Below are 57,671 nucleotides of genomic sequence, written 5' to 3'. Positions count from 1 at the left end.
ATATGGAAGTTTTCATCTACCTTCTTGCATTCGTATGGAATCCGGTAAAGATCCGCCCATACTTTGTAGAAGGAATATGTAATATCCGGAAAGAAAACCGGTTTTTCCGAGTTAAAGAAGGTAAGAAAACACATAGAGAGAACATCGTCAGATCCCACTCCCACAAAAACCTGATCTTTTCCAACATGATAAAAATCCGCCAGTGCACTGACCAGTGCATCAGATGTCGGATCCGGATACAGCCTTAAACTGTCCACATGACCCTCCAGCTTTTTCATTGCCGCAAGGACTCCCGGTGCAGGTGGGTACGGATTCTCATTGGTATTCAGTTTGATCACTTTTTTCTGTGGCTGTTCACCCGGAACATAAGGTTCTACTTTTCGGATATTTTTCTCAAATTCTCTCATCTTGCTTTCTCACCTTTCTGTCACATCTTTTGCTTTTGTCTTATCCTAGCTGATATTCTTTTGCAAGCTCTTTGAATTTCGGCAGTGCATTTACGATTGTCTCATAAGCTACACAATATGCAATTCTGACATATCCTGCACATCCAAAAGAACTTCCCGGTACCAGAAGCAGATTATATTTTTTTGCTTCCTGGCAAAATGTCTTTTCATCCTTGATCGGAGTCTTCATGAACAGGTAAAATGCACCCTGCGGTTTAACACATTCAAATCCACATTCTATGAGTCCCTGGTAAAGAGTCTCCCTGTTTCTGTTATAGTATGAAATATCGGTTTTCTCATGCAGACATCTTGCAACTACCTTCTGCTGCAGGGTTGGCGCATTGACAAATCCAAGAATACGGTTTGCAACATTTGCTGCTGCAATGAGTGTCTCTGAATCTTTTACATCATCCGGAATCACCAGATATCCGATTCGCTCTCCTGGCAGGGAAAGAGATTTACTATAAGAATATCCTACGATCGTATTGGCATAATACCTGGTCAGATACGGTACATCCACACCATCATAAGCAAGCTCACGGTATGGCTCATCAGAGATAAGATAAATCTCTGTTCCGTATTCGTTCTGCTTCTTCTCCATGATCTCTGCCATCTTCCTGATCGTCTCTTCGGAATAGACAACACCGGTCGGATTATTCGGTGTATTAACGATCACTGCTTTTGTCTTCGGTGTGATCTTTGCCTCAAATTCATCCAGCTTCGGCTGAAAATCTACGGTATTCGGTGAGATTTCAACCAGAACACCGTCAAAATTATTGACATAACTTCTGTACTCTCCAAAGTACGGTGCAAATGTGATCACTTCATCTCCCGGATTTAACAGTGCTTTTAAAATAACATTCAGTCCGCCTGCTGCGCCAACTGTCATCGTAATATTTTTTGCTGCAAATGCAGTACCAAACCGCTCATTCAGAGATTCAGCTACAGCCTGGCGAACATCTTCATATCCCGCATTGCTGTTAGTATATCCATGAAGCACCAATTCATCTTCTTCATCCAAAATATCAAGAATCGCCTGCTTTACGGCTTTCGGTGCCGGTACATTTGGATTACCGAGACTGAAATCAAATACATTTTCCGGTCCGTAAATTTTTGCAAGACGATTCCCCTCTTCAAACATGGCGCGGATTGCCGAGCTGTTTGCCACCATATTTTCCATCTTCTTAGATATCATCTTTTGCACACTCCTTTTCGCTGTCTTCTTTTAATGTCACAACACCTTTTTCTACCATAAATGCCGGTTTGTAGGAAAGCTTGGCCTTTCTTAATCCTTCTTCTCCAACATCATCTTCCCGGTTGGTATATTTGTATTTTCCGGCAATTTCATGCTCTACGAACTGCTGGTTGATCATGGTATACGCACCTTCAATATCCGCATAAGCTTTTTCGATATGAACCACAAAGGTATCGTCATTTACCGCTTCTCCAATCGTAAATGCAACAATCTCATCACCAACTCTGAGCAGACCTCCGATCAGGTTCAGTTCTTTGTAAAGGCGCAGTGAATTGAGTGTTACACACATCTCGGAATTCTTCTCTTCATCATCTTCACAGCCATTCAGATTCCGCCATTTCAGTGCCATCTGAAAACACTCTTCCAGATTATCCTCTGTAATCGTTTCGTAACTCCAGTTATCTCCGTGAAGTGCTTTAAATTTATTGACGTGATTCCGCTTGCCGTGCAGCTTTTTGCCGGAAAGTGTTGCAAGTTTCTCACTTTCATAGACATAATCCGCCTCATCTCTGTGATAGGTGATGTCGAATTTGCCTGGAAACCATGTTTCAAGCTTGGCGAAATTCTCTTTTGTCACCCCATACAGACAGAATGGAACGCCTTTTTCTTTCTCCCACTTCATGATATCTTCAATCGCTGCTTTTACATCTTCATCTTCACCTGCCGGAAATGCATAGCCGTAACCTGCACTGTTGTCCCGGAACAGGAGAACGTTGTTATATTGTGCAAATTCTACTTCGTAAAACCTTGCCCACAGATATACATTTGCAAAAGTACGGTCGCAGCTTCTGCTTGGGTACTTTTTGAAATAAAAATCAATAAGATCCCGGTCTGTCAGTTCTGGTCTTTTAAATTTTGCTTCTGCCATAAAAAATCCTTCCATATTCCGCTTTTTTGCGGTACTGTCTGTTAGTATACCACATTTTGAGTGGATTTTTGCGGTTTTCTTGTATTTTTTTGTGTTACTTGTAAAGTTAGTGGGCCAGGTACCCAAATAAAATATGCCAGATTCCACTCGGCATACTATTCCGATGAACCTCTGAAAGCGGCAATTATGTCAGCAATGGCTTCCATAATTGCCTGAGTTTCATCTCCATTGCCTCGGATGGAATCTGGCATGTTCTATTTGGGTACCTGGCAGATCTACTTTACTGGTTGTGACTGTTGCTCCAGTACGAAGTTTTTTGCCAAACATAAGAACCGTAAAAACGCAAAACGGCTTTGTTGATCCAGTTGCTCCACTACTGTTTTCTGAAATAAAAACTATTTCAGTCTATAGATAAATACAGGAAGTGGAGGATCATTTTTACGGTTAAAATAGGAATTTACGATTACGAGCCATTTTTTGGAGTCTATTGTTTTGAGATAATTCAAAATGGCTTCTTTTTCTTCGTAGCCGGTGTCGCCGCCGCTGTAGATGCAGAGGTTTATGATGCCGCCTTTTTTGAGCAGGTTAAGGGCTGACTCGATGGCGGTGAGGCTGGTGGCTGCGCGGGTTGCGATTTTGTGGTCACCGCCGGGGAGGTAGCCGAAATTAAAGATGATGACCTTGGCTTCTTCTTTTACATAGATCTGCATTTTTTCATGACCGTCCTGGATCAGCTTGGCTCTTGTCGACAGGTTCGCTTTTTCGAGGCGTTCTCTGGTGTGAGCAATCGCCATCTCTTGCACATCAAAAGCATAGACATTTCCGGTCTCTCCGACTTTCTGGCACAAAAACTCCGTGTCACCGCCGTTTCCGGCAGTGGCATCAATGCAGATATCCCCTTCTTCTATATACTCTTCTAAAATGTGATGGCAATATTCTGTGATCTGAAAATTCATGTCCTAAACCTCCTGCTTATGTTCGGAAAGTGCGCATTGCCTCGATGATCTGTGCAATCAGAGCTTCCTTCTTTTGTTATCATTTTCTGTCACTTATCTGTCTTTTATTTACCGGGCAATCCATTTGGAATTTTCTGGCGAATAAAAATTAAGCATTTCCCGTACTTCTTTTTCGTTATCGAATGGGTTCCTGATAATCTTATACTCTTTACCTTCCCATGGGATGGTGATCTTACCATTTTTTACCGTCATCTGCTCGATGGCTGTCCGTGGCAGCTGTACGAGTTCATTTCCATCCTTGTCATAGAATGCCATACCATTGTCCCAGTAAATGATCACACGCATCATTTTCATTCCATAGCTGCGCGTAACCAGGCACACCACTGCGATCACAAGGAACCAGATACTGTAGGTCAGCCCGCCGGCAATCCCGCTTCCTATTGCGCACAGAATGCAGAAAACTGCAAATGGAAGCATCAGATATTTAACGGTCATGCCGCTGTAATACCCGGATACCAGACAATGAAAACTGCCCTTCCATTCATTTCCAAATTTCGCAGCTTCCTGCTGTGTCTTCTTCTGGATCACCTGATTCACCGCCTGCATGATGGCATTCCGAACCAGACGCTGTACAATATGTCCCATCTTTTGTACCTCCTCATGTTCTCTCATTTATGTCAATTTTAGCATATCCTGTTACTTTTTCAACCACGCAGCGTTATATGTGATATAAGTTTTTCTTATATCACTATTCATAGAATGTATTTCCCATTTTCTCCCATTTCTCCTAAATTAGAAGTATCGACTTATGGAGGTACTGACCAATGAAACTTACTACAAAAAGAAAAGAACAGATTTCTTCTGTTCTCATCATCTGCCTGGGAAATATACTCAACGCTTTTTCAGCCAGAGTCTTTCTTCTTCCGGCTGACCTTGTTGCCGGTGGCACGACCGGAATCGGGCTGATCCTGCAGCGCATAACCGGGATTCCTCTTTCCTCTCTGGTGCTCGCTTTCAACATTATCATGCTGGTGCTTGCCTATATTTTCCTCGGGAAAAAATATACATTATCTGCAATTTTAAGCTCTTTTATGTATCCGATCGCACTGGAATTCTTCAATCAGATCCTTGGAGATTATGTTCTGACAGACAATCTGATCCTATGCACACTCTTTGCTGGCATCGGAATCGGAATCTCCCTTGGAATGATCATCCGTACCGGTGCTTCTACCGGTGGCGTAGACGTTCCGCCACTGATCTTAAATAAATATTTCCGTTTTCCTGTTTCAGCCGGATTGTACATCATTGACTTCTTTGTCATCCTGGGGCAGGCACTTTATCAGCCAGTTGACAAGGTACTATATGCGATTTTGTATGTGATCATTTACACCCTTGTCATGAACAAGCTGATCGTCAGCGGAACTTCAAGGATTGCTGTTCAGATCATCAGCAAACATTCAGATGAAATCCGTAATTTTGTACTTACCCAGATTGACCGCGGTACAACCATCATTCCAGTTCAGGGTGGCTATCTGAACCAGCAGCTGAATATGGTACTCACCGTCATCTCCAACCGTGAACTCGTCCAACTTGAAAAAAATGTTCATCAGATCGATCCGGAAAGCTTTATCATCGTTTCCCAGGTACAGGAAGTTCAGGGACGCGGATTTAATCTGGATAAACACTGGAAACCAGAGTAGTCAGATACCGCTGAAATTCCCGGATTTCCGGCTCTTTTTTCTTTGATTTCAGGCAGGCAAAATAAAGACTGTCCTGCCTGGCTGGAACCAGCGGCACCGCCGTAACCCCATAGTATTCTGCAAAGGACTTTGGTCCGATCGCGATTCCGCTTCCGCTTTTCACCATCTTCATCACCGTATCGATGCTGTCTGAGCGGATGACTCTCTTCCATGTGATATTCTGTTCACCATATGTCTTTCTGAGGAGACGATCTTCCACCGAATGCTCCAGTCCTGTGAGCATAGTATATTCCCTGCAATCCATGATTGAAGCATTTTTCTTCTGCGTGAGCGGATGATCCGGTGCCATCAGTATACACTGCTTCTCACGGATCAGTTCTTTTGCAAAACAGACACATTTCTCCATGCCGATTTCATTTTCCGGCATCCGGTCCAGTGCCATATCAAGGGAACCGTCCTTGATCGCCGCATATGCATCCAGCCCAGCCTCCGTATAAAATGTCACCTCGAGCTCCGGATGCCTTTCAAAATATCTGGCAATCTTCGGAAACAGTCTGTTGGAATAGACTCTGGCACCAAGTCCGATTTTTAATTTTTTATGTTCTGTTCCCGAAATCACTTCTTCTTTAAAACGATTCCAGTCTTTTAGCATTTCTTGCGCTTTTTGGTAAAAAATATTCCCTTTTTCGGTAAGTTCCAGTCCTTTGCTTGTCCTGTGAAATACGCGGTATCCCAGTTCCTTTTCCAGATTCCGGATCTGCTGGGACAGAGCGGGCTGCGAGACGAAAAGGTACTCTGCTGCGCGGGAAATGCTTTTGCAATTTGCGATTTCTACAATGTAAGTTAATTGTTGTATGTTCATTCAACGCCTCTGTTTTGTTTTTCAGTATATAAAAATCCCCCATACGGGACATTTCTGTTTTCTTGACCTGTATGAGGGTATCCTATTACTATTTTTTAGCAGGAGTGCGTCCTGCAAGCCATCCTCTGACGGTTTCAATATTTGCTTTTATTGTCCGATCAATATGGGCGATCGGGCATGTTCTTGAAATCCATCTGCACTTCGTTGTCAATAACTGTGAGTTCTTCATCATCCATAATAATTCGAAGAACATACTCACAGGCTTTCCTGTCTTTATACACTTTTGCCTGCTTCTATTATACTGCCTCATTCATCGATGCCAGCTTTGCTGCCTGGTCTGCTGCGATCAGGCTGTCAATGATTTCATCCAGATCTCCGTTCATAATGCTGTCCAGCTTATGAAGCGTAAGCTTGATTCTGTGATCGGTCACACGTCCCTGTGGGAAGTTGTAAGTACGGATCTTCTCAGAACGGTCTCCGGTACCGATCTGGCTTCTTCTTGCCTCAGCCTCTGCAGACTGCTTCTTCTCCAGTTCCAGTTCATATAACTTGGAACGCAGAAGACGGAATGCCTTTTCCTTGTTCTGCAGCTGTGATTTTTCAGTCTGGCTGTAGATCACGATTCCTGTCGGATAATGAGTCAGTCGTACAGCAGAGTCTGTGGTATTGACACACTGACCACCGTTACCAGATGCACGCATAACATCGATACGAATATCTTTTTCATCGATCACAACGTCAACTTCTTCTGCTTCCGGCATCACTGCTACGGTAATGGTTGAAGTATGGATACGTCCGCCGCTTTCTGTCTCCGGCACACGCTGTACACGATGTACACCACTTTCATACTTCATACGGGAATATGCTCCCTGTCCTGTGATCATAAATACAACTTCCTTGAATCCGCCGATTCCGTTTTCATTGAGGGAGATCATCTCTGTCTTCCAGCGTCTGCTGTCTGCATAATGTACATACATACGGTAGATCTCAGCCGCAAAAAGGGCAGCTTCATCTCCACCTGCACCTGCACGGATCTCCACGATAACGTTCTTGTCATCGTTCGGGTCTTTTGGAAGAAGAAGGATCTTGAGCTCCTGTTCCAGCTCTTCGACTCTCTTCTTAGACTCACTGAGTTCTTCTTTTGCCAGCTCTTTCATCTCTTCATCGGATTCTTCCTCCAGAAGAGAAAGACTGTCTTCAATGTTCTGTTTACAATTTTTATATTCTTTATATGCCTCAACAATCGGGGTCAGATCATTCTGTTCTTTCATCAGCTTGCGGAAACGTGACTGGTCATTCACCACGTCCGGTTCCTGAAGCTCACCCATAATCTCCTCATAACGAATGAGCAGATCTTCTAATTTATCAAACATTTCTTTTCCTCCTGTTATTTGCTACGCCTATTGTACACGCCACATACCACACGGTCAAGACCTGCCAGATCCTTTTGCGTTGAAACCTGTTCAAATCCAGTCTCTTTCAGCAATTTTTCCACATCTGTACTCTGGTCATATCCAATCTCCATCACAAGCCAGCCGCCGTCTGTCAGATATTCCGGAACCTTTTCTGCCAGGATCCGGTAAAAATAAAGACCGTCCTCTTTTCCGTCCAATGCCTCATACGGGTCATGAAGACGTACCTCTGCTTCCAGCTCTTCGATCACTTTTGTCGGGATATAAGGTGGATTCGATGTGATCATGTCAAATGTTCCTGTAATATTTTCAAACATATCAGTCTGGATCCACTTACCGCTCACTCCCAGCTTTTTGGCATTTTTTTCAGCCACTTTCAGAGCTTCTTCTGAAATATCTGCACCTTCTATGACAATCTGCGGATTTCTCAGTTTCAGGCTGATTGGGATACAGCCTGAACCAGTACACATATCCAGCACTTTTACCGGATTTTCCTTTTTCATAAGAAGCAGTCTTTTTTCTGCTTCCTCTACAAGAATCTCAGTATCCTGTCTTGGCACAAGTACATGTTCATTGACTGCAAATTCATATCCCATAAATTCCTGAACCCCGGTCAGATGCTGCACCGGAATCCGGGTTTTTCTGCAGCTTACCAGCTCAAAGAACCGGTCTTCTTCATTTTTCGGCATTCTTTCAAAACCATCCACATAATATCTGGTCCTTGTCATGCCGGTCACATGCTCCAGCAGGATCCAGGCATCACTTTCCGGCTCCGGAATCCCCGCCGCTTTCAATTCACCTGTAGCTTTCTGATATGCTTCCTGATAGGTCACAGCTTTTACTCCTCTTCCTTATATCCGAAATTCTCTCTCAAATACGCTTTCCAGTCAAACACCGCTTCTACAGACGCAATCCCGACCTCGATCATCTCATCGTCCGGTTCCTTTGTCGTAAGCCCCTGCAGCCAAAGTCCCGGCTTACTTAAGATACACACGATCGGATTCTCACTGCTTCCTGCCCATTTGATCAACTCATAAGAAATACCAGCAATCACCGGAAGAAGTGCAATTCTCACAATCACTCTCATCAGCGGAGATTCTACCCTTACAAAAAATAAGAGAACGATTCCCACGATCATGACAAACAGCATGAAGCTGGTTCCGCATCTTTTGTGTTCTTTAGAGCTCTTTCTAACATTTTCAACAGTCAGTGGAAGTCCATGTTCAATACAGTTGATACACTTATGCTCCGCGCCATGATAGCGATACAGACGCTTAATATCGTTCATTACCGAAATCCCGCCCACATAGGCAACAAAAATCGCAATGCGGATGATTCCCTCAATGATAATCCGAACTGTATAGGAAGAAATCCATTTCTTCAGCAGATCTGACAAAAAATACGGAAGTACCATAAAAATACCGATCGCAAGTGTAAAAGATACAACCATCGTCAGCGTCATCAAAAGCTTTTCCATACGCTCCTGCTTCTTTTCTTCGGCTTCGGTCATCTCTTTTTCTTCCTCTTCCTCATAGAAGCTTGCTGACCAGGTCAAAGTCTTCATCCCCAGCACCAGAGAATCAACAAAATTAAAGATTCCTCTGACAAAAGGGAGCTTCGTAAGTGCCGTATATTTTCCAACTACACTTTTATATGTATCTGTTGTAACTTCTATCTCTCCGTCAGGCTTTCTCACCGCAACCGCATAACGGTCTTTATTCTTCATCATCACGCCTTCGATGACAGCCTGACCACCAATATTCGAAGATTTCATATTCTGTTATGTCCTTTTTAATTCATCGTATACACAAAATAGGCTGAGATTTCACAATCCCAGCCTGTTGAATTCTCTTATTACTGAATTCCGTATTTCTTGTTAAACTTGTCAACACGACCTCTGGCCTGAGTTGCTTTCTGCTGTCCTGTGTAGAACGGATGACATTTAGAGCAGATTTCTACGTGGATTTCTTTGCTTGTAGAACCTGTTACGAATGTATTCCCACAGTTGCAAGTTACAGTTGCCTGATAGTAATCTGGATGGATTCCTTCTTTCATGATTTTCACCTCTTCTTGTTTTATTCGTTTTACGCGCTTTCACGCGGCTAATATCTTTAAACAGCTATGTTAGCATAACATAGTTTTTTTCTAAATGCAAGTAATTTTCTAAATAAACTTTGTTTTTTTGACCATTTGGACAAATTCTACGTTATTTTTCGTGCGGTCAAACATATTCAGAATGCTGTCTACCGCTTCATCTGACTTCATTCCGTTTAATGCACGGCGCATAATATCCACTGCTTCCTGCTCCTCTTTCGTAAGAAGCAGATCCTCTCTTCTTGTTCCGGATTTCGGGATATCGATTGCAGGAAAGATTCTCTTTTCAGAAAGCTTCCGGTCAAGCACCAGTTCCATATTACCGGTTCCCTTAAATTCTTCGTAGATGACATCATCCATCTTACTTCCGGTATCTACAAGTGCGGTTGCGAGGATAGTAAGGCTTCCGCCCTCACGCATATTTCTCGCTGCGCCAAAGAAACGTTTCGGCATATGAAGTGCTGCCGGATCAAGACCACCGGACAGGGTTCGTCCGCTCGGTGGAACAACCAGGTTGTATGCTCTTGCCAGACGGGTAATGCTGTCCAAAAGGATCACAACGTCCTTTTTGTGCTCAACCAGACGTTTTGCACGCTCGATCACCATCTCTGACACACGTTTATGATGCTCCGGAAGCTCATCAAAGGTCGAATAAATAACTTCCACATTATCCCCTTCAATGGCTTCTTTGATGTCGGTTACTTCTTCCGGACGTTCATCGATCAGAAGGATCAGAAGATGGATCTCCGGATTATTCTTCCTCATAGAAAGCGCCACCTGCTTCAACAGGGTTGTCTTACCTGCTTTCGGCGGTGATACGATCATGCCTCGCTGTCCCTTACCAATTGGAGAGATCAGATCCATAACACGCATTGCAGTGCTGCTCTTTCCCGCTTCCAGTCTGAGACGTTCATTTGGGAAAATCGGTGTCATATTTTCAAAGTTCATTCTGCGTCCTGCTTCTGCCGGAGACATTCCATTGATCTTGGTCAGATACAGAAGCGCACTGAATTTTTCAGACTGTGTCTTTACTCTTGTATTTCCTGTCAGGATATCCCCTGTCTTCAGGCTGAATCTGCGGATCTGCGATGGTGATACATATACATCTTCCTCGCCCGGCAGATAGTTCTGGGAACGGATAAATCCGTATCCATCCATGACTTCCAGAATTCCATTCACCGTACGTCCACTGTCGAGCTGTTCAATATCTGCGGTTCCGGCTTTTTCGGATTTTACTTCCTCCTTCGCCTCTTTTATTGAAACTTTGTCATCTTCTTCCAGCATAAGATCGATCAGATCTGCTTTTTTCATCGTTGAAATTCCGCGAAGTCCGCGCGTTTTTGCCACCTCTTTTAATGTAGAAAGAGGCAGGGACTCATATTTTTCTCTCGTCATATGTTCTATATTCCTCCTTTATTCCAATTACTTTTCTTATCCAAAAAAATATTAAACTTTTAACATTGGGAAATCTTGTCTGAACTGACTAATCTGCTTTTGATAAACCCAAGTATACAACATTTTGCACAAAATGGAAAGAAGTTTTTTGATTTGCTTTCATATCAGAAGAATGTTATCATAAAAGAGCAGCAAAACTGTAATCAAAGGAGGACGTATGAAAATGTCAGCAATTGAGCAAGCACTTGAAATGCATGAAAAATGGAATGGAAAAATTGAAACTACTGCAAAGTCACACGTAAACTCTCGTGAAGACCTCGCAATCGCATATACACCAGGCGTTGCCGAGCCATGCAAGGTCATTGCAAAGGACCCGGATGCAGCCTACAAATACACGATGAAAGCCAACACAATCGCTGTAGTATCCGACGGTAGTGCCGTTCTCGGACTTGGTAACATCGGAGCCAAAGCCGCCATGCCTGTTATGGAAGGAAAAGCAGTTCTTTTCAAAGAATTCGGCGGAGTCAACGCAGTTCCGATCTGCCTGGACACTCAGGATACAGAAGAGATTATTAAGACAGTTGTCAATATTGCACCTGCTTTTGGCGGAATCAACCTGGAAGATATCTCTGCCCCACGCTGTTTTGAGATTGAGAGCCGTTTAAAAGAACTTCTTGATATCCCTGTATTCCACGATGACCAGCACGGAACCGCCATCGTCGTTCTGGCAGGCATCATCAACGCCCTGAAAGTAACCGGCAAGAAAAAAGAAGACTGTAAAATTGTTGTAAATGGTGCCGGAAGTGCCGGAGTTGCAATCACAAAGCTTCTTCTCACCTACGGTTTCCCGAAGATCACCATGTGTGATATCAATGGAATCATCTCAGCTGATTCACCGAATCTGAACTGGATGCAGAAAGAGATGACCAAAGTGACCAATCTCGACCATGAGACCGGTACACTTGCTGATGCACTCAAGGGTGCTGATATTTTCGTCGGTGTATCTGCCCCGAACATTGTTTCCCAGGAAATGGTTGCTTCTATGAATAAGGATGCGATCCTTTTCGCAATGGCAAACCCGGTACCGGAGATCATGCCGGATCTTGCAAAAGCTGCAGGCGCAAAAGTTGTCGGAACCGGACGTTCTGACTTCCCAAACCAGGTCAACAACGTTGTCGCTTTCCCTGGTATCTTTAAAGGTGCATTAGAGGGACGTGCACCACAGATCACCGAAGAGATGAAGCTTGCCACAGCAAAAGCAATCGCTGGACTTGTTCCGGATGAAGAGCTGAACGAGGACAATATTCTTCCGGAAGCTTTTGACCCTCGCGTATCACAGGTCGTAAGCGAAGCTGTCAAAGCTCTGATTTAATCTTATGAATACAAGGACTCATGATATCAATCGCCCGCAGGAAATATCCTGCGGGCTTACTTGCAAAAAAGAAAATCCCCTGCGCTGGGGAGAACGGCGCTACTATGCACTGGACTACTATCTGAAACAGAATTTCGGTGAAAAACTGTACAAGATTTCTTTAAACGGAGGCTGTTCCTGTCCGAACCGGGACGGAACCTGCGGCACACGCGGTTGTATCTTCTGTAGCGAAGGCGGATCCGGCGATTTTGCCGCTTCTTCTTCTCTTTCTGTTGCCGATCAGCTTGCCTATGGAAAAGGCCTTGTCCGCCCCAAATACAACGGACACAGCTATATCGCCTATTTTCAGGCATATACCAATACCTATGCACCAGCCTGCCATCTGCGCCGGATCTTTACCGAAGCGATTTCTGATCCAGAAGTACGCATTTTATCTATCGCAACGCGTCCGGATTGCCTTTCACCTGAAATCCTTACACTGCTTGCCGAACTAAATGCCATTAAACCGGTCTGGGTAGAGCTTGGACTTCAGACGATCCACGAACGCACTGCCAACTGGATGCGCCGTGGTTATCCACTTTCCGTCTTTGAGCAGGCGGTCCATTCCCTTCACGCGATTGGGGTACAGATCATCACCCACGTAATTTTATTTCTTCCGGGAGAATCTGAAGCAGATATGCTCGCAACCATCCATTATCTGAACGCTCTTCCGATTGACGGAATCAAGCTGCAGCTTCTCCACGTTCTGAAGCATACCGATCTGGCAGATTTTTACAGGCAGGAACCTTTTTATATTCCAGATATGAACTCTTATTTTCATCTGCTCGGAAAATGTATCGCTTCGCTCCGTCCGGATATTGTCATTCACCGTCTGACCGGTGACGGACCAAAATCTCTTCTTATCGCACCGCTCTGGACCGGCAATAAACGGTTAGTACTCAATCAGATGCAGCGCTATTTAAAAGAGCAGAATCTCTGGCAGGGAAAAGAATATACTACATTTTAAGGAGGCAGCCCTATGGCAGAAGCATTTACACTTTATAAACTCATCATTCTATACATGCTGGACAAAGTTGATTTTCCTCTGACCAACTCCCAGATTTCTGAATTTGTCCTGGACAAAGGATATACCGATTATTTCAAACTCCAGCAGGCTCTTTCTGAACTTGCGGACGGTGGTCTCATCCTGAAAGAATCCACTCACAACCGCACTCTTTTCCATCTGACGGAAGATGGGAAAGGGACGGTTCATCTTTTCCGGGATAAAATCTCAAAGCCAATCCAGGACGATATTGACCACTTTTTACAGACAAAACAGTATGATCTGAAAAATGAAGTTTCCGTAAAAGCGGATTATATGAAAAATGCAGGAGAGGAATATTCCGTGCGCTGTCAGGTCTTTGAAAATCACGAACCCCTGATCGATCTGACCCTTTCTGTACCGACTGAAAAAGAAGCGGCGGCAATCGCACTCAACTGGCAGAAAAAAAATCAAGTCGTCTATGCGTGGCTGATGTCTCAGTTATTGTAATGGATGTGAATGATACGGTTCGCAAATTAAGGCTGTGATTGGGCAATGATACACTTGAATCTCACGACATGAAAACTCTACGTTGTTCTTTGGGCAGATCTCAGCTACGTTCTTGAAAGCTTGCAAGCCTCATGCCTGCTCCAAAAGAGCTGAATCCCGGGCACGGACAGAAAACAAATGGATAAGGATTCCATGTTTGTGCTATGGAGATGAGACACAAAAATTGTGGAAGCCCTTGCTGACACAATTTTCGCCTTAAGTAGCTCATCGGAATGGTCAGCACAAAGGAATCTGCTCTATTTGTTTTCTGTCCACGTCCGACCACAACCTACAAAAAAAGCAGACCGTCCCATATTCCGATCTGCCTAAATAACCACCACAAAACTGATGTATTTCCTTTCTTCTATTTCCACCGTAATTTCTCCGTGGTAACGATTCACAAGCATCTTTGCATTATAAAGTCCCAGTCCATGCTTTTTTCCATCTTCTTTCGTAGAAAATCCTTTTTCAAAGAAATGACTGATCTCGCCAAGTCCTATATTTTCAACCTGATTCTTTATCGTGAAGATAAGCTTATCATTCTGGGAATCAATTTCGATCAGTACCTGATTTTTTTCTTCGGTACAGGCTTCGTATGCATTGTCGATCAGGGTTCCAACAATCTCGATCAGATGGTGTTCGGAAATGCCGGAAACGATTTCTTTGTTCCACACGCGGATATCGGTCCGGACATATTCCGGCGCACGGACAATTTTACTGTAGATAAATCCTGCCAGGATTTTATCGCTGATCTTCAGAAGGGGGAGATACTTCCTGCTGTCATCTTCTCTGGCAATTTCCGTAATATATTCAGACTGCTTTGCTACCAGTTCTTCATAATTGTCGATGGTCAGATGCATATTCAGGATTGCATTCAGATGATTGTCAAATTCATGCTGTTTGGCACGGATTTCTTTGACCAGTTCTTCCAGCGGAATCAGATAGTTCTGATAAAGCCGCAGTTCATTTTCCTTCTGGCGTATCAGTACATAATTACTTCTCCAGTCCACAATTCCCCAGATCACAACGATCACCATCAGAACAAACATGATAAACACCCTGTAATCAAAGGTACCGCTGATCAGGAAATCCACGATCAGATAGACTGATACCATAAGTGCCATTACGCAGAAAATACGATATAGAAATTTGCGTACCCAATCAGCCATTTAACAGTCCTCCGATCACCGATTTGTAAGTCACACCGATTTCTACCGTATCCGGACAATTTTTGATCCGGATGATCCGGTTGACGGTATCGTAATATTCAACTTCATTCTTATTGACCGCATACATCCGATGGCACTGCGCAAACATCCCTTTTGGCATCTTAAGCAGCATCTGTCTGAGAGTCACATAAGGGACATCCCAGTTCTCCGTCACAAGATGCAGTCTTGTTCCTCTCGGTATCGCTTCCAGATAACGGATATCCTCGCATTTCAGCTGATAATTGATCCCGTCTTTTTTCACAACGATCACCGGTGGTTTCTCCCTGCTCTCTTTTTCCAGCACCTTCTGAACAACCTCTTCCACCTGCTCCCTGTGAAATGGCTTCATAATGTACTGGTAACAGTGCAGCTCCCGGTAAGCCTGCATTTCCATATTGCCAATGGCAGTCACCATCACGATCGGGGTAAAAATATATTCAAACCTCTCCCGTATCTCTCTTGCGAACAAAATCCCACCGATATCCTCTCGGTCCTCGCCGCTTAGATTTACATCCAAAAGGAAAAGACCATACCGGATTTCCTGATCCAGCAGGTCTTTTGCTTCTTTCAGGGAAGATGCCTTGTGGACACGGATATCATCTGAATATGTGGTAAGAATCTCTGACAATGCCTGCAGCGAAGTCAGTTCATCTTCCAGGATCAATACATCCGTCATCTATTTGTCACCTTTCCTCTCTCTTTTTTTAATCTAATCTTCCTTGATCACTTCTTTAGCGCTCTTTACAAGCCCCGCAAGTGACTGCAGTTCTGACGGAATGATGATTTTCGTTGCCTTGCCGTCTGCAGCCTTTTCAAATGCCTCCAGACTCTTGATCGTAAGCACTGCCTGGTCTGCACCCGCTTCACGGATGAAACGGATACCGTCTGCATTTGCCTGCTGTACTTTAAGGATGGCTTCCGCTTCACCTTCAGCCTCTTTGATCCTCTTTTCTTTTTCTGCTTCTGCCTGGAGGATCGCTGCCTGTTTTTCAGCTTCCGCTTTCAGGATCACAGATTCTTTTTCACCTTCTGCAACAAGGACAGTAGATTTCTTTTCACCTTCTGCACGGAGAATAGCTTCACGTCTTTCACGTTCTGCTTTCATCTGTTTCTCCATTGCATCCTGGATTGCTGCCGGTGGAATGATATTTTTCAGTTCCACACGATTGACTTTGATTCCCCATGGATCCGTTGCCACATCAAGAGATGCTCGCATCTTCGTATTGATCGTCTCTCTTGATGTCAGTGTCTGGTCAAGTTCCAGATCACCAATGATGTTACGAAGGGTGGTCGCCGTCAGATTCTCGATTGCCATGATCGGGTTCGCTACTCCGTAGCAGAACATCTTCGGATCTGTAATCTGGTAGAATACAACGGTATCGATCCGCATGGTTACATTATCCTTTGTGATAACCGGCTGCGGTGCAAAATCAACTACCTGCTCTTTTAAATCTACTCTTCTTGCCACACGTTCAATGATCGGCAGTTTAAAATGAAGTCCTACACTCCATGTTGCCTGATATGCACCAAGACGTTCGATAACCAGTGCCTTTGCCTGTGGCACGATTTTAATGCAGGAAGTCAGAAACAGTAATGCGATCACAATAATAATTACTAAAATAATAAGTCCCGTCATCTTTTAGTCCTCCTCATATTTTTTTACAATTAATTTTACTCCGGATATATTAACCACCTTCGCCAGTGTTCCGGGTTCCAGGATCACGTTATCCTGTTCGGATCTTACCGTCCACTCTGTACCATTTACCACCGCCATACCAGTCTGCCCTATGTTATCTACTTTCTGGCTGATCCGGATCGTCTTTCCGATGATTCCTTCATAGTTCGTCTTCAGACGGCGGGTGTTAATAAAACGCATTGCAAATGGTCTGGTAAATACAAGCAGTAAAATTGTCACAATAAAAAATGCAACCACCTGTCCGGCAAACGGTACATCCAGAATATTCAGGATCAGTGCCGCCAGCGCACCTCCTGCTCCCCAGATCGTTGTAAGTCCCACCGTTATGATCTCGATCACCAGAAGTACTACCAGAAGAACCAGCCATGCAACAGTTATATAGCTGTCCTGAACTGCTCCCATATTCTTCACTCCTTTCTGCTTACAGATATGGTAGCAGAGTGTCTGTGTCAAATCAATCCCTTCTGCGTGAATGCAGTGATTTCCTGTGCGAATAGGTTACGCTTCATCCTTAATCCGCTTCATATGCGCTTTGATCGTTTGTTCGTAGCCGTTATCGCTCGCTTCATAGAATACGGCATCTTTGATCTCATCCGGCAGATACTGCTGTTTTACATAATGATTCGGATAATCATGCGCGTATTTGTAACCAATTCCATGCCCCAGCTTTGCAGAACCTTTATAATGTGCATCCTGCAAATGCACCGGAACAGTCGTTTTATATTTTTTCACATTGTCCATCGCAGCAAAGACAGCATTACATGCTGAATTACTCTTCGGCGCTGTTGCCACATAAAGAACTGCCTGTGATAAAATGATCTGTGCCTCCGGCATTCCGATTCGCTCCACTGCCTGTGCTGCACTGACTGCAACATTCAGTGCCATCGGATCCGCATTTCCCACATCTTCCGATGCACAGATCATAATCCTGCGGGCAATAAACTTAATGTCTTCTCCGGCATACAGCATCTTTGCCAGATAATATACGGCTGCATCCGGATCAGAACCGCGCATACTTTTAATAAATGCGGATATGGTATCATAATGATTATCTCCTGTCTTATCATATCGCACAACCCGCTTCTGTATACATTCGGATGCAACCTCCAGCGTGATATGGATCATTCCATCCTCACTTCTTGGTGTGGTGAGGATACCCAGTTCCACCGCATTAAGCGCAGATCTGGCATCTCCACCGGCAAGGTCTGCCAGGAAATGCAGGGCATCCTCCTCGATCACCGCATGATAGCTTCCCATTCCTTTTTTTTCATCCTGCACCGCTCTCAGAATCAGGGTCTCTACTTCTTCCTGTGAAAGCGGACGGAGTTCAAATACACTGGATCTGGAAAGAAGCGCACCGTTCACCTCAAAGTAAGGATTTTCTGTCGTCGCACCGATCAGAATGATCGTGCCGTCCTCCACAAACGGGAGCAGATAATCCTGCTGTCCTTTATTAAACCGGTGAATCTCATCGATGAAAAGGATTGTCCTTTTCTGGTACATCCCTTTCAGTTCTTTCGCCTTATTCACCACTTCTTCCATATCCTTCTTCCCGGCAACCGTAGCATTGATCTGGGTAAATTCTGCACTTGTAGTATTGGCGATCACCTTTGCAAGCGTAGTCTTTCCGGTTCCCGGAGGTCCGTAAAAAATAACAGAACTCAGTTTATCCGCCTTGATCGCACGGTATAAAAGCTTGTCCTTTCCGATAATGTGCTGCTGTCCAACCACTTCATCCAGAGTCGTCGGACGCAGTCTGGAGGCAAGGGGCGATTCTTTCTCCTTTGTCGTCTCCCGCATATAATCAAATAAATCCATCAAAACCTCTCCTTTAATCCAGCAGCAATTCATCGACTGTCACAAATTCATATCCCTTCGCCTGCATGATATCGATAATGCGAAGTGCCGCCTTTACTGAAGACAGATAACAGTCATGTAATAAAATAATATCATTTTCCTCCGTTTCCGTCACTACTTTATTGACAATTTCTGTCTCATTATCCGTATTCCAGTCAAGCGGATCCACATTCCATAGCACCGCAATCATGCCGGTATTCTCTTCCATCTCCTTCTTCCAGGCTCCATAGGGCGGTCGCATATATTCCGTCTTTTTTCCGGTAATTTCTTCAATCGCGGTATTGGTCTTTCCGAGTTCGCACTCTGTCATTTCCTGAGACATTTTTGTGAGATCTACATGACTGTAAGTATGATTTCCAATAATATGCCCTTCTTCAGCCTCTCTGCTCACAACTTTCGGATATTTTACTACATTTTCCCCGATCACAAAAAAAGTAACCTTCACATTCCGCCCGGCAAGCCCGTCAAGGAGCACTGGCGTACTGGAAGGATGTGGGCCATCATCAAATGTGAGGGCGATCTTGGGCTTTTCCTGATACTGCTCGTTTGTTCCACCTGCCTCATAGGATGCTTCTACCGTTTCATCATTCATTCTTATCAGTTTGATCTTTCCGTTATCGATCACTCCCCAGGTAAACAGAAGCCATGTAAAGCATAAAAAACTGATTGTTCCATAAAGCAGTCGGTACCACATACGGATATCCCTCTTTTCCCATTCTCTTTTTACTATATGCGGGAGATTCTTTACCTATGTACTCACATTTATGCTTTCTTGCCTCCGGTACTCTTGCATTAAAAAAAATATACAGAACACCAATCTCTTCCTGTTTTCTATACTCAGATCAAAAAAGGGGATATCAACCAGCTTCTGCTGACTCATATCCCCTGAATGATCTACATTGCTTTTTTATAAAGTTCAATGATATCCCTGATCGTAGACTGTCTCGGATTTGCCATGATATTTCCGCTCTTCATGGCATCGGCAGCCATCAGTTCAATCTTATCTTCCGTTACACCAACATCGGCAAGATGCTGCGGAATACCAAGATCACGAAGCAGATCTCTCGCTTCATCTACCAGCATTTCCGGAACAAAATCGATCACCGGGTCTTTTTCTTTGCTGATATAATTGTAGATCTTCTCATAACGTCCATGATCTGCAAGTGCATTATATTCCACAATCGTTGGAAGAAGAATCGCATTTGCCACACCGTGTGCCACATGGAAATAGGCGCTTACCGGATGGCTCATAGCATGGATATTTCCAAGTCTTGCCCATGCAAATGCGATACCTGCGAACATGCTTCCGGAGAGCATGGCTGCCGCCGCCTCTTCGTCCTGACGGTTTGCTACGAATCTGCGCAGATTTGCACCGATCAGTTCCATTGCCTTTTCTGCCATTGCATCAGAAAATGGAGATGCATCTCTTGAAGTGTAAGCCTCCCATGCATGGATCAGTGCATCTACGCCACATGCTGCGGCTACCGATGCCGGAGAAGTCATAACAAGCTCCGGATCCAGAAGTGCATAGCTTGGGATCAGCTCATAGCTGAACACAGTCAGCTTATAATTTCTTGCTTCATCGGTAATAACAGAAAATGCCGTCACTTCACTTCCTGTACCTGCTGTTGTCGGGATCGCAATGATCGGAACGATCGGTCCCGGTACCTTGTGTGCACCTTCATAATCTCCGATCTCTCCGCCGTATTTTGCAAGAACACCAACTGCCTTTGCCACATCCATTGGACTTCCGCCACCGAAAGCTACAATACTGGTTGCTCCTGCTTTTTTGTATGCTTCTGTTGCTTTATCTACCGTTGCAACAGATGGATTTGCTTCTACATCAGTAAATACTTCCACTTCGATACCGGAAGCCTTCACGATCTCTTCGACTTTCTCGACCATTCCGATCTTCTTCAAAACCGGTCCGGAAATCAGAAGCATCTTCTTGGAACCACTTTTCTCAAGAAGCTCCGGAAGTCTCTTTAAACTGCCTTTTCCAAAAATAATATCCTGTGGTACATTGAATGTAAAATCTTTCATCATCTACTACTCCTTTTAAATAAGAATGTGCCTCGGCACATTCTCGCGCCGAGCGCGTTGCTGAGCGCCAGTGGCGCTCGTTAAGCAACGACCGAAGCAGAGCGTAGACCGCTTGCGACATTCTTCATCTTCGTGCGAGTGCGCATCTCCGGCACGCAGTGCCTTTTGTTTCATAGGAAGTTCCTTCGGAATTTCCTATGAAAAAAGACGAGACCGCACCTTAGCAGTCTCGCCCTTGAGTTTCTACTTACACAGCATATACCCTCTGTCATTTTTTTGTCAAGAGGATTTTCTGTTTTTATTTCTTCTTTTTCTTTCCATTCTTCTTTGTCGGCTTTTTCACGCTATAGCCAAATGTTCCGAGCAACTTACCCAGACTATAATACTGTCCGTGCACATATACGATCGGATCGGTCTTTTCCAATGCAAATCGCCCTTTCTGATCCATATAGGCATCATCTACATGAACCGCTTTTACCTCGGCAAGGAAAATATGATGCGATCCCGGTGTTTCTTTTTTGACCACCTTACACTCGATGTTGACCGGACTCTCCGCAATCAGTGGCGCACTCACATATTCTGCCTTTTCCGGTGTCAGATGCAGCTCTTTGAATTTGTCCACATCTTTTCCCGAACGCACACCGCAATAATCCGTTGCATACGCAAGTTTTTCCGTCGTCAGATTGATTACAAATTCTCCGGTCTCATCGATCATGTGATAAGAATACCGCTCTGGTCTCACGGAAATCGAAACCATCGGCGGGTTTGTGCAGACCGTTCCCGCCCACGCCACGGTAATGATATTCGGATTGCCTTCTTTATCTGCCACACTGACCATAACTGCAGGCAGTGGATACAGCATATTTCCCGGCTTCCAGATCTGTTTTGCCATAAGCCATCTCTCCTATAAAGTTATCTGTTTTTATTTTTGCTGCAGGTAAGTTACCAGAACAGGGATCATCTGTTTCTTTCTTGATACTACACCTTTCAGGAGAATTTTTTCCGTATCTCCCGGCAGTTCAAACGCTTCAAGAACCTGTTCCTTTGCATTTTCACCACAGCAAAGGAGTTCTGTAGACTCTTCCAGAATATTAGTCATCATCAAATACAACATATGCAGTCCCTGGGTCTTTCTCGCCTCTTCCAGATATGGGATCAGACGTCCTTTCACCTCATCCAGTTCATCCTGATTCATGGATGTGATCTGTCCGACTCCAAACATGATATCTTTTACATTGAACACCTTAAAGTCCTGGAAACAGATCTCTTCTACGGATTTGCCACGCAGATTGCTTCCCGCATTGAACATCTCTTTTGCATGTTCTTCCATATCAATCCCGGCTATCCGCGCCAGTGCCTCTGCTGCCGCCTGATCAACCATCGTACAGGTTGGTGAACGGAACAGTAACGTATCCGAAATAATTGCAGAGCACAGAAGTCCCGCCATCTGTGGCTCTACCTCTACACCGCTTTCCTGATACATCTGGTAAATGATCGTAGCGGTACATCCAACCGGCTGATTCCGGAAATATACCGGTCCGATTGTCTCCAGACCGCCCAGTCTGTGATGATCAATGATCTCCTGCACCTCTGCCTCTTCAATTCCATTCACAGCCTGTGATTTTTCATTATGATCCACAAGAATCACCTGTTTTTTACGGGATGTCATAAGTCTTCGTCTGGAGAGGAAACCACAGAACTTTCCTTTATTATCCAGAATTGGGAAATCTCTGTACTTCGTCTTTGACATAACTTCTTTCACATGTTCCACATAATCATTCAAATGAAAAATCTCCAGATTATCACGGCTCATAAAATACTTGACCGGAATACTCTGGTTAATCAGCCTTGCAGCAGTAAAGGTATCATGTGGTGTCTGAATAATCACGATATCTCTCTCCTCTGCCATCTTCTTGATCGTCTTGGAAATATTGGCTCCCTGGCAGATGACCAGACAGCTTGCATCCATCTCGATCGCGCACAGCTGTGACTCATAACGGTTTCCAAGAATGACAAGATCATCCTTCTCAATAAAATTCTCCATCAGATCCGGACTGGATGCGGCAATGACAACTTTTCCATTCAGGAAATAGCCATGCTCATTCCCGGAGATCAGTGTTCCGTCCAGTGTTTTGACGATATTGCGGTACTGGGTTCTCGCTGTTGCAAGGATATTATTATCGTACACTTCCATATATGACGTAGCAATATCTCCGATAGTGATCAGCCCTTCCAGCTTCTCACCTCTTGTTACCGGCAGTGTCTTAATATTCTCATCTTTCATTCTTGCCCATGCGTCTTTAATGGACATGTGACCAGATACACCCTCAATATGACGGATATCCATATCTTTTACCTGAAGGTGTACATTGTCCAGAAGAGACGGCACACTTACCTGGAATTTATCCAGAACATATGCTGTCTCACCATTTACCTCGCCCGCTCTTTTCGCTATGTATTTTTCTCCTGTGATTTTATTTTTCAGATTTGCATATGCAATTGCCGAACAGATAGAATCTGTATCTGGATTTTTATGTCCGATCACATATACTTTCTTTGGTTTTTTCTGATCCATTTTATATTACTCCATTACTCCATTACTATCTCTTGTTCCTTTATTTTTCAGAATGCCATTTTTTTTACTGTTCGTCAACCCTTGTTCGGATAAAAGACCACTTACACTAAATTTTAAACAATATCTCTACCAGTGCCTTCGGTCTGCCACCCGCTGCCGCTGTCTTCTTTGCATACACTTTTCCATAACCGGCTTCCATGATCTTATTCATGATCCGGCGCGCACTTCTGACCGTAATTCCCAGACACTCCGCCAACTGATGTGCATCGAAAATATAACTTTTTCTTACATCTGCAATGGCAATGATCTTCAGAATTGACGTTGTGCTGAGCCCGGTTTTTTCTGAAATTTTCCGTAGCTTCGGATCGGAAGAAATGAGCTGATATTCCAGCTGGATCTCCTTTCCAAGCGGTCCGTGCTGTGTCTGACCGGCATCAATCCAGAAAATCTCCTGCTTTGCATTTTTCAGGGAAAAATCCAGTGCACGTCTTGCGTTCATTTCCGCGTCATTCATCGTGCCTCCGGTTCCGATCCCTACATTCAGGCTGATTTTCTTCTCCTCCTGCACTTTTTTTTGCAGATTCAGAAGCTTCCGCTGGTTAAATTCTTCTTGTACAGCCCCGGAATTGGAAAATACAATATATTCTCTTCTTCCTGATGCAAAAATTGCACCTTGAATCCCTTCTGTATATTTGATGATTTCTTTTTCAATATCTGCTTTTGCAAGCATACTTGAATAATAATTCTCTTCTCTGCTCTTATAATCCGTCAGCTGAAAAATCTCAACTGCTGCCTGCGCATATTCTGCTTCCTGAAGCGCACATTCATTTTTTAATTTTTCCAGTGCCACTCTCACTTTTGCCCTGGTCGGAGGCAGATAAATTGCATGGTATCCCTTTTCCTGCAGTGTCTTATACACCCACCGAAGAGAAGTCAGTGCCACATTGATCTTTCCTTCATCCAGAAGCTTCATGTGCCACTCCACATACTGTTCTTCTTCCACTCCTGCCTGAAACGGACAGGAATAAATGTTTCTTGCCAGGATGTCAAATGCATCCAGCAAATCCTCAATGACCTGTTTTTCTACAATATCAATACTAAATGCATCCAGTTCAATATTACTTTTCTGCATCTGCAGAAATGCTCCCGCAATGCTGATTACCGATTTTTCCACCGACACATGCGGCCTGGTGAAATGATAGTTTCTCCCCACAAAACTTTCGATCGCACAGCCCGTAAACAGTACCGCATCACACTCCTGTTCACATTCCTCAATCAGCCGGTCACTTCGGTTAACCTGTTCCTCTTCATAAGAAGCTACTTCTACTGAACTGTCGATTTCTTTTATACTCTTCTTAACAACCTCACAAGATGATTTTGATCCGATAACTCCAACTTTCACAAATTTGTCCCCCGTATTGCGATCTTCTATCCAGAGAACCTGCCGTTGGCAGCTTCTCTCTATATATCTGAATAATTGCTTTAAAAAAGGAACCCCTCAAACGGGATTCCTTTTTATTATAACTCAGAGCCATCAAAAACCACAAGCTTAGAATGCTCTTTTTTTAATTCCAGATAACTTTCTTTTGTCAGCGTCGGTTTGAAATTGTCAAGAATCTGTTTTGCCTTTTTTGCGTTATCATAAAGAAGATCAATGATCGTAAGCGCCATCATCTTTGCCGGAACGATATAAGCAAGTTCCGGGTCCGCAAGACGGTAATCCTTGGAGTGAAGTCCTCCGGTTATTCCCTCTGTCCAGATGTGCATACACGGCATGAACTGAGAAAGATCCCCCAGATCTGTAGAACCTGCTGTCTCATAAAGCTCTACAAATGAATCTTTTTCCGCCCCTGTATATTCGATCATATTTTCTTTATATAATGCTGAAAGCTCACGGTTGGTATTCATCGGAAGATATCCGATCTTATCGTCAATCTCGACTTTTCCTCCGATTGCAAGTGCTCCGGCTTTTAACGCACGGTTCACTTTTTTACTGGCATCCAGCATTCCATCAATTGTGAAAGCACGTACCATGATCTGCATCTTCACAACAGCAGGAACTACATTTACCAGATCTCCGCCTTCTGTAATGATTGCACTTACACGAACCTTTTCTTTCTCCTGAAAAGTCTCACGGAGTGCATGAATGTTGTTCAGTGCCAACTCTGCCATATTTAACGCATTGATTCCTTCATGTGGTGCGAAACCTGCATGCGCAGCTTCTCCGATAAATGTTACCGTCTTTGTCACAAATCCGTTGCAGTCGGTATCAATCACGCAATGCCTGCCATTTCCAATTTCCATCATGTGACACTGCAATGCCATATCCACATCATCAAAGCCACCACGTTTTAAATATTCCTGCTTGCCGCCGTAAAAACTGATCTTATTTTCACGGATCAGACTGTCGCGATAATCATAATCTACGCATTCTTCCGCAGGGATCGCAATAAAATCAACCGCTCCACCCAGTTCCTTCATCACTCCGGATCTTAAAAGACCAATCGCACATCCATACAGATCTGCAAGCTGTGCATGATGACCGCAGGCATGAACATTTCCTTCTGGCGTACTGTCCGGATGTTCTTTGCACTGGATACAGTCCAGCTCTCCGATCACAGCAATTCTTGTATTCCCTTTTTTCGGAGTTGAAACCTTACAGCCAGTATATGCAATTTCCGTCTCCGGCTCTTCTCCAATCTCCTGAAATGCCTTTATCATTCTTTCTGTAGTCTTAAATTCTTTGTAGCCAAGTTCAGGCGTTTTATATACATCATCACCAAGCTGAATGATCAAATCTCTGTTCGCGTCAATCGCGTCCAGACATCTCTGCTTCAGTTCTTCTTTTTCCATCTATGTCGTCCTCCTATTCTGCACCCATCAGTCTTCTCAGTACTTTTGTCACTTTCCAGGTCTCATCTGTATCAAGCGCTTCTTCTACTGTGTGTACATTGATCATTCCACATCCCAAAATGACGCTCTTATATCCGTGTCCCGCAAGCACATTTGCATCACTTCCGCCACCGATGATCATTTTATTTGCTGTAATTCTTTCTTCTGCCATTGCATTTACAGTATCCTGGATCAATTCACAATCTTCTTCCAGCGACAGGACCGGGTAAGCCATCTCATGCTTCATCTCATAACAGGCTCCCATTTCCTCTACAGCTTCCTTGCAGCACTGTTCCATATGTGTAACCTCTGCAGCCAGCTTTTCCATACTGTGTGAACGGATCTCTGCGGTAAATGTAACCTCATCTGTTACGATGTTGGTTGCAGATCCACCTTCAATATGTCCGATATTAGAGGTTGTCTCATAATCAATACGTCCGATGTGCATCTTACTGATTGCCTTTGATGCCACAACAATTGCATTGATTCCTTTTTCCGGTTCAATTCCGGCATGCGCTTTCTTTCCTTTGAAAGTAATCTCAATCGCTTCCATTGCCGGTGCTTTGTATGCGAGAGTCTCTGCTCCACCGGTTGCATCTACAACAACCAATTCCTTGCATGGCAGCATAGACATATCCATGTGCTTTGTTCCCATCATACTGATCTCTTCGGAGCAGGTAAATACAAGATAAATATCTCTGTGCGGTACACCGCTTTCAATGATATCTTCTACCGCTTCCATGATTGCTGAAATTCCAGCTTTGTCATCTCCGCCAAGTGTTGTTGTCTTGTCGGTACTGATGATGTTTCCATTGATCACCGGATTTACATTTCTGCAAGGCTCAATCTGATCCATATGTGCTGCAAATCCAAGTGGACGTTCCTTCGTATTTCCTTTTACAAATGCAACGATATTTCTGCCGTTTCCACCATAAGCTTCCCCGGCATGATCTGACTGGAACGGAATGTTCCGCTCTCTCAGCCAGTTTTCTATCCAGTCCGCCATCTCTTTTTCCCCTTTTGACGGGCTGTAGATCTTGATCATCTCAATAAATCTTTCCTGTAATCTTTCTCTCGATAACATCTTTTTCCTTTCCGGACTTAGTCCTCAAGCTCTTTCTTGTAGATAATCTTTCCTGCGAAAATAGATCCAAATACGGCTACCAGGATAACAACGTATGACGGTGTTCCAGGGAAGAAGGATAAGAATCCGTTTTTCATCAGCCAGTTCATTGCAAATGCGATAACAACCGCTACAGCACCAAGCTTCGGTCTTGTGATTGCGAACTGTCCGAATACAGCTCCGTAAAGTGCCGGAAGAAGGAAGTTGAGGGCCTGCTTGAATCCTTCTGGCATCATACCAATAATTGCGTTTCCTGCAATTGCTCCGATTGTCAGAATCACAATATTTACAATGATCGATACAGCAATACCGATGGTTGATACAACAGAACCTTTGTCACTCCCCATTTCAACGCCTGCTGCTTCCTGTGCAACAGAAGAACACGGAACACGCATGTTGGATGTATTTCCTGAAAGGAATGTCAGATAAGTTCCCGGGATTCCAAGAATCGGGAAATAGGAAATCGGTTCTACAATATAAAATGCTCCACTTACACTGATCTGTGCGATTGTACCTGCAATGATTGCGGATACCGGTGGCATATATCCGTATACAACTGAGATAACAAGTGCCGGTCCAAAACATGTAATGATACCTAATAACATGGTGATTTTTCCCCATTTAACAATATCAGGTATATAGACTTTGTTGTAGTATTCTTTATTCATATCTTTATCCTCTCATTCCTATTAAAATACAGTGTTCCAGATGTAACCAATGAGCATGCCTGAGAACATGGAAATTGCAAAGGCCCATTCTCTGAGCCATCCAATATTCTTTTCTTTCGCTAACTTTGTCAGGGTCATCATAAGAATGCATCCTACGATTGTTGCGATTGCCGGTGCTCCGCCAAATGCAAACTGATTCTTTTCGTTGAAGAAGTTTCCTGATGCAAGGTTTGCAAATGCACCAAGCATCGCTCCTGCTGAAATGATCGGAACCATTTTGGAATTTCCTTTTGACATCAGATGATTTACTTTATCCATCTTATCTGTGAAAAGGAGTGTGAAGATCAGCCATCCAAGTGAACCACAGATCATGGTCCATACACCACAGGCGAATGCAACCGGTGTCAGGTTCTCCAGTGTAGCGCCCATTGCCTGTGCGCCAAATCCGGCTGCCATTGCTTCATAGTTAACGGATCCGATGAAAGAAAGTCTCATCCATGAAACAGGTGCTCCCATTGATACGATCAGGGAGATCATTGTTACCAGGATTACAATAGATGGTCCAATTGAGGAAATGGCACTACTCTTAATTGCCATATTGATCTTTTCCTGTTCAATTCCAATCTCTTTTGCTGCTTTGAGTGACTTCCTGAAAAACAGTACGGACTGAAAAACTACGATTCCTACTGCTATTGCGGCACCCACCCACATCAGAGGGCTGTTTGCCAGTTCCAGATAATTCACGTTTCCCTTCATTTTAAATTCTCCTTTGCCTTTTAGTTTAGGACACTGCCCTTAACATGTCCTTATGTTGATAATATACAATTTATTTTTTCTTTTGTCAATTTTTTTCACAAATTTTACTATTCAAAATATACACAAATTTTTACCACAATTTTCGTACATAATAACGATTTTTTCTCATTAAGCACAATTTAACCGTCTAACCATCTGGAATCCATACTTTTTATCTATACAAAAATGTGTTATACTAATAAACATATTGAGCATACGTTCAGAAAAATAAACTAACAGAGGTGTTAAGATGGAAAACGAAAAATTACAGGAACAGACAGAAAGCATGGCAGACTACGAAGCACATTTCGATGATGCCAATCCATGGAATGTGGTCGCACGTTATCAGGAAGAAGGAACCAATCTTCACGTAAAAGTAGAAGGAATCGTAAATGGTGGTGTCATCGCCATGGTCGAAGGACTTCGAGGATTCATCCCGGCATCCCGCCTTTCTCTTTCTTATATCGAAGATCTGGAGACTTATCTTCTAAAAGAAATTGATGTCCGCGTGATCGAAGCAAACCAGGCAGAAGGACGTCTGATCTTATCTGCACGTGAGATTTTAAGAGAACAGAAAAAAGCAGAAGATGCAAAAAAACTTGCATCTGTACAGGTTGGAAGTGTTGTAAAAGGTACCGTTGAATCGCTTCAGTCCTACGGTGCTTTTGTACGTCTCGAGAACGGTCTTTCCGGTCTGGTTCACATTTCCCAGATCAGTACTCAGAGAATCAAATCAGCAGACCAGGTACTTCACGTTGGGGACGAAGTAGATGTCAAAGTCATCGGTATCAAAGACGGTAAGATCAGCCTCAGTATCAAGGCTCTTGCCGAAGATGCTGAAAAAGAACAGGAGGAAGAGCTGGAACACGTAGAAATTCCGAAAGTAGAAGCAATCGGAACCAGCCTTGGGGATCTGTTTAAAAATATCAAGCTTTAAAAATTATAATTTAAAAAAGGGAAGCCTGCACTTTCGCAGACTTCCCTTTATCATTGCCTGATAAGTATCACTGACACTTTATGCGAGAATGTACCCCCTGTACATTCTTTTCTATTTCTTCAGTGCTTCCAGATCCTGCATCCAGACTGCCGCACACGCATCGCTCGGCATTCTCCAGTCTCCTCTCGGAGAAAGTGCCACCGTACCGATCTTCGGTCCGTCCGGCAGGCAGGAGCGCTTAAACTGCTGTGCAAAAAATCTTCGGTAAAAGGTCTTCAGCCATTTCATGATCGTCTCACTGTCATAAGTTCCTTCAAATGCAAGCTTTGCGAGCCGATAGATCTTTGACGGTTCAAAACCAAATCTCAGAACATAATACAGATAAAAATCATGCAGTTCATACGGACCTACAAGGTCTTCTGTCTTCTGGGCGATCTCGCCATCCTTCGGTGGAAGAAGCTCCGGACTTACCGGTGTGTCAAGAACATCCAGAAGTACCTCTTTCAGCTCCTGATCCTCACAGGTATCCGCATAATACTGAACCAGATGGCGTACCAGTGTCTTCGGAACAGATGCATTGACTCCGTACATAGACATATGATCTCCATTATAAGTCGCCCACCCAAGAGCCAGCTCCGACATATCTCCGGTTCCGATGACCATGCCCCATTCCTGGTTAGCAATATCCATCAGCACCTGGGTACGCTCTCTTGCCTGTGAATTCTCATAGGTCACATCATGTACCTCTTCATCATGTCCGATATCACGGAAATGCACATGGACCGCATCCGCGATCGGCACCTCTTTCAAAGTGGCTCCCAGCTTCTTCGACATCAGGCAGGCATTCTGATAGGTTCTGTCTGTCGTACCAAAGCAAGGCATCGTCACTGCAATGATATCCTTGCGGTCTTTTCCTGCCATGTCAAACGCTTTTGCCGTCACAAGCAGTGCCAGCGTTGAATCCAAACCGCCGGAAATTCCAACGACTGCTGTTCTCGAGTGAGTATGCACCAGACGCTTCTTCAGTCCCATTGCCTGGATCATCAGAATCTCCTCACAGCGCTTTTCCCTCTCTGCCATATTCTGTGGAACAAAAGGGGTCTGTGCAAAGCTTCTGGTAAGTGCTGTCTCTTCCACACTTATGTGGAACAGTACTTTTGGAAGATGACGTTCTTCCGTTGTCTGGAAAGTTGTATTTTTTCTCCGTTCACTTAAAAGACGGAAAATGTCAATCTCACTGACGATCATCTCGTTGGCAAACCGCTTTGCTTCTTTCAGAATCGTCCCATTCTCTGCGATAATATTGTGTCCACCAAATACCACATCCGTTGTAGACTCTCCGTCCCCGGCATTTGCATAGACATAACCTGCAATCAGTCTTGCAGACTGTCCCTTGATCAGTTCCTCCCGGTAACTATCCTTTCCGATCGTCTCATCACTTGCTGAACAGTTGACCAGGATGATCGCGCCTTCTCTTGCCGCCTCAATACTCGGCGGGATTGGTGACCAGACATCCTCACAGATCTCTGCCGATACGACCAGATCATCCATCTCTGCCGCCTGATACAGGATCTGCGGCCCAAACAGGATTTCTTCCCCTTCATAAGAAATCACTCTTGCTTTTTTCGGTCCTTGACGGAATTGACGCATCTCATAAAATTCCCCATAATTCGGAAGAAATGTCTTGGTTGTAAAGCCAAGGATCTTTCCGTCATTTAATGCGGCCGCAACATTATAAAGCTCTCCATCAATTGCAAGTGGAAGCCCAACAAATACAAGTGCTTCTGTATGCCTGGTCTCTTCTGCAACTTTTGCAAGTGCTCTGCGCACCTCTTTTAACAGTATATCCTGTGTAAAAAGATCGCTGCAAGTATACCCGGTCAGGCAAAGCTCCGGAAAAACAATGATCTTTGCGCCAGCCTTCTCAGCTTCTTTCATACGTTTGCAGATTTCCTTACAGTTGTGCCAGACATCCGCCACACGAATATCAACTGTGACCGCTGCAACTTTGATAAATCCCTGTTTCATGCGTTTACCTCTTTATCTTTTTGCCTGTTTTAAAATCTGTTTCAGTTCTTCTACACTAAATGTATACGCCATATTGCAGAAATGGCATTTTACTTCTACTTCTTTTCCGTCATCGATCATTTCCTGGATATCTTTCTTTCCGATGCTGATGATGGCTTTCTCGATTCTCTCATGCGAACAATTACATTTAAACTGTGTATCCATTGTATCTGTAAATTCCACATTCAGGCCATCCAGTACCTGCTCCAGCATCTGCTCCGGTGTATGTCCGTTATCCAGCATACTGGTAACAGAAGAGATCTTCTTGATATTCTCTTCCAGTTTATCCAGCACCTCATCCGATATAAACGGCATTACCTGCACAATAAATCCACCTGCACAGTGTACAGTGTTGTCCTTGTTCATCAATACTCCAAGGCCCACAGAAGACGGAACCTGTTCGCTGGTTGCAAAATAATACGTCAGATCTTCTGCGATCTCACTTGTCTGCAGAATAGTCTGTCCAACATATGGTTCTTTCAGTCCCATATCTTTAATAACATTTAAAAGACCGATTCCAACAGCTCCTCCAACATCCAGCTTGCCATTCTTAGGCGGCATCATTGCTTCCGGATGATCGACGTATCCTTTCACGTCACCTTTTGCATCTGCAGTCACCGTAATTCCGCCAAGTGGTCCATCACCTTTGATCTGAAGCGTCAGCACATCTGTCTCGTTCTTCATCATGCCTCCCATCATTGCTCCTGCCGTCAGAAGTCTTCCAAGTGCCGCTGTTGCTACCGGACTTGTGTCATGTCTCTTTCTTGCCTCTTCCACCAGATTTCCGGTTGTTGCGGCAAATGCACGGATCTGTCCGTCTCCCGCAGTTGCTCTTACAATATAATCTTTCATATAACAATTCTCTCCTGTTCTATTTTCCCTGTTCTCTTGCGATCACATAAATGCGCTCGCTTGTGTCCATCGGCGCATTCTTTGAAAATGCATCGTATGCTGTCACAAATTCCAGCCCCGACTTCCGGATCAGTTTCTTCATCTCCTCCAGCGTATACGCTCTCTGATAATGCGTCTCCTCATATTTGCGATAAAGCCCACTGTCCTTATCTGTCTCAATAAAAAGACTCAGATCATATTCATTGATCTTCTCATCTTCGTAATAATAGTTGTCCCAGATAAAACTGCATTCCTCCCGGTTCTCCGCAATTGTGCGATCCCCAAGAATCTCTTCATACTTGTAACGTGTATTAAAATCAAAAATAAAAACACCTTTCGGATCCAGATAATTGTTGACCAGGCGGAATACTTCCTGAAGTTCTTCCGGCTCTGTAATATAATTGACCGAATCGCAGACACTGATGACAGCTCTTACCGTACCATACAGTTCGAACTCTCTCATATCCTGCAGAAGATACAGAATATCATGACCGGATTTGTCTCGTTTCTCCATTGCGATCTCCAGCATCTCTTCCGCATTGTCCGCACCAATCATATCATATCCTGCCTTTGCAAGCAATTCTGTCATGTTCCCGGTACCGCACCCCAGATCCAGTACCAGTCCATCCCTGACACCATATTCTCTCATAAGACCGGTGAGATATTCACACCATTCTTCGTAGGGAATATTATCCATGAAGGTATCATATACACGTGCAAAGCTTGTATACGCTTCCATACTCTGTTGTTCCTCTCTTTCGATTCGCCATCAATGCCCATAAGCAGCACTGACCGATGTCCACGGACCACTCCGCTGCGCATCCTGACATCCAGATTATTTTATAGTATAACACAGGATTTTCCTCTAGGAAAGTCATATTCTAATGAGAACTTTTCCCTTTTGGAATTTTCTTTACTGTTCACAGTACCTGTGACCAGTAACGCATTTTCTTTTTCAGACACAAAAAGAACCAGGGGAAATTCCCTGATTCTCTTCGTATTTTTTAGAATCCCAGTTCTTCATTCACCAAAATCACTTTTATTCTGTTTGGAACATGGCTGAATCTTGTAATCAGTGTCTGACAGCAGATACTTTTCGGAGATTTACAGTTGGAACAGACACCTGTCTTCGCACACGGAAGCCCTTCAAAACGCTGTCCGTTAATCGGAGCTGCCACATACTTTGCACGGGCATATGCATCCTCTGCACTTCTTACAATTTTGTTCATGCCAACGATCATCAGAACATTTTCCGGTCCGTAAGAAATAGCTGCCACACGGTTTGCATTTCCATCTATATTAACCAGTATCCCATCTTCCGAGATTGCATTACAGCTTGCCAGAAAATAATCGCAGTTAAGTGCCTGATGCATCATCTCTGCTTTTTCCTCCGGTGTCGCACACAGATCTCTGTCCAGCACTTTATAATTTCCTTTATGAAGTGCTTCAGGAAGACCAATTGCCTTAATGCTCATAGACCCTCCCCAACTGATGCTGCTTCCTTCCGGAATCAGCTCCAGTGCAAGGGCAAGTGCCTCTTCTTTGGTCTGTACATAATGTCCCTCCATCTGACGGGACTTCAAATTCTTTATCACCTGCTCAGCGAGCAGATCATTTCGCTTTGTAACGAATTTATCCATTATTCAACCACCTGGATCCATCCTTCCGGTGCTTCGATGTGTCCCATCTGAATTCCGGTAAGTGTTTCATATAATTTCTTGATAACAGGTCCCATCTCATCCATTCCGCTTGGGAAGCAGATTTCTTTACCATGATCTACAATCTTTCCAACCGGTGAAATAACTGCTGCTGTTCCGCAAAGTCCGCATTCTGCAAAGTCTTTTACTTCATCAAGATATACTTCTCTTTCTTCTGTCTCAAGTCCAAGATAATGTTCTGCCACATAAAGAATAGAACGTCTTGTAATAGATGGAAGGATACTGTTTGATTTCGGAGTAACTACTTTACCATCTTTTGTGACGAAGATGAAGTTTGCTCCACCTGTCTCTTCTACTTTTGTTCTTGTTGCTGCATCCAGATACATATTCTCTGCATAGCCTTCTTCATGTGCTGTTACAATTGCATGTAAGCTCATTGCATAGTTAAGACCAGCTTTGATATGTCCTGTTCCATGCGGTGCTGCACGGTCAAAGTCTGAGACTTTAATTGTGATCGGCTTTGCGCCGCCCTTGAAATATGGTCCTACTGGTGTTACAAATGCACGGAACTGATATTCGTCAGCAGGTTTAACTCCGATAACCGGATTGCTTCCGAACATATATGGACGGATATAAAGGGACGCTCCTGATCCATAAGGTGGTACATAAGCCGCATTGGCTTTTACTACCTGTACGATCGCATCTACAAAACGGTCTTCCGGAAATACCGGCATCTCAAGTCTTCTTGCGGAATCAGCAAATCTCTTTGCGTTCATATCCGGGCGGAATACAACGATGCGTCCGTCTTCTGTTGTGTATGCCTTCATACCTTCAAATACTGACTGGGAATACTGCAGAACACCTGCACACTCATTCAATACAATGTTGGCATCTTCTGTCAGGCATCCATCATCCCACTTTCCATCTTTGTAATTTGAAACATATCTCTTTTCGGTCGGGATATAACCAAATCCTATGCTTGACCAGTCAATCTGTTTCTTTTCCATTGTAATTCCTCCATTCCCTTGTTGCTTCTTACAGTAACATATATCTAAATTATAATTTTTGCTTCCCGTATTTTAAATCCTACGGATTACATATCGCTATTATATTACTTCTGTTTTTCAAATTCAAGAGTGCGCTCTGTTTTTTTTGATTTTTTTATCTTTTTGGCATTGTGATCGCTTCAATCCCCACACTTCCGCCTCTTACAACTTCAATTGAATTGAATTCAGAACGTAGAAACTGGATGATCGCTGTATTTTTATGTGCCGTGTGTACAAATTCAAGAAGTACACTGTCTTTTCCATAATCACGTACCTTTGCCTGATAGGTCTGCGCAATCTGGAAAAGCTCTGTCTTATCTTCCGGTGTACAGTTTTTTACCTTGATAAACATCAGCTCCTGCATAACAACAGATACTTCTGTAAAATCAATGACTCTGATGACTTCAACCATACGGTTCAGCTGTTTTTTGATCTGCTCATAAGTCTCTTCATCACTGTTCGTCTCAATCGTCATTCTGGAGATAGTCGGATCTTCTGTTCTACCTACCGTCAGACTCTCCAGATTATAGGATTTACCGGAAAAGAGTCCGGAAATCTTTGAAAGTACACCAACCTGATTTTCCACATATAAGGAAATCCATCTTTTTTTCATTGTATTATCCATCTTCACCTCTCCTCTCCATTAATCCATCAAAAGATCTTCCAGGGTTCCGCCCGGACGTACCATCGGATAAACCTGCACTTCCGGATCCAGCATGAATTCGATCAGAGTCGGCACCTTCAGTGCACGGTTTGCTTTTGCCTGTTCAAATGCTGCTTTCATCTCGGATTTTTCGGTTACACGGATTCCCTTTGCCCCATAGCTTTCTGCAAGTTTTACAAAGTCCGGCGTATATTTCGGTGGATGCTCTTCTCCACGTCTTGTCGCTGCGCCTGCACGAAGATCCGTCATAGAATAGCGTTTTCCATAGAAAAGTTTCTGCCACTGGCGAACCATTCCAAGATAGGTATTGTTAAATACACAGAGGATCAAAGGAAGTTCTTCCAGCACTGCTGTTGCAAATTCCTGAATATTCATCTGCATACCGCCATCACCGGAAATTGCAATCACCGTACTGTCCGGATTGCCAATCTGCGCTCCGACTGCTCCCGGGAATCCATATCCCATGGTTCCAAGTCCGCCGGACATATAAAGTCTGGTCTTTTCATTCACTTCCAGATACTGGGATGTGAACATCTGATGCTGTCCTACATCTGTCACAACAATCTTGTCATCCTCTTTAAACACTTCATTGATCGTCTCCAGAATATCCTGAGCCTGCATCTGGTCTCCCTTTGGTTTCATCCTAAGCGGATGCTCCTCTTTCCAGCCTTCGATCTGTTCCATCCAGCTTTCTTTTTTCTCCATTGGTTCTACATATTCCAATAATTTTTCAATTGCTTCTTTTGCATCCGCAACGATCGGAATATCTACCTGAATGTTACGTGAGATGGAGGAAGTATCAATGTCGATATGTACGATCGTAGCCTTCGGTGCAAATGCATGCAGTTTTCCGGTGATACGATCGTTAAATCTGGTCCCTATCGAGAACAGCAGATCGCATTCTTCCACTGCCATATTGGATGCATATGCACCGTGCATCCCCAGATTACCGATAAAAAGCGGATGCGTTGTCGGAATCGCACCACGTCCCATGATCGTTGTCACAACCGGGATCTGGGTACGTTCTACAAGTTCGGTAAACGCCTTATTCGCTCCTGCAATATTTACCCCACCACCGGCAAGGAACAACGGTTTCTTTGCTTTTCCAAGCATCTTGACTGCTCTCTTAAGCTGTCCGATGTGAACACCGGTACTCGGCTTATATCCGCGGATATTGACTGTCTCCGGATAATTCGGGCTTCCAAGCTCTGCCATTACATCTTTCGGGAGATCCACAAGAACCGGACCCGGACGTCCGCTGCGCGCAATATAGAATGCCTCTTTGATGATTTTTCCCAGATCTTCTCTCTTTCTTACTGTCACACCGTATTTTGTGATACTTCTTGTAATACCTACGATATCAACTTCCTGGAATGCATCATTTCCGATCAGATGTCTCGCAACCTGTCCGGTAAAACATACCAGCGGTACACTGTCATAATTTGCCGTTGCAATTCCTGTCACCAGATTGGTTGCACCCGGTCCGCTTGTTACCAGACATACCCCGACTTTTCCTGTTGATCTGGCGTAAGCATCTGCAGCATGGACAAGTGCCTGTTCATGACGCGGAAGTACAACTTTTGTGTAATCCTGTTTGTAAATTTCATCACTGATATCAATTGTACAGGCTCCCGGATATCCAAAAAGGATATCTACCCCTTCCTCTTTTAATGCTTTTACAAGTAATTTGTTCCCTGATATTTTTTTCATAAATCTACCTCCATGAATTTTCTATACAGATGATCGCCAAATTTTTATCATAGTCATATAGAATAACAAACGCCCTAAACGGCTGACCGTTCAGGGCGAATATAAAATCCGTGTTACCACCTGTCTTCAGAGAAGCTGCTTCTCTGCTCTCACGCAAGTACAGAACCATAGAAATGTTCGATACTATTCCCCTGTAACGTAGGGTCTACGTCGAAGTCTACTTGAGAAATTCCCGTTCAGTCCGCTGCTCAAAGGCTACTTCTACAATCCCTTCATGAAGGCTTACACCATCCGCCTTCTCTCTTTGCTTCCGAAGATTATATACTCCTCCTTGTCATAGCATTTCTTCTATTGTCTCATCGATTACATTTATTATAATGAGTGGTCTATTGATTTGTCAATGATACATTTCGCAAATTTTATTGATCTATTTTATTCTTTCATATTTTGCAAATACATACTCAAGATCGAAATATGTCTGTTCATCCGTCTCAGCTGTTTTTTGCCAATCCGGATCCTTATCCAGATCCGGGAACCAGGTATCTGCCTCATATACATGATCTGTCCGCGTAACATACGCTATATTACAATACGGAAGCATTGCACGGTAAATACTTTCTCCGCCGATCACAAAGACTTCTCCTTTGTGCTTTTTACATTCCTGCATTGCCTCTTCCACACTGTGTACCACGATCGCATCCTTCACCTGATAATCCGGATTGTGGGAAATCACGATATTAACCCGGTTGGCAAGCGGACGCCCCTGCGGAAAGCTTTCCAGTGTCTTTCTTCCCATCACGACAATATTGCCTTCTGTCATCTGACGGAAGTATTTCATATCTGCCGGGATTCGTACAAGCAGACTGTTATTCTTTCCTATTGCCCAGTTTTTATCTGCATTTACAATAATGTTCATCGTATCTGTCTCCTTTTCTAAACCGCGATCGGAATATTTTTGATCTGCGGTCCTGTCACATAATCGTCTAATCTTACGTCATCCGGTGTAAACTGATAGAAATCTTTCACTTCCGGATTCAGCCAGAATTTCGGTGCCGGGTGCGTCTCTCTTGAAATCAGTTCCTCGATCAGCGAAATATGCCTGTCGTAAATATGTGCATCTGCGATCACATGTACAAATTCGCCCACCTGCATATCGCATACCTGCGCGAGCATATGAAGCAGCACAGCATACTGGCATACATTCCAGTTATTTGCCGCCAACACATCCTGGGAACGCTGGTTCAGGATTCCGTTCAATGTCAGCTTGTCGCTGCCCTTTTCTTTTGTCACATTGAACGTCATGCTGTATGCACACGGATAAAGATTCATCTCATGAAGATCTTGATGTACATAAATATTCGTCATGATCCGGCGGCTGTAAGGATTATTCTTCAGATCATAGAGTACACGGTCTACCTGATCCATCATTCCTTCTTTGTAGACATGCTTTACGCCCATCTGATAGCCGTATGCCTTCCCGATCGATCCATCTTCATCTGCCCAGCTGTCCCAGATGTGACTGTTCAGATCGTGGATATTATTGGATTTTTTCTGCCAAATCCACAAAAGCTCATCCGTACAGCTTTTGATCCCGGTTCTTCTGAGTGTCAGTGCCGGGAATTCTTTTCGCAGATCATACCGGTTCACCACACCAAATTTTTTTACTGTATACGCCGGAGTCCCGTCTTCCCATCTCGGACGTACCTTTTCTCCTTCTGTGCTGGTTCCATTATCAATGATGTCCCTGCACATCTCTATAAAAACTTTGTCTGCATAACTCATGCCTGATTACTCCTTTTTCCAATGCTGTGCCTTTTAATATTCTCTGATAATGCTGCTGATCTCACTTACGATCGGCATTTCTTTTAATTCCTCCAGTGCATCCTGAAGATGGTATTCCTTGACTGCGGATGTCCCGATGACAAGTTCTGCCTTTGCCGCTTTTGCCTGTTCCTGGATCACACGTTCGATACTTACCTTATGATCTCCGAATACTTTCGCGATTGCTGCCAGTACTCCCGGTTCATTACTCACCTGCATACGGATAAAGAAACGATTCTTGACGTCCGCAAATTCCTTGATCGGAAGCTCTTTGTATGCGCTCCATCCGATTCTTCCGGTACAGTTCCATACAATATTTCTTGTAACATCCATCACATCTCCGACAACTGCACTTGCGGTCGGCAGTTCTCCTGCTCCTCTTCCATAGAACATGATATCCCCAACTGCATCTCCGTGTACAAAAACAGCATTAAAGGAATCTCTTACGGTAGCGAGCGGATGTTTCTTATCGATCATCATCGGATAAACACCTGCTTCAATTCCATTAGATGTATTTCTCGCAATACCGATCAGTTTGATCACATTTCCCATCTCTTTTGCGTAATTTACATCTGCTGCTGTGATCTTTGTGATTCCCTCCGTATAGACATCCGAAAATTTCACCTGTGAATGGAATGCTGACGTAGCCATGATTGCCACCTTACGTCCTGCGTCCAGGCCTTCCACATCCGCCGTCGGATCCGCTTCTGCATAGCCAAGCTCTGTCGCCTTTGCGAGTGCTTCTGTGAAATCCATTCCATCTTCAAACATCTTTGTCAGGATATAGTTAGTCGTACCGTTGACAATTCCCATGATCTCATCGATCTGGTTGCCTTCCAGACACTGCTTAAGCGGACGGATGATCGGAATCCCTCCTGCTACCGCTGCTTCAAACAGGAAATCAGCGCTACCTTCTTTCGCAGCGTCATAGAGTTCCTTTCCATATTCTGCGATCAGATCCTTATTTGCACTTACTACATTTTTCCCTGCTTTCAGTGCTTCTGTGATCATCGTTTTCGCTGGCTCAATTCCGCCCATCACCTCGATCACGATTTGGATTTCATCATCTTCTATAATCTCTTTCCACTGATCTGTCAGCAGATTCTGATCTACACCCTGTCTTACTTTTTTCATGTTGTGTACCAGGATTTTCTTTATTTCAAGAGCGGCGCCGGTCTTCTGCTGCATCTCTTCACTGCGGCGTCCAATCAATTTATAAACACCTGTTCCGACTGTTCCAAGTCCAAGTAATCCTACTTTGATCGTCTTTGTATCTGTCATATCTTCGCGTCCTCCTAATCTATAGTAAATCCATTTTATTCTAGCACTTTTTTGTAAATATTCAAAGAACTTTCTTGACATCTTTTGGGGACGTGATAACATTATAAATGTATGATTCTATGTATTTAAGGATGTAAATGTTAAACATAATTTTTAACATTTACATCATTTAATAAGGGAGTAGATACATATTAAAAAACCAAGGAGGAGAGATAAATCATGCAGTGCCCGATTTGTAAAAAGGATCTTGAGATCAAGAACAAAAAAATAGGCGAAAATGAAGCCGGTGAAGCAATCTACAATGAATTCGCAATCTGCCGCGACTGTAAAAAGCAGTGGAATTTAGATAAACAGCGTGAAAAGAAAAAAAAGCTTGCAAAAGAAGCATTGGTTGAAAAAACAGTTGAAGCCGGTAAGGCTGCAGAAAAGCCACACAAAAAGCGCCCGGCTGCCGAAGGAGAAAAAGCTTCTGCCGAACGTCCTGCCCAGCCAAAGAAAAAGAAAAAACGTCCGGTATCTCCGGAAAACGCCGAAAAGCGGACCGCTTCTTCTGCTAATCCAGAAGTACCGGCTCATCCGAAGAAAAAACATCCGAACCCGGCTGCCGAAGGCGAAAGACCGGTAAGAAAACCTCGTCCGAAGACAGAAGGTTCTTCCGAAGAACAGCCATCCAGACCGCATCCAAAGAAACGCCCTGCTACTTCAGACCGTCCACTTCTCAAATATGCAGAAGGTCAGGAAGAAAGCCGGGAAAAAGTTCGTCCACGTCCGAAAAAGAAACGTCCGGAAGAAGCCAAACCGGTACATGCAATTGACAATTCCAGCACACGTATCATTTCTGATGAAGAGGATGAACTTAAAATTACTGCACCTGATCTTTCCACTCCAGAGGGAGAAAAAGAACAGACCTATTCTAATATCCCACCAAAGCATGTCCGTGAAAAACGTGAACAGGAGATGCGTGAGAACTATCAGAATATGTTAGACGAAGAAGATGACGATGATGAGAGACATTTTCCTGTTGTGCTTGTTGTAATCCTTATCTTCCTGATCATCGCAGCTGCTGCATTTGCAGGATACTGGTTCTTCCTGAAATAAAAAAAAGAATAGTTATGATGAAAGACTGGCTCGATGCCAGTCTTTTTTACGTTAGTAATGAGCCAGGGTTTCGTGTGAACACGAACCCCCGGCGAACGTACACCACCTCGCTTAGCAGCTCGATGATGTACATTCGCCAAATACAGATTTTTACACCCATGCAGATCCTTGTGCAAGCACAAATCTGCATGGGTACCAGGGGATATTTATAGTTAGTAATGAGCCAGGGTTTCGTGTGAACACGAACCCCCGGCGAACGTACACCATCTCGCTTAGCAGCTCGATGATGTACATTCGCCAAATACAGATTTTCACACCTATGCAGATCCTTGTGCAAGCACAAATCAGCATAGGTGTGAAAATCTGTATTTGGCTCATTGTATGCACAAAAAAAGAACCACACGCAACATGTAGTTCTTAATTCAAGAGCGACAGACGGGACTCGAACCCGCGACCTCCACCTTGGCAAGGTGGCGTACTACCAACTGTACTACTATCGCATTCATTATTTGTTGTTCATCAGAACAATAAATACTATACAATATATCTATCAATTGGTCAAGTATATTTTCAATTTTATATGTCGGACTTTTCTACTTGTCTTCGCCTATTATTCTGTTAAAATCATTTTTTGTCTGATTAACAGAAAACTTATTGAATCTCCGCAAAAAGTAGAACAGAATTTCTTCATTTTTTCGTTGACAATTCCTTCTTTGTACTGTATAGTAGATATTGTTCTGATGAACACAATTTAATAGATGCGATAGTAGTACAGTTGGTAGTACGCCACCTTGCCAAGGTGGAGGTCGCGGGTTCGAGTCCCGTCTGTCGCTCTTGGTGAGACTTATGATTTTCATAAGTCTCTTTTTTCATTCATGTAAATTTCTGATTAAACTTTTAATTAAATCAAAAGACCCCATTTGTCAGAGTTGTGCCAGATACACAAAAAGGGATCCGCTTTCACTTTTTTGTAAAAGCCTGATCCCTTCTTTTTATTTATTCTAACCTTATAGATCTACTCTTCTATTTTGCCAGCCAGTCCATTGCAATCTTCGCATACATGGCTGCGCCAAGCGGTAATGCTTTTTCATTAAACAGAATCTTTGGATTATGCTGTCCTTTCCATTTACTCTGATCTTCCACTCCGGCTCCGACTACAAAATAACTTGCCGGTATTTTTGCCGAAATCACGGCAAAGTCTTCGGATCCCATGACATGAAATCCACCGTTAATCGTTGTTCCCGGATTCTCAAGAGACTCAACACTTTTAATATACTCTGCATTCAGTTCTTCATTGCAAGTTACACTCGGAACATTGCTGAGTTCTTCGATTTCACATGTAGTACGATAAGCTGCTGCAACAGCCGGAACAATTTCATTGATCCTCCGGATCAGCATCGTCCTTACTTCTTCATTAAATGTCCTTAGTGTTCCCTGAAGCACGCAGCGCTCCGGAATTACATTTGCTGCATTACCAGCTGTAAACTGTCCAATCGTAAGTGCTGCCTCTGCTGATGGTGGACATTCCCTGGCGATCAGTGCCTGAAGAGCATGATAAACTTCTACACCAGCGTTGATCGGGTCAATACAGCCCTCCGGTGCAGAACCGTGTCCGCCACGTCCTGTAAGGGTGATTTTAAAGCCATATACAGACGCCATGGCTTCCACACCATATCCGATCGTTCCATATGGAATTGCCGCAAATACATGCGCTGCAAAGGCAGCATCTACATGCGGATTCTCCAGGACTCCTGCTTCCACTGCTGCTTTCGCTCCGCGGAAGGTCTCCTCACCTGGCTGGAACAATAATTTGACCACGCCCGGCAGTTCTTCTTCATGCGCCTTTAAAATTTTTGCCGCTCCAAGAAGGATCGTAGCGTGCAGATCATGTCCGCATCCATGCATACAGCCATTCTTTGATGCAAATTCAAGTCCCGTTTCCTCTTCTACCGGAAGCGCATCCATATCACTTCTCAGAAGAAAACATTTATCCCCTTTTCCAATCTGAGCGATAATCACTGAAACCTCAGGAAATACCTTGTATTCTACATTCATCTCATCCAGACGTTTACTGATATATTCCACCGTCTTTGGAAGTTCCAGATCCGTCTCAGGAATTTGATGAAGATCTCTTCTCCATTTAATAAGTAGATCATTCATTTCCTGCGCTTCTTCTAAAATTTTATGTGCCATATATCCCATCCTCCTTTTATTTCAACTACCATTATTATAGAATTTCGCTACAAAAAAAGAAATGAACATTTCTTCACTTTGACAGGCATTCCTGCTCTCTGTGAAAAAATGTTCATTTTCCATTTTTCTTTAATAAAATATTTTCACTTACTTTTGCTTACACATATGGTCTTGCCGCTCCAATCACCGTTCCACGACTTGACACTGGATGAATACCTACTCCCTGATTCGGCCATGAATCAATCATCATTCCATTTCCGAGATAAATTGCCACATGTCCATTGTAATAAATCAGATCGCCTCTCTGCATATTTGATGTACTTACCGGCTTAAAGGTATTATTTCTGTACCAATTCATAGAATTATAGGTTTGCCATGCCTGCCATCTGTGATTATAAGGATTGTAAATTCCTAAATCCATGCCAGTTGCATATAAACACTGTAATACAAATCCCGAACAATCCACTGCATCTCCCGGCCAGCTTGACCAAGGTTCTATATATCTTGTTCCAATATACTCATATGCACGTTTGATAAATGCATTAATACAATCTTCACGAGTTGCATCATATGCAATCGTTGAAGGCGATACATAAGTAAAATAACCTGTACAATAGCTTGGAAGTACAACTGTTTTCGAACTCACCTGTGGATATCCTGACGGATTCTGCCATCCAATCTTATTCGGTCTTGCTGCTGTATATATCCTCCACTGCTGTGCATCTGAAGAATTTTTGCTCCATACCTGAACATTTGCACCTGATTTTCCAGATGCATTTTTGACATCCACTACATTTCCAAGTGCAGATACAATCTGAATTCCTTTCTCTCCCATAACAAATTTCCATTTTTGGGCATTACTTCCGTTATTCTGATACTGCTGTACATTTGCACCGGCTGCTGTAGATGCATTTTGTACATCCAGCAGTTTTGCTGAACAGCAGGATGTAATCGTATACCATCCATTTCCCGCACTTCTTACCCACCAACGCTGCGCATAACTTCCATTTGAAGAATACACCTGAACGTTTGCACCATTATTTGAAGAACCTCCTGCTACATCCATCCTGAGTCCTGTATTTGTGAGTGGTGCAAATTCGTAAAATCCGGTTTCAATTATACTTGCACTGTTAAATTTCCATGCCTGTGCTTTTGTTCCATTCACTATATAGGTTCCGATATTGGTTCCATTCGCAGTATTTCCACCTGATACATCCATCGCTTTTCCAGATGCCTTATTGATAAGGATATATCCACCTCCCATCTGCACTTCTAAACTCCATTGTGCAGCTTCTGTATCTCCTGAATTATTTGCCTGACATACATTATTTCCTGATTCTGTCAGATAAAGACCTGATCCTACATTCTGTAATGTAATATATCCATCTTCTGTTGTGCGAACCTGCCACTTCTGTGCCATCGTCTTATTATAAGAATATAACTGCGCATTCGCATTTACTGCAGTACTTCCATTTGTGATATCAATCACTTTCTGTGAAGCAAGTGCAGACTCAACAATATAACAGCCTTCACTTACAGATGCTTTAAATGGAACAAACTGCCATTTCTGGTTTGTACTTTCTGTTGTTTCCTGTGTTGTAACTGTTTCACCGGAAACAGCTTTGCCCGCATCCATAGCAAGACCATTCGCTGCTGAAATCAAAGTATAGGAACCATCCTCATTTTTCCGGATAACCCATCTCTGATTTTTGGTATTATCATCGTTTTGCCATTCCTGAACAATCGTTCCCGGAATCAGTCCCCCGCTTTTTAAATCCACCGTTTTCGCAGTTGCAACAATTCGCAGTCTGTAATAACCATCTTTACAATACTTTACTTCAAAGCATTGAGCCAGTGTTCCATTAGACTGATACATCTGCATTTTTGTGCCATTTGCAGAATTTGCGCCACTCAGATCCAAAACCATCTTATTATTCGCAAGGGAAGTCAGTGCATAGTAACCATCTTCGAGCACTTTCCCTTCCGATGCTACGACCACTTTTGTATTATAGACTTTAAACATCTGTGCTGGTGTTTCATTAGAATCATAGATCTGAATCTGCGTTCCATTTGCACTTCCCGCCCCTGACACATCTAATACCAGATTCCGTCCCAAAGCTGAATAAAATGTATAGGTTCCATTTTCATTTTTTACAGGAATCCATTTCTGCGCCCTGGAATTGTTACTTTGAAATTGCTGTACAGCTGTTCCACTTTTAGCTGTACCATTGCTCACATCCAAAACTTTTCCGGATCCAATATTCACAATTCTTACATATCCGTCTCCTGTAGCTTCGACTTTCCATCTCTGCGCATTCGTATTGTTTGACTCATATAACTGAATTTTAGCCCGATCATTCTTTGATCCGTTCAACACATCCAGGGTCATTTCTGTCTTTATTGACGTTGTAATCTGATAGATCCCATTTGTCAGATCCGAATTTTCTGCTTTTGTTGCCGCAAAAGTATCAATCTCTTTTTCGCTCCAATAAAAATCAGATTGTTCAAACGTCCATCTTACTACTCTCTCATCATCTGCCGGAACTGTAATCAGTTCTCCGTCTGCTGCACTTCCTAACATTTGATTGTTTGCCGCATTTCGGATATACATCTGACCATTTTCGTCCTTCTCAATCTTCCAGAATCTCTGTAATGCTTTTCCGGCTTCTGTTCCAGATGCTGAAACTACAGCTCCCGGAACAACATCTCCTAAATTTGCATCCAGAAATCTGCCTGAATATACTGAACAAATCGTATACGCTGCTTTTTTTTCATTGTATGCTATGTAAAAAGCCTTTTTCGCGGACTTTCCATCTTTGGAAACTTTCCGGACCCCGCTTCCATCAGAACCACTGTTTATAGCAAGTGTCTGATCTCCATTTGTAATCAGATAGGTTCCATCTTCTATCGTGCGTTCACTTTTCACCGTCTCTGTTTGCGTACTGTAAAAAGCAAAATCCGTTCCACTTGTATCTGTCTTTTCACAAATTTCCACATTGTTACTGTCTGTCACGTTGAGAACCAGTTTCTTACCAAGTGCTGAATAAAGAATAATTGTTCCCTCTTCATTTGGTACAGCTACCCACTTCTGTGCTGCTGTCATATTCTTCGTATATTGCTGTACATTCTGACCATTCGCGGCAATGCCACCATTTACGTCCAGTGCTTTTTCTGAACCAGTGTTCGATAAAATAAGATAACCCTTTGAATCATGTACCACTTTCCATCTCTGTGCAGCCGTCATATTTGATTGATATGCTTGTACATTTGCACTGTCGGCTTTTGATCCATTTTTAACATCCAGCACCTGACGGCTTCCCTTTTCCCCGATCACATATTCACCATCTGGAATCACATCTCTGTATACACCAGCCAGCTCATCCATATTCTCTGTTTCAGTCTGCGTCTTCACTTTCTCGGATTTATCCTGTTGCACTGCATCTGTATCCTCTGAATCATCTTCTGATGCATTTAAATCTGGTCCCCTGACTTCTGGTTCTCTGACTTCTTCTGCTTCCTCAGTCTGATTATTCCCATCCGATATCTGATCATCTGCATCTTCATTTTCGAAATCCTGCACTGGCTCTTCGTCCACGCCCTCTGTCTGCTGCGCAGGTTCTTCCGCTGCTGCATAAGATACTGGTGCAATCCCTGCTGTCAATGTAATCATAAGCATTACCGGAAGCAGCTTTCTAATCACATTACTCTTCATCTTCCATCCTTCCCCCTTTTACCTTATAACTACTGCCTGCATACCTCGTGCTGTATAAAGCATACTGATCCAATTTGCATCTTCTGTCAGATAACCGGAAATGGAATCTGACAGATAAACTACATTCTTGTTTCTATCATATCCTTTTAAAACCACCGTATGCGAATTCGTATAAGTTCTGTATTCTTTTCCATTATACCATTGTGAAGCATAACATGCACCTAAAAACTGCTGATAAATTGTAGTCCATATAATAACAGGATTTCCTTCATCCAGATAATCATACAACTTCTGCCAGGAACTGCCTGACACATCATACGCCCGTTTATTACTTCCGTGACTCTTCAGAAAACCGTTGGCTGCATTGGTAAGACCTGGTGCAGAAGTACAATTACCGTTAGAACTATGTGGATTTCCCCAAAAACAGGTTACAAAATTCCAACTACTGCGTGGAAGATAAGAATCTGCTATTGTCGACTTTCCAATATTATATCCATAATATTTCAGCACATTCGTAAGTGCAACCGATTCACAGCCCGTTGGAAGTTCTGGATACTGTTGCACACATGGAACTCCCAGGTTAACGGGCTCCGGTGTATAACTTGTAGATACAAAGGAAAATCGTTGTCCTCTACCTGCATTATCTGTGTAAACCTGAACATTTGCCCCATTATAGCTATTTTCCCCCGAAACATCCAGCACTAACGCATCGCCGAGTACTGAACTGATTCTAAATCCACCTTTCCCAGTATACGTAATCTTCCATTTCTGTGCATTTGAACCGTTGCCATCCCATTGCTGAACATTTGCCCCGGCTGTTCCCGATCCATTAAGTACATCCAGATATTTCTTACTTTTTGCATTAACGATGCTGTATGTACCATCTGAATTCCGGGTAATATTCCACTTCTGCGCACCGGTATTATTCGACTCCCATGTCTGAATATTCGCTCCTGATTTTCTGGATCCTGAACTTACATCAATTACCTGCTTCCGGTTACTGCTAATCTGTATAAGATAAATTCCATTAGCAATCACCGATGTCCCATCTATACGAAAACGCTGCGCATTTGTGGAATTCGCAGCATATGTCTGTACTTTTGTTCCATTTTTATTTGTACCACCTGCAACGTCAAGAACTTTTCCGTTTCCTACATTTTTCAGAATAAGATATCCCTTTGAAATTGTAGGCATCCACTGTTGATCTTCCTCCCCGCTTTCCTTCATCTGTACAACATTTCCATTTACGTCTGCAGTCAGCATCAATCCCGATACCAGAGATTCAAATGAGTATGTATTTTCTCTCCCTTCTACTGCCATAATCTTCCACTTTTGCGCAAGACTTCCATTTCCCTGCCAGATTTGGATTCCTGCGCCATCTGACATTGATCCATTTTTCACATCAAGCCATTTTCCTGCATCCAGACATGTACTGATTGAATAAATGCCTTCCTGCATCAGATTTGTCCGTCTCACCAGATAAAACCTCTGTTCATCTCCCTCACTGCTTTCTTCCCCCTGCAAATTGGTTCCTGAACTTCCTGCTTTATTCGCGAGACTTACAGTAAGTCCGCTTGCCACATTTTTAAATGTATAAGTTCCGTCTTCATTGACGCAGACTGAAAACAACTGATCTTTTTTATCTTTCACAGAACTCCACTGCCTGATATTTGTTCCCGGGACAACATCCCCTCCTGCAACTTCCAATACCTTATCTGTCTGTGCGCACAGGATACGATAATATCCCTCTTCATAAACAAACTTAAAAAGTTGGGCATAGGTCTGATTTCTGCTGTAAATCTGTGCATTTGCTCCATTATTTGAAGACGCACCTGATATATCTACTGCTGACTTTTCGTTACTTTTAGGTACAATTTCATACCAGTTTTCACTGATTCCAAAATCTTCACATGTTCCAATTTCAGCAGTTGTATTTGTAAATAAAAACTGCTGGGCAGTTGTTTCGTTCTTGCGATAAACCTGCACATTACTTCCATTTTTTATGTTTGCTCCTGTCACATCAATCACAAGATTTTCTGTCAGAGCTGAATATAACAGATATTTTCCATTTTCTAACCTTACAGCAATCCATTTCTGCGCACGTGTTCCATTGCTCGTATACTGCGCTACATTATTTCCAGAATTCCCCAGCCCATTCACAACATCTAATGCTTTTCCTGAACCCATATTGATGAACGTAAGATAACCTTTTTCATCATGTGTCACTTTCCACTTTTGCGCAGCAGTCGTATTGGATTCGTAAATCTGGATATTTGCGCTGTTATCTTTTGACCCCCCAGATACATCTAGCACCTGCCTTCTGCTCAGTCCACTGCGAATCACATAAATTCCATCCGCTAAAGCATCTATGCTTTCTGCTGCTTTCTGATCCATCTCTGTATATATATCTTCTACGGTTCGAATCTTCCATCTCTGAGCCGGTGTACCATTGTCTGACCATATCTGGAGTCTCGTTCCCTGCGCACTTTTTCCATTTACTACATCCAACACAAGATTCTCATCCAACGCTGATACCAGACGAATTCCAGCCTCTTCTTCTATCGCAATCCATTTTTGCGCATAAGTTCCATTAGCATCATAAAGCTGTACCGCTGTACCGCTTTTGGCATTTCCGCCCGATACGTCCAGTACTTTCCCTGATTTTTTATTCAGAAATGTCAAATATCCTGTTTCATCACAAATCACTTCCCATTGCTGGGTACTCGCAAGGTTTTCATTCCACAGACAGATTGCTGTACCATTCTTAGTTCCCCCATCCACAGTGTTCATCGCCATATAGGTATCCAGTACAGTGTTAATAAGATTATTCCCCTCTGATATTAAACCTTTGTTTTCTTCCGCAAGTAGATCCAATCGTTCCCGCATGGCCATTTCTTTTTCTTCTTGCTGATCAGAATCTTTGAGTTCTGCATCATCTTTCATCTCCGAATCTGTTTCTGTTGAATCCTCTTCCGCTAGGTCTTCTGCCGGCTCTTCAGTTGGCTCTTCAGTTGGCTCTTCAGTTGGTTCATCCGAATCCATAACTTTATCAGTCTCATTTTCGTTTCCCGCATTATCCGGATTTTTATTCTCCTGAACTTCAACTTCACTGTATTCCTGATCTGCTGCCATCGAAACAACCACACTGTTCCCAATCAGACTGCATACTAGCGCAGCCACCGTTATGAAATAGCCTGTTCTTCTCTTTTTCCTCATAAATTCTCCTTGTAGACAAAAAGGTATGATGCATCCACATCATACCTTACTCTGTTTTATTCCGCTGTATGCTCTTCCAGCTCCAGTCCAAGCTCTTCCAATTGCTTCGGATCAACTCTCTCCGGTGCTTCTGTCATCAGGTCAGATGCATCTTTTACCTTCGGGAACGCGATCACGTCACGGATGCTGTCCTGTTTTGCCATCAGCATAACCAGACGGTCAAGACCGTAAGCAAGTCCTGCGTGTGGCGGCACACCGTATTTAAATGCATTCAGAAGGAATCCGAACTGCTCCTGTGCCTGTTCCGGTGTGAATCCAAGTACTTCAAACATTTTACTCTGGATCTCCTGGTTGAAGATACGGACACTTCCGCCTCCGATCTCGTTACCATTCAGAACGATGTCATATGCTTTTGCACGGACTCTTCCCGGATCACTGTCGATGTACTGAAGGTCTTCTTCCATCGGCATGGTAAACGGATGATGCATTGCTGTGAAACGGTTCTGTTCATCACTCCACTCAAGAAGCGGGAATTCTGTGATCCACAGGAATTTGTATTCATTCTTATCAAGGAGTTCCATCTGGCGTGCCAGTTCCAGTCTGAGTGCACCAAGAACATCCCATACAACTTTATTCTTATCTGCCGCAAAGAGAAGAAGGTCTCCATTCTCTCCAGCCATCGCTTTAATCAGCGCTGCTGTCTCTTCTTCCGTCATGAATTTTGAGAAAGAAGATTTGACAGTTCCGTCTTCATGGATTGCAATATAAGCAAGTCCCTTTGCTCCATAACCTTTTGCAAAATCAACCAGCTTGTCGATCTTCTTTCTGGCCATGCCACCCTGGCCTTTTGCGTTGATACCACGGACAGTTCCGCCTGCTTCAATCGCATTCTTAAATACAACAAATTCGCTGTCTTTGACAGTCTCTGTCACATTAACCAGCTCCATGCCGAAACGGATATCCGGTTTATCAGAACCGAATCTGTCCATTGCTTCCTGCCAGGTCATTCTCTGAATCGGGAGCTGTACATCGATATCCAGTACATCTTTGAACAGATGTGCAAGCAGTCTCTCATTGATATCAATGACATCATCAACATCTACAAAAGAAAGTTCCATATCCATCTGTGTAAATTCCGGCTGACGGTCTGCACGAAGGTCTTCATCACGGAAACATTTTACGATCTGGAAATAGCGGTCATATCCGGAGCACATCAGCAGCTGTTTGAAGATCTGCGGTGACTGCGGAAGTGCATAGAAGCTTCCCGGATGAATACGGCTCGGTACCAGGTAATCTCTTGCACCTTCCGGTGTACTCTTGATCAGGAACGGTGTCTCGATCTCAAGGAATCCTTCTTTTGCCATGAACTGACGTGCGAGGGTAGCCACACGGCTTCTCATCATCAGGTTTCTCTGGATGTCCGGTCTTCTAAGATCAAGGAAACGGTATTTCAGACGTACTTCCTCTTTTGTCTTGGAATTCTCTTCGATCGGGAACGGAGGTGTCTCAGATTCAGATAAAATTCTGAGTTCTTCCGGTTTGATCTCAATCGCACCTGTTGCAAGATTTTCATTAACTGCACCGGAACGTTTTTCAACAGTTCCCACGATTGCTACAACAAACTCACTTCTAAGCTTTGCTGCCTTCTCAAGAAGCGCTTTATCTGTACTTCCCTCTTCAAAAACAACCTGGATCAGTCCGGAACGGTCACGTACATCTACAAAAACCAGTCCACCTTTATTTCTGTTCTTCTGTACCCATCCCATGATGGTTACTTTTTCACCGATGTTTGCCTCTGAAAGCTCTGCACACCGATGTGTTCTTTTCAGTCCTGTCATTGACTCTGCCATTCTAATTTATCCTCCTGCGTTTCTCTTTCCTTATAAATCCATAACGGAATCTTTGTAGCAGTCTGTGATATCTTCATATCCTTCTGCGATCAGCTGATCCTTCTGGAATTTCTTGTTCTTCTTCATATTGACCACCAGAACCTGTTTCCCGGCTGCGCGGTCAGCTTTTGCCATCTCAAGTACTTTGAGGATGCCTTCCTTGTGCATATTCTTTTCAAGAAGATATGCTTTTTTCTGGCGCTTGGAAGGAATCTCATATCCATTTTCCAGAAGCAGCATGACAATACGCTCAAATCCGATTGAGAATCCACATGCCGGTGTGTCCTGCCCTGTGAATTTACCGATCATCTTATCGTAACGTCCGCCACCTGCAACAGAGCCGCCAAATTCATCCATCGTTACTTCAAAAATGGTTCCTGTATAGTAAGATTGTCCACGTACCAGCGTCGGATCAAATTTTACTTTGAAATCTGCCTCTTTTGCACTTTCTACGCTGGAAATGATCATTTCCATGCTGTCAGCTGTCTTCTCATCAAGGAATCCTGCCAGCTTTTCTTTGCAGAAACGGATTCCATCAACATCCGGGTTAATCTCATCAAAGAGTCCGAGATAAGTATCTACATTTTCTTTTGTATAACCCATCTCAACCAGTTCTTCGCCTACGCCTTCTTTGCCGATCTTATCCATCTTATCAAGGATGATAAATACTTCGTCGAAATCTTCTTCCTTAAATCCACTGAATGCAGCCATCGCCTTTAAGATATTACGGTCATTGATACATACCGTAAAATTGTGGAAATCCATCTTTCCAAGCATGGTCGTAGTTGCAAGGATCAGTTCGATCTCTGCAAGATTACCCGGCTCACCCAAAATATCGATATCGCACTGCATGAACTGACGGAAACGTCCTCTCTGTGGACGGTCTGCTCTCCATACATTGCCAATCTGAAGTGCCTTAAACGGTGACGGCAGTTCATTTGCATGATTTGCATAGTATCTTGCAAGCGGAACTGTCAGGTCATAACGAAGTCCTCCGTCTACCAGATCGATCTCTTCTTTTGCCTCAGCAATTTTCAGTTTTTCCCCTCTCTTCAGAATCTTGAAGATCAGTTTTTCATTGTCGCCACCCTGTTTGCTGCACAGGTTCTCAATGTGTTCCACACACGGTGTCTCTATGGAAGTAAATCCAAATGTCTTATAGGTATCCTTGATCATCTGGATCACATAATCTCTGATTTCCATTTCTTTCGGGAGCATGTCTTTCATGCCGGTAACCGGTTTTTTCTTTAATGCCATAACCATTCTCCTTTTCGCTCTATCATCTCATCGATACGGGAAATATATTCTCCCACATCTCTGACATTTTCTATTCTTATCAGATTCGTCATCCGCCCGTTTTTACTTCCGGGCGCCGGAATCTCATACGGAAGCACCACCTTAGTCGATGCGCCTGCACCGGCAGCAACGATGGACTGCTTTTCCTCCATAATCAGTATATTGTAAATTCCCGCTTTGTCAACCTTTGCGTAACCTACATTTTCAAAATTTCCTGCAATATTCTTCTGTCTGTAGAGATAATACGGATAAAGTCCCATCTCACCGGCCGCCTTACGTGCCATATCGATCATCTCTTCCAGCTCTCTTGCCATCTGTTTGTAATTTTGTTTTTCTGTGCTTGCAGCCCGTTCGCGTGTCAGTCTCGAACCATGTTTCATTGCAAGTGCATGGACCGTCAAACTATCCGGTGCAAGCTCTTTGATCTGACGAAGAGTATCTTCCATTTCCTCCGGATGTTCTCCCGGAAGACCTGCGATCAGATCCATATTGATATTGTCGAATCCCAGTTCTCTTGCCAGATGGAAAATGCGGACTACATCTTCCACTGTGTGACGTCTTCCGATCACATCCAGTGTCTTCTGCTGCATGGTCTGTGGATTGATGGAAATTCTGCCAACTCCATGCTTTCGAATCACTCGCAGCTTGTCCTCAGTAATACTGTCCGGTCTTCCGGCTTCGATCGTATATTCTTTCAGATGTTCAAAGGAAAAATGTTCTTCCAGGAAACTCAAAACCCGGTCCATCTGCTGTGCACTCAGGGTTGTCGGCGTACCGCCTCCCATATAAATCGCATTAAGATGCTTTTCTTTTGAAACCTCTGCAATGAATGCAAGCTCTTTTAAAAGTGCATCTACATATTCATCCATCCGGTCCTGCCATTTTGCAACCGGATAAGAAGTAAAGGAGCAGTAACTGCAGGTTGTCGGGCAGAACGGAATTCCGATATAAAGACTGTATCCATTTTCATAATCCAGCTTGTCAAGCTGGGCTTTTTCCCGCTTTGCAATCTCGATACCAAGCATTGCTTTTTTCTCGCTTACCACATAGGTATCATGCATATACCGGATGATTTCTTTCTCAGAAGAACCTTCTTCCAGTCTTTCCATGATCATCTTTGTGGGGCGGACACCTGTCATATTCCCCCATGCATGTTCTTCTCCGGTCTTTTTGACCAGGGTCTGATATAATTTTTTATTGATATAACGCTTTTGTTCTCTTTTTTCGCTGATGTCTGCGATTTCAGCCTCCCTGCAATGAAAAAAGGTCCACCGGACCTTTTTATCACATGCCTGCTCTCCCAGATCCGGTTCCTCTTCTGCGGTCATCTCGATCAGAAGTTCCTGTTCTGGATCTACCTTCTGGCTGATCTCGGCATCAGGAAGAAATGACTTTACGATATGATACATGTCGTAAGTGAAACGTTCATTCTTACAGCTGATCCGAATCATTTCTCTGCTCCTCTATACATACGGGTTGTTCACTTTTTCGTTACCAATCGTTGTTGCGCCCATGTGTCCCGGGAATACCTTTGTTTCATCCGGAAGCAGGAACAGCTTTTCCTTGATCGAACGAATCAGTGCAGAAGTGCTGCTGGTTGCAAAATCACTTCTTCCGACTGAACAACAGAACAATGTATCTCCACTGAAAAGTACTCCCTCTTTTTCTACATAGTAGCATACGCCGCCCTGGGTATGTCCCGGTGTATGGATCACCCGGAAATCTTCTCCGATCAGATGAAGCACATCTCCATCATGGATCACGTCTCCACCCGGGTAGCTATAGCCATTTGTATATACCGTTGACTCATTCATAGACGGTGTGTGAAGAAGCTCCAGATCGGATTCTTCTACGTAAACCGGCATTTCTCCATACCGGTCGATCACTTTATCGATTCCCATGATATGATCAAAATGCGCATGAGTCAGAAGAATTGCCTTAATTACAAGCTCTTCCTCTTCGATATAACCGATCATCGCTTTTGACAGGTTTGCCGGATCAACGATCACGGTCTCTTTTGTTTCTTCATTAGTAACAATGTAACAATTGGTACTGATAATTCCTGTTACAAATTTTTCGATTTTCATTTCTTTTTACCCCACTGCTCGTTCTATATCCAGCACGCCGACGATCTGCCGGAGCTTTCCGATCACTTTTCCAAGCTCCTCTCTTCCCCGGACAATAAATCCGGCTTCGATTGTTGCTGTTCCCTGTTTGCTGGTTCTTACATTCATAGACTTCACATCAATATTCATCTCCGTGAACACCTTAGACATATCCATCAGAAGTCCCTGCCTGTCATTTGCATACATCTTGATCTCAGCCAGATAGCTTCCGGTATCTGTACCTTCCTCCGGTTTTTCCCATTCTGCCGGGATCAGACGCGCTCTTTCCGCTTCTGACAGATGAATGATATTGACACAGTCCGTCCGGTGGATCGACATTCCGCGTCCGCGGGTGATAAAGCCAACGATCTCATCTCCCGGCACCGGATTGCAGCATCTGGAAAAACGCACTGCCATATCGTCGATTCCCTTGACCACGATACCACTCTTGGATCTGGTGATATGCACCTTGTTCTTTGCCGCTTCCGCAACCTTTTCCAGAACACTTTCGTCGGTCAGTTCTTTTCGGTGATCCTTACTGTATTCTTCTGCAAGACGGTTGACGATCTGCCCTTCCTTCAATCCGCCATGTCCAAGTGCTGCAAGGATTGAATCCCAGTCCTTAAAGCCGTACTTTTCCTGCACGATCTGCATATATTTCAGTTTCATCAGATCCGAGAGTACAAATCCTTTTGCCTTACAGTACGTGGCGAGCATTTCCTTACCACGTACAATATTTTCTTCTTTGAATTCTTTCTTAAACCACTGGTTGATCTTGTTCTTCGCCTGGGTACTCTTGACGATACTCAGCCAGTCACGGCTCGGTCCTTTGGAGTTCTGCGAAGTCAGGATCTCGATTCGGTCCCCGTTCTGGATCTTGTAATCAATATTGACCAGCTTGCCATTGACCCTGGCACCTACCATCTTGTTGCCGACCGCAGTATGGATCGCATAGGCAAAGTCAACCGGCGTAGAACCGTTCGGCAGGTTCTTGACATCTCCGTTCGGTGTAAAGCAGTATACATCCTCTGCAAATAGATCCAGGTCTCCTTTCAGAAGATTCAGAAATTCCCGGTTGTCTGACATGTCTCGCTGCCATTCCAGGATCTGACGAAGCCAGCTCAGTTTCTCTTCTTCCTTCGCTTCAACGCTCTTCTTTCCATCTTCAGACTCTTTATATTTCCAGTGTGCCGCAATACCGTATTCAGCAGTTTTATGCATCTCTTTTGTACGGATCTGGATCTCAAACGGCTGACCGATCGAACTCATCAGAGTCGTATGCAGAGACTGGTACATATTT

50 protein-coding genes, 2 tRNA genes and 1 other annotated feature (2 of these 53 running past the window's edge) are annotated in these 57,671 nt (G+C 43.6%); of the genes, 7 read left to right on the top strand and 45 right to left on the bottom strand.

The window, feature by feature from the left end; translation table 11 throughout:
- The 5 genes from hisC to PG418_RS02090 all read right to left on the bottom strand — a co-directional run.
- Positions 1-407: the beginning of a histidinol-phosphate transaminase gene (hisC, locus tag PG418_RS02110; protein WP_173699211.1), read on the bottom strand. 652 nt of this gene lie to the left of the window's left edge; the window shows 407 of its 1,059 coding nt (coding positions 1-407); it begins with the start codon at positions 405-407; its stop codon lies off the left edge, out of view.
- A gap of 40 nt (positions 408-447) precedes the next feature.
- On the bottom strand, positions 448-1,641 hold the full coding sequence (locus tag PG418_RS02105; protein WP_008369542.1) for a pyridoxal phosphate-dependent aminotransferase: 1,194 nt from the start codon (positions 1,639-1,641) through the stop codon (positions 448-450).
- Positions 1,631-2,569 carry a DUF2156 domain-containing protein gene (locus PG418_RS02100; protein WP_211133859.1) on the bottom strand — a complete coding sequence of 313 codons (939 nt, stop codon included), beginning with the start codon at positions 2,567-2,569 and terminating at the stop codon, positions 1,631-1,633. Before PG418_RS02100 ends, PG418_RS02105 begins: the two co-directional genes overlap by 11 nt.
- 395 nt (positions 2,570-2,964) lie before the next feature.
- The gene (gene mnmM, locus PG418_RS02095) at positions 2,965-3,525 is read right to left on the bottom strand and encodes a tRNA 5-(aminomethyl)-2-thiouridylate-methyltransferase MnmM (protein WP_498836981.1); all 561 of its coding nucleotides are present in this window, start codon (positions 3,523-3,525) and stop codon (positions 2,965-2,967) included.
- A 108-nt stretch (positions 3,526-3,633) separates the two neighbouring features.
- A complete protein-coding gene (locus tag PG418_RS02090) occupies positions 3,634-4,170 on the bottom strand; it encodes a hypothetical protein (RefSeq protein ID WP_173687117.1) in 537 nt (178 codons plus the stop codon).
- A gap of 179 nt (positions 4,171-4,349) precedes the next feature.
- Here PG418_RS02090 and PG418_RS02085 point away from each other — a divergent pair, with 179 nt between their 5' ends.
- Positions 4,350-5,225 (top strand): YitT family protein, encoded by an 876-nt coding sequence (locus tag PG418_RS02085; protein ID WP_498836980.1) that lies wholly within the window; start codon positions 4,350-4,352, stop codon positions 5,223-5,225.
- Here PG418_RS02085 and PG418_RS02080 read toward each other — a convergent pair.
- The 7 genes from PG418_RS02080 to rho all read right to left on the bottom strand — a co-directional run bounded on the left by PG418_RS02080 (position 5,194) and on the right by rho (position 10,988).
- Entirely contained in the window at positions 5,194-6,087 is an 894-nt protein-coding gene (locus tag PG418_RS02080) for a LysR family transcriptional regulator (RefSeq protein ID WP_498836979.1), read from the bottom strand. The two genes, PG418_RS02085 and PG418_RS02080, sit on opposite strands and share 32 nt — an antisense overlap.
- Before the next feature lie 88 nt (positions 6,088-6,175).
- Positions 6,176-6,340 (bottom strand): hypothetical protein, encoded by a 165-nt coding sequence (locus tag PG418_RS02075; protein WP_156330653.1) that lies wholly within the window; start codon positions 6,338-6,340, stop codon positions 6,176-6,178.
- A gap of 43 nt (positions 6,341-6,383) precedes the next feature.
- Positions 6,384-7,460 carry a peptide chain release factor 1 gene (gene prfA / locus PG418_RS02070; protein ID WP_117824617.1) on the bottom strand — a complete coding sequence of 359 codons (1,077 nt, stop codon included), beginning with the start codon at positions 7,458-7,460 and terminating at the stop codon, positions 6,384-6,386.
- Positions 7,461-7,474: 14 nt separating this feature from the next.
- Positions 7,475-8,332 (bottom strand): peptide chain release factor N(5)-glutamine methyltransferase, encoded by an 858-nt coding sequence (gene prmC, locus PG418_RS02065; RefSeq protein ID WP_349123607.1) that lies wholly within the window; start codon positions 8,330-8,332, stop codon positions 7,475-7,477.
- A 5-nt stretch (positions 8,333-8,337) separates the two neighbouring features.
- On the bottom strand, positions 8,338-9,273 hold the full coding sequence (locus PG418_RS02060) for a DUF1385 domain-containing protein (protein WP_195254745.1): 936 nt from the start codon (positions 9,271-9,273) through the stop codon (positions 8,338-8,340).
- 80 nt (positions 9,274-9,353) lie between these two features.
- On the bottom strand, positions 9,354-9,554 hold the full coding sequence (gene rpmE / locus PG418_RS02055) for a 50S ribosomal protein L31 (RefSeq protein ID WP_008369554.1): 201 nt from the start codon (positions 9,552-9,554) through the stop codon (positions 9,354-9,356).
- A 108-nt stretch (positions 9,555-9,662) separates the two neighbouring features.
- Positions 9,663-10,988: a transcription termination factor Rho gene (gene rho, locus PG418_RS02050; protein WP_008369555.1), complete on the bottom strand. Its 1,326-nt coding sequence runs from the start codon at positions 10,986-10,988 to the stop codon at positions 9,663-9,665.
- 223 nt (positions 10,989-11,211) lie between these two features.
- Here rho and PG418_RS02045 point away from each other — a divergent pair, with 223 nt between their 5' ends.
- The 3 genes from PG418_RS02045 to PG418_RS02035 are packed head-to-tail and all read left to right on the top strand — an operon-like array spanning position 11,212 to position 13,891.
- Positions 11,212-12,360 (top strand): NAD(P)-dependent malic enzyme, encoded by a 1,149-nt coding sequence (locus PG418_RS02045; RefSeq protein ID WP_022220405.1) that lies wholly within the window; start codon positions 11,212-11,214, stop codon positions 12,358-12,360.
- A gap of 4 nt (positions 12,361-12,364) precedes the next feature.
- On the top strand, positions 12,365-13,366 hold the full coding sequence (gene mnmL / locus PG418_RS02040; protein ID WP_270246947.1) for a tRNA modification radical SAM protein MnmL/YtqA: 1,002 nt from the start codon (positions 12,365-12,367) through the stop codon (positions 13,364-13,366).
- Between the two features lie 12 nt (positions 13,367-13,378).
- Positions 13,379-13,891, top strand: a complete 513-nt coding sequence (locus tag PG418_RS02035) for a DUF4364 family protein (RefSeq protein ID WP_195254746.1) — start codon at positions 13,379-13,381, stop codon at positions 13,889-13,891.
- A gap of 365 nt (positions 13,892-14,256) precedes the next feature.
- Here the strand turns inward: PG418_RS02035 and PG418_RS02030 are convergent, their stop codons facing one another.
- The 14 genes from PG418_RS02030 to PG418_RS01965 all read right to left on the bottom strand — a co-directional run bounded on the left by PG418_RS02030 (position 14,257) and on the right by PG418_RS01965 (position 28,748).
- Complete coding sequence (locus PG418_RS02030) at positions 14,257-15,099, bottom strand: sensor histidine kinase (RefSeq protein WP_008369567.1); 843 nt, start codon at positions 15,097-15,099, stop codon at positions 14,257-14,259.
- Positions 15,092-15,814, bottom strand: a complete 723-nt coding sequence (locus tag PG418_RS02025; protein WP_270246946.1) for a LytR/AlgR family response regulator transcription factor — start codon at positions 15,812-15,814, stop codon at positions 15,092-15,094. Before PG418_RS02025 ends, PG418_RS02030 begins: the two co-directional genes overlap by 8 nt.
- Positions 15,815-15,847: 33 nt before the next feature.
- A complete protein-coding gene (locus PG418_RS02020) occupies positions 15,848-16,774 on the bottom strand; it encodes an SPFH domain-containing protein (RefSeq protein WP_022220408.1) in 927 nt (308 codons plus the stop codon).
- A gap of 3 nt (positions 16,775-16,777) precedes the next feature.
- Entirely contained in the window at positions 16,778-17,236 is a 459-nt protein-coding gene (locus tag PG418_RS02015; protein ID WP_022220409.1) for an NfeD family protein, read from the bottom strand.
- Between the two features lie 96 nt (positions 17,237-17,332).
- On the bottom strand, positions 17,333-18,652 hold the full coding sequence (locus PG418_RS02010) for a replication-associated recombination protein A (RefSeq protein ID WP_195368471.1): 1,320 nt from the start codon (positions 18,650-18,652) through the stop codon (positions 17,333-17,335).
- Between the two features lie 13 nt (positions 18,653-18,665).
- Positions 18,666-19,283 (bottom strand): polysaccharide deacetylase family protein, encoded by a 618-nt coding sequence (locus PG418_RS02005; RefSeq protein ID WP_207719254.1) that lies wholly within the window; start codon positions 19,281-19,283, stop codon positions 18,666-18,668.
- A gap of 302 nt (positions 19,284-19,585) precedes the next feature.
- On the bottom strand, positions 19,586-20,734 hold the full coding sequence (locus PG418_RS02000; protein WP_055156811.1) for an iron-containing alcohol dehydrogenase: 1,149 nt from the start codon (positions 20,732-20,734) through the stop codon (positions 19,586-19,588).
- 298 nt (positions 20,735-21,032) lie between these two features.
- Complete coding sequence (locus PG418_RS01995) at positions 21,033-21,626, bottom strand: flavin reductase family protein (RefSeq protein ID WP_022221152.1); 594 nt, start codon at positions 21,624-21,626, stop codon at positions 21,033-21,035.
- A 30-nt stretch (positions 21,627-21,656) separates the two neighbouring features.
- Positions 21,657-23,309: a putative manganese-dependent inorganic diphosphatase gene (locus PG418_RS01990; protein WP_022221151.1), complete on the bottom strand. Its 1,653-nt coding sequence runs from the start codon at positions 23,307-23,309 to the stop codon at positions 21,657-21,659.
- A 106-nt stretch (positions 23,310-23,415) separates the two neighbouring features.
- Entirely contained in the window at positions 23,416-24,711 is a 1,296-nt protein-coding gene (locus PG418_RS01985) for a GTP cyclohydrolase IIa (RefSeq protein ID WP_195254750.1), read from the bottom strand.
- Between the two features lie 116 nt (positions 24,712-24,827).
- Complete coding sequence (locus PG418_RS01980) at positions 24,828-26,162, bottom strand: amidohydrolase (protein WP_195254751.1); 1,335 nt, start codon at positions 26,160-26,162, stop codon at positions 24,828-24,830.
- Positions 26,163-26,175: 13 nt separating this feature from the next.
- Positions 26,176-27,285 carry a M20/M25/M40 family metallo-hydrolase gene (locus PG418_RS01975; RefSeq protein WP_022221148.1) on the bottom strand — a complete coding sequence of 370 codons (1,110 nt, stop codon included), beginning with the start codon at positions 27,283-27,285 and terminating at the stop codon, positions 26,176-26,178.
- A 17-nt stretch (positions 27,286-27,302) separates the two neighbouring features.
- Entirely contained in the window at positions 27,303-27,992 is a 690-nt protein-coding gene (locus tag PG418_RS01970; RefSeq protein ID WP_195254753.1) for a hypothetical protein, read from the bottom strand.
- Between the two features lie 21 nt (positions 27,993-28,013).
- Positions 28,014-28,748, bottom strand: coding sequence for a DUF5058 family protein (locus PG418_RS01965; protein WP_022221146.1), 735 nt, complete (start codon positions 28,746-28,748; stop codon positions 28,014-28,016).
- Positions 28,749-29,037: 289 nt separating this feature from the next.
- On the opposite strand from PG418_RS01965, the gene PG418_RS01960 reads away from it, so the two are divergent.
- Complete coding sequence (locus tag PG418_RS01960) at positions 29,038-29,724, top strand: S1 RNA-binding domain-containing protein (protein ID WP_022221145.1); 687 nt, start codon at positions 29,038-29,040, stop codon at positions 29,722-29,724.
- A gap of 111 nt (positions 29,725-29,835) precedes the next feature.
- Here PG418_RS01960 and PG418_RS01955 read toward each other — a convergent pair whose 3' ends face one another.
- The 10 genes from PG418_RS01955 to PG418_RS01910 all read right to left on the bottom strand — a co-directional run bounded on the left by PG418_RS01955 (position 29,836) and on the right by PG418_RS01910 (position 40,862).
- Complete coding sequence (locus tag PG418_RS01955; RefSeq protein ID WP_022221144.1) at positions 29,836-31,752, bottom strand: NAD(+) synthase; 1,917 nt, start codon at positions 31,750-31,752, stop codon at positions 29,836-29,838.
- 12 nt (positions 31,753-31,764) lie between these two features.
- Entirely contained in the window at positions 31,765-32,643 is an 879-nt protein-coding gene (hslO, locus tag PG418_RS01950) for an Hsp33 family molecular chaperone HslO (RefSeq protein WP_022221143.1), read from the bottom strand.
- Between the two features lie 19 nt (positions 32,644-32,662).
- The gene (locus PG418_RS01945) at positions 32,663-33,445 is read right to left on the bottom strand and encodes a class I SAM-dependent DNA methyltransferase (protein WP_270246951.1); all 783 of its coding nucleotides are present in this window, start codon (positions 33,443-33,445) and stop codon (positions 32,663-32,665) included.
- 241 nt (positions 33,446-33,686) lie between these two features.
- Complete coding sequence (locus PG418_RS01940; protein WP_022221141.1) at positions 33,687-34,322, bottom strand: lactate utilization protein; 636 nt, start codon at positions 34,320-34,322, stop codon at positions 33,687-33,689.
- Positions 34,322-35,347 (bottom strand): branched-chain amino acid aminotransferase, encoded by a 1,026-nt coding sequence (locus tag PG418_RS01935; RefSeq protein ID WP_008369610.1) that lies wholly within the window; start codon positions 35,345-35,347, stop codon positions 34,322-34,324. The genes PG418_RS01940 and PG418_RS01935 overlap by 1 nt, the downstream gene beginning before the upstream one ends.
- A gap of 154 nt (positions 35,348-35,501) precedes the next feature.
- On the bottom strand, positions 35,502-36,011 hold the full coding sequence (gene ilvN, locus PG418_RS01930; RefSeq protein WP_022221140.1) for an acetolactate synthase small subunit: 510 nt from the start codon (positions 36,009-36,011) through the stop codon (positions 35,502-35,504).
- 18 nt (positions 36,012-36,029) lie between these two features.
- Positions 36,030-37,760, bottom strand: coding sequence for a biosynthetic-type acetolactate synthase large subunit (gene ilvB, locus PG418_RS01925; protein ID WP_195368475.1), 1,731 nt, complete (start codon positions 37,758-37,760; stop codon positions 36,030-36,032).
- Positions 37,761-37,848: 88 nt separating this feature from the next.
- Positions 37,849-38,107: a binding site (T-box leader), on the bottom strand.
- An 80-nt stretch (positions 38,108-38,187) separates the two neighbouring features.
- Positions 38,188-38,676 (bottom strand): dihydrofolate reductase, encoded by a 489-nt coding sequence (locus tag PG418_RS01920; protein WP_055247814.1) that lies wholly within the window; start codon positions 38,674-38,676, stop codon positions 38,188-38,190.
- A 17-nt stretch (positions 38,677-38,693) separates the two neighbouring features.
- Complete coding sequence (gene thyA / locus PG418_RS01915; protein ID WP_008369620.1) at positions 38,694-39,542, bottom strand: thymidylate synthase; 849 nt, start codon at positions 39,540-39,542, stop codon at positions 38,694-38,696.
- Positions 39,543-39,575: 33 nt separating this feature from the next.
- Complete coding sequence (locus PG418_RS01910) at positions 39,576-40,862, bottom strand: homoserine dehydrogenase (RefSeq protein ID WP_498836978.1); 1,287 nt, start codon at positions 40,860-40,862, stop codon at positions 39,576-39,578.
- 219 nt (positions 40,863-41,081) lie between these two features.
- Here PG418_RS01910 and PG418_RS01905 point away from each other — a divergent pair, with 219 nt between their 5' ends.
- Positions 41,082-41,960 (top strand): hypothetical protein, encoded by an 879-nt coding sequence (locus PG418_RS01905; protein WP_270476136.1) that lies wholly within the window; start codon positions 41,082-41,084, stop codon positions 41,958-41,960.
- 427 nt (positions 41,961-42,387) lie between these two features.
- On the opposite strand, the gene PG418_RS01900 is transcribed toward PG418_RS01905, so the two are convergent.
- Positions 42,388-42,460, bottom strand: a tRNA-Gly gene (locus tag PG418_RS01900).
- Positions 42,461-42,720: 260 nt separating this feature from the next.
- Here PG418_RS01900 and PG418_RS01895 point away from each other — a divergent pair.
- Positions 42,721-42,793: transfer RNA gene (locus PG418_RS01895), tRNA-Gly, on the top strand.
- A 190-nt stretch (positions 42,794-42,983) separates the two neighbouring features.
- On the opposite strand, the gene PG418_RS01890 is transcribed toward PG418_RS01895, so the two are convergent.
- The 8 genes from PG418_RS01890 to PG418_RS01855 all read right to left on the bottom strand — a co-directional run.
- Entirely contained in the window at positions 42,984-44,153 is a 1,170-nt protein-coding gene (locus PG418_RS01890; protein ID WP_346996795.1) for a M20 metallopeptidase family protein, read from the bottom strand.
- A 157-nt stretch (positions 44,154-44,310) separates the two neighbouring features.
- Positions 44,311-47,865, bottom strand: coding sequence for an RICIN domain-containing protein (locus PG418_RS01885; RefSeq protein ID WP_498836977.1), 3,555 nt, complete (start codon positions 47,863-47,865; stop codon positions 44,311-44,313).
- A gap of 18 nt (positions 47,866-47,883) precedes the next feature.
- Positions 47,884-51,081, bottom strand: coding sequence for an RICIN domain-containing protein (locus PG418_RS01880; RefSeq protein WP_498836976.1), 3,198 nt, complete (start codon positions 51,079-51,081; stop codon positions 47,884-47,886).
- 56 nt (positions 51,082-51,137) lie between these two features.
- Positions 51,138-52,931, bottom strand: coding sequence for an aspartate--tRNA ligase (aspS, locus tag PG418_RS01875; RefSeq protein WP_195509935.1), 1,794 nt, complete (start codon positions 52,929-52,931; stop codon positions 51,138-51,140).
- Positions 52,932-52,961: 30 nt separating this feature from the next.
- Positions 52,962-54,233 (bottom strand): histidine--tRNA ligase, encoded by a 1,272-nt coding sequence (gene hisS / locus PG418_RS01870; RefSeq protein ID WP_055156792.1) that lies wholly within the window; start codon positions 54,231-54,233, stop codon positions 52,962-52,964.
- Complete coding sequence (gene hemZ / locus PG418_RS01865; protein ID WP_195368015.1) at positions 54,218-55,717, bottom strand: coproporphyrinogen dehydrogenase HemZ; 1,500 nt, start codon at positions 55,715-55,717, stop codon at positions 54,218-54,220. The genes hisS and hemZ overlap by 16 nt, the downstream gene beginning before the upstream one ends.
- Before the next feature lie 12 nt (positions 55,718-55,729).
- Positions 55,730-56,353: an MBL fold metallo-hydrolase gene (locus PG418_RS01860; protein ID WP_008369645.1), complete on the bottom strand. Its 624-nt coding sequence runs from the start codon at positions 56,351-56,353 to the stop codon at positions 55,730-55,732.
- A 6-nt stretch (positions 56,354-56,359) separates the two neighbouring features.
- Positions 56,360-57,671, bottom strand: partial view of a RelA/SpoT family protein gene (locus tag PG418_RS01855; protein ID WP_173685102.1) — the 3' portion only. It continues 1,013 nt past the right edge of the window; 1,312 of the gene's 2,325 nt are visible here — the last part of the coding sequence; its start codon lies beyond the right edge, outside the window — the gene reads right to left on this strand; the stop codon is at positions 56,360-56,362.

The sequence above is a fragment of the Bariatricus sp. TF06-38A genome (assembly GCF_027690675.1).
Classification (GTDB): domain Bacteria; phylum Bacillota; class Clostridia; order Lachnospirales; family Lachnospiraceae; genus Allocoprococcus; species Allocoprococcus comes.
Note: the sequence above shows the minus strand (reverse complement) of the source record. Positions and strands in the feature narration are given on the sequence as shown.

What these genes read in the sequence shown, in the direction of transcription:
- PG418_RS02105 (WP_008369542.1), bottom strand. Translation starts at nt 1,641, where the DNA reads ATGATATCTAAGAAGATGGAAAATATGGTGGCAAACAGCTCGGCAATC.
- hemZ (WP_195368015.1), bottom strand. Translation starts at nt 55,717, where the DNA reads ATGATTCGGATCAGCTGTAAGAATGAACGTTTCACTTACGACATGTAT.
- PG418_RS02030 (WP_008369567.1), bottom strand. Translation starts at nt 15,099, where the DNA reads ATGGCTGATTGGGTACGCAAATTTCTATATCGTATTTTCTGCGTAATG.
- PG418_RS02075 (WP_156330653.1), bottom strand. Translation starts at nt 6,340, where the DNA reads ATGTTCTTCGAATTATTATGGATGATGAAGAACTCACAGTTATTGACA.
- PG418_RS02035 (WP_195254746.1), top strand. Translation starts at nt 13,379, where the DNA reads ATGGCAGAAGCATTTACACTTTATAAACTCATCATTCTATACATGCTG.
- PG418_RS02060 (WP_195254745.1), bottom strand. Translation starts at nt 9,273, where the DNA reads ATGAAATCTTCGAATATTGGTGGTCAGGCTGTCATCGAAGGCGTGATG.
- PG418_RS01880 (WP_498836976.1), bottom strand. Translation starts at nt 51,081, where the DNA reads ATGAGGAAAAAGAGAAGAACAGGCTATTTCATAACGGTGGCTGCGCTA.
- PG418_RS02045 (WP_022220405.1), top strand. Translation starts at nt 11,212, where the DNA reads ATGTCAGCAATTGAGCAAGCACTTGAAATGCATGAAAAATGGAATGGA.
- mnmM (WP_498836981.1), bottom strand. Translation starts at nt 3,525, where the DNA reads ATGAATTTTCAGATCACAGAATATTGCCATCACATTTTAGAAGAGTAT.
- PG418_RS01905 (WP_270476136.1), top strand. Translation starts at nt 41,082, where the DNA reads ATGCAGTGCCCGATTTGTAAAAAGGATCTTGAGATCAAGAACAAAAAA.
- PG418_RS02025 (WP_270246946.1), bottom strand. Translation starts at nt 15,814, where the DNA reads ATGACGGATGTATTGATCCTGGAAGATGAACTGACTTCGCTGCAGGCA.
- PG418_RS01890 (WP_346996795.1), bottom strand. Translation starts at nt 44,153, where the DNA reads ATGGCACATAAAATTTTAGAAGAAGCGCAGGAAATGAATGATCTACTT.
- PG418_RS01995 (WP_022221152.1), bottom strand. Translation starts at nt 21,626, where the DNA reads ATGGCAAAACAGATCTGGAAGCCGGGAAATATGCTGTATCCACTGCCT.
- PG418_RS02080 (WP_498836979.1), bottom strand. Translation starts at nt 6,087, where the DNA reads ATGAACATACAACAATTAACTTACATTGTAGAAATCGCAAATTGCAAA.
- PG418_RS02015 (WP_022220409.1), bottom strand. Translation starts at nt 17,236, where the DNA reads ATGGGAGCAGTTCAGGACAGCTATATAACTGTTGCATGGCTGGTTCTT.
- PG418_RS02020 (WP_022220408.1), bottom strand. Translation starts at nt 16,774, where the DNA reads ATGACGGGACTTATTATTTTAGTAATTATTATTGTGATCGCATTACTG.
- mnmL (WP_270246947.1), top strand. Translation starts at nt 12,365, where the DNA reads ATGAATACAAGGACTCATGATATCAATCGCCCGCAGGAAATATCCTGC.
- PG418_RS01965 (WP_022221146.1), bottom strand. Translation starts at nt 28,748, where the DNA reads ATGAAGGGAAACGTGAATTATCTGGAACTGGCAAACAGCCCTCTGATG.
- PG418_RS01920 (WP_055247814.1), bottom strand. Translation starts at nt 38,676, where the DNA reads ATGAACATTATTGTAAATGCAGATAAAAACTGGGCAATAGGAAAGAAT.
- PG418_RS01960 (WP_022221145.1), top strand. Translation starts at nt 29,038, where the DNA reads ATGGAAAACGAAAAATTACAGGAACAGACAGAAAGCATGGCAGACTAC.
- hisS (WP_055156792.1), bottom strand. Translation starts at nt 54,233, where the DNA reads ATGGTTATGGCATTAAAGAAAAAACCGGTTACCGGCATGAAAGACATG.
- ilvB (WP_195368475.1), bottom strand. Translation starts at nt 37,760, where the DNA reads ATGAAAAAAATATCAGGGAACAAATTACTTGTAAAAGCATTAAAAGAG.
- PG418_RS01990 (WP_022221151.1), bottom strand. Translation starts at nt 23,309, where the DNA reads ATGGATCAGAAAAAACCAAAGAAAGTATATGTGATCGGACATAAAAAT.
- PG418_RS01955 (WP_022221144.1), bottom strand. Translation starts at nt 31,752, where the DNA reads ATGAAACAGGGATTTATCAAAGTTGCAGCGGTCACAGTTGATATTCGT.
- rpmE (WP_008369554.1), bottom strand. Translation starts at nt 9,554, where the DNA reads ATGAAAGAAGGAATCCATCCAGATTACTATCAGGCAACTGTAACTTGC.
- PG418_RS02100 (WP_211133859.1), bottom strand. Translation starts at nt 2,569, where the DNA reads ATGGCAGAAGCAAAATTTAAAAGACCAGAACTGACAGACCGGGATCTT.
- hslO (WP_022221143.1), bottom strand. Translation starts at nt 32,643, where the DNA reads ATGAAAGATTATATTGTAAGAGCAACTGCGGGAGACGGACAGATCCGT.
- PG418_RS01975 (WP_022221148.1), bottom strand. Translation starts at nt 27,285, where the DNA reads ATGTTATCGAGAGAAAGATTACAGGAAAGATTTATTGAGATGATCAAG.
- thyA (WP_008369620.1), bottom strand. Translation starts at nt 39,542, where the DNA reads ATGAGTTATGCAGACAAAGTTTTTATAGAGATGTGCAGGGACATCATT.
- PG418_RS01970 (WP_195254753.1), bottom strand. Translation starts at nt 27,992, where the DNA reads ATGAATAAAGAATACTACAACAAAGTCTATATACCTGATATTGTTAAA.
- PG418_RS01910 (WP_498836978.1), bottom strand. Translation starts at nt 40,862, where the DNA reads ATGACAGATACAAAGACGATCAAAGTAGGATTACTTGGACTTGGAACA.
- PG418_RS01860 (WP_008369645.1), bottom strand. Translation starts at nt 56,353, where the DNA reads ATGAAAATCGAAAAATTTGTAACAGGAATTATCAGTACCAATTGTTAC.
- PG418_RS02085 (WP_498836980.1), top strand. Translation starts at nt 4,350, where the DNA reads ATGAAACTTACTACAAAAAGAAAAGAACAGATTTCTTCTGTTCTCATC.
- PG418_RS02090 (WP_173687117.1), bottom strand. Translation starts at nt 4,170, where the DNA reads ATGGGACATATTGTACAGCGTCTGGTTCGGAATGCCATCATGCAGGCG.
- ilvN (WP_022221140.1), bottom strand. Translation starts at nt 36,011, where the DNA reads ATGGATAATACAATGAAAAAAAGATGGATTTCCTTATATGTGGAAAAT.
- prfA (WP_117824617.1), bottom strand. Translation starts at nt 7,460, where the DNA reads ATGTTTGATAAATTAGAAGATCTGCTCATTCGTTATGAGGAGATTATG.
- aspS (WP_195509935.1), bottom strand. Translation starts at nt 52,931, where the DNA reads ATGGCAGAGTCAATGACAGGACTGAAAAGAACACATCGGTGTGCAGAG.
- PG418_RS02000 (WP_055156811.1), bottom strand. Translation starts at nt 20,734, where the DNA reads ATGAAAGATTTTACATTCAATGTACCACAGGATATTATTTTTGGAAAA.
- PG418_RS02005 (WP_207719254.1), bottom strand. Translation starts at nt 19,283, where the DNA reads ATGAATGATGAAACGGTAGAAGCATCCTATGAGGCAGGTGGAACAAAC.
- rho (WP_008369555.1), bottom strand. Translation starts at nt 10,988, where the DNA reads ATGACGAGAGAAAAATATGAGTCCCTGCCTCTTTCTACATTAAAAGAG.
- PG418_RS01935 (WP_008369610.1), bottom strand. Translation starts at nt 35,347, where the DNA reads ATGGAAAAGAAACAGATTGACTGGTCAAGCATAGGATTTGGTTATATC.
- PG418_RS01940 (WP_022221141.1), bottom strand. Translation starts at nt 34,322, where the DNA reads ATGGATAAATTCGTTACAAAGCGAAATGATCTGCTCGCTGAGCAGGTG.
- PG418_RS01980 (WP_195254751.1), bottom strand. Translation starts at nt 26,162, where the DNA reads ATGGAAAAAGAAGAACTGAAGCAGAGATGTCTGGACGCGATTGACGCG.
- PG418_RS01885 (WP_498836977.1), bottom strand. Translation starts at nt 47,865, where the DNA reads ATGAAGAGTAATGTGATTAGAAAGCTGCTTCCGGTAATGCTTATGATT.
- PG418_RS02010 (WP_195368471.1), bottom strand. Translation starts at nt 18,652, where the DNA reads ATGGATTTATTTGATTATATGCGGGAGACGACAAAGGAGAAAGAATCG.